The organism is Brachyspira pulli (assembly GCF_036997785.1).
Lineage (GTDB): Bacteria > Spirochaetota > Brachyspiria > Brachyspirales > Brachyspiraceae > Brachyspira > Brachyspira pulli.
In genome coordinates this window covers 1-57,671 of record NZ_JAWLQI010000010.1, presented here as the reverse complement: position 1 = coordinate 57,671, position 57,671 = coordinate 1, and the positions used below count along the sequence as shown (strand labels likewise).

53 protein-coding genes, 1 tRNA gene and 2 rRNA genes (1 of these 56 running past the window's edge) are annotated in these 57,671 nt (G+C 28.4%); 29 read left to right on the top strand and 27 right to left on the bottom strand.

The window, feature by feature from the left end; genetic code table 11:
* From R4K56_RS03970 to R4K56_RS03890, 17 genes are all read right to left on the bottom strand, one after another.
* A protein-coding gene (locus R4K56_RS03970; protein WP_297296884.1) for an NlpC/P60 family protein crosses the window boundary here: on the bottom strand, positions 1-524 show its 5' portion. It extends 157 nt beyond the left edge of the window; only the first 524 of its 681 coding nucleotides appear in the window; the start codon lies at positions 522-524; its stop codon lies beyond the left edge, outside the window.
* 108 nt (positions 525-632) lie between these two features.
* Positions 633-1,232 carry an NlpC/P60 family protein gene (locus R4K56_RS03965; RefSeq protein WP_335771916.1) on the bottom strand — a complete coding sequence of 200 codons (600 nt, stop codon included), beginning with the start codon at positions 1,230-1,232 and terminating at the stop codon, positions 633-635.
* Positions 1,233-1,287: 55 nt separating this feature from the next.
* Positions 1,288-1,860 (bottom strand): DUF4390 domain-containing protein, encoded by a 573-nt coding sequence (locus tag R4K56_RS03960; RefSeq protein ID WP_335760328.1) that lies wholly within the window; start codon positions 1,858-1,860, stop codon positions 1,288-1,290.
* Between the two features lie 58 nt (positions 1,861-1,918).
* Positions 1,919-2,920 (bottom strand): hypothetical protein, encoded by a 1,002-nt coding sequence (locus R4K56_RS03955; protein ID WP_335771915.1) that lies wholly within the window; start codon positions 2,918-2,920, stop codon positions 1,919-1,921.
* Between the two features lie 122 nt (positions 2,921-3,042).
* On the bottom strand, positions 3,043-4,059 hold the full coding sequence (locus R4K56_RS03950) for a hypothetical protein (protein WP_335771914.1): 1,017 nt from the start codon (positions 4,057-4,059) through the stop codon (positions 3,043-3,045).
* Positions 4,060-4,213: 154 nt separating this feature from the next.
* Complete coding sequence (locus tag R4K56_RS03945; RefSeq protein ID WP_335760325.1) at positions 4,214-4,762, bottom strand: class IV adenylate cyclase; 549 nt, start codon at positions 4,760-4,762, stop codon at positions 4,214-4,216.
* Positions 4,763-4,767: 5 nt separating this feature from the next.
* A complete protein-coding gene (mreD, locus tag R4K56_RS03940) occupies positions 4,768-5,307 on the bottom strand; it encodes a rod shape-determining protein MreD (protein ID WP_335760324.1) in 540 nt (179 codons plus the stop codon).
* A 6-nt stretch (positions 5,308-5,313) separates the two neighbouring features.
* Positions 5,314-6,183, bottom strand: a complete 870-nt coding sequence (mreC, locus tag R4K56_RS03935; protein WP_335771919.1) for a rod shape-determining protein MreC — start codon at positions 6,181-6,183, stop codon at positions 5,314-5,316.
* Positions 6,184-6,242: 59 nt separating this feature from the next.
* Entirely contained in the window at positions 6,243-7,268 is a 1,026-nt protein-coding gene (locus R4K56_RS03930; RefSeq protein ID WP_013113588.1) for a rod shape-determining protein, read from the bottom strand.
* A 3-nt stretch (positions 7,269-7,271) separates the two neighbouring features.
* On the bottom strand, positions 7,272-8,213 hold the full coding sequence (locus R4K56_RS03925) for a tetratricopeptide repeat protein (protein WP_335771913.1): 942 nt from the start codon (positions 8,211-8,213) through the stop codon (positions 7,272-7,274).
* A gap of 10 nt (positions 8,214-8,223) precedes the next feature.
* Positions 8,224-8,637, bottom strand: coding sequence for a bactofilin family protein (locus R4K56_RS03920; protein WP_335760322.1), 414 nt, complete (start codon positions 8,635-8,637; stop codon positions 8,224-8,226).
* Between the two features lie 11 nt (positions 8,638-8,648).
* Positions 8,649-9,464 carry a CheR family methyltransferase gene (locus tag R4K56_RS03915; protein ID WP_335760321.1) on the bottom strand — a complete coding sequence of 272 codons (816 nt, stop codon included), beginning with the start codon at positions 9,462-9,464 and terminating at the stop codon, positions 8,649-8,651.
* A 33-nt stretch (positions 9,465-9,497) separates the two neighbouring features.
* A complete protein-coding gene (locus tag R4K56_RS03910) occupies positions 9,498-9,920 on the bottom strand; it encodes a response regulator (protein WP_335758156.1) in 423 nt (140 codons plus the stop codon).
* 6 nt (positions 9,921-9,926) lie between these two features.
* Positions 9,927-10,394 (bottom strand): chemotaxis protein CheX, encoded by a 468-nt coding sequence (locus tag R4K56_RS03905; RefSeq protein WP_335760320.1) that lies wholly within the window; start codon positions 10,392-10,394, stop codon positions 9,927-9,929.
* Between the two features lie 1,088 nt (positions 10,395-11,482).
* Positions 11,483-11,809 (bottom strand): hypothetical protein, encoded by a 327-nt coding sequence (locus R4K56_RS03900; RefSeq protein ID WP_335771918.1) that lies wholly within the window; start codon positions 11,807-11,809, stop codon positions 11,483-11,485.
* Positions 11,810-11,825: 16 nt separating this feature from the next.
* Positions 11,826-11,978: a hypothetical protein gene (locus R4K56_RS03895; RefSeq protein ID WP_335771912.1), complete on the bottom strand. Its 153-nt coding sequence runs from the start codon at positions 11,976-11,978 to the stop codon at positions 11,826-11,828.
* 1,157 nt (positions 11,979-13,135) lie between these two features.
* Positions 13,136-15,631 carry a Crp/Fnr family transcriptional regulator gene (locus R4K56_RS03890; RefSeq protein WP_335771911.1) on the bottom strand — a complete coding sequence of 832 codons (2,496 nt, stop codon included), beginning with the start codon at positions 15,629-15,631 and terminating at the stop codon, positions 13,136-13,138.
* A gap of 652 nt (positions 15,632-16,283) precedes the next feature.
* On the opposite strand from R4K56_RS03890, the gene R4K56_RS03885 reads away from it, so the two are divergent.
* From R4K56_RS03885 to R4K56_RS03860, 6 genes are all read left to right on the top strand, one after another.
* A 23S ribosomal RNA gene (locus R4K56_RS03885) occupies positions 16,284-19,275 on the top strand.
* A gap of 109 nt (positions 19,276-19,384) precedes the next feature.
* A 5S ribosomal RNA gene (gene rrf / locus R4K56_RS03880) occupies positions 19,385-19,501 on the top strand.
* 181 nt (positions 19,502-19,682) lie between these two features.
* Positions 19,683-19,913, top strand: a complete 231-nt coding sequence (locus tag R4K56_RS03875; protein ID WP_335771910.1) for a hypothetical protein — start codon at positions 19,683-19,685, stop codon at positions 19,911-19,913.
* Between the two features lie 33 nt (positions 19,914-19,946).
* Complete coding sequence (locus R4K56_RS03870) at positions 19,947-20,201, top strand: cytoplasmic protein (RefSeq protein WP_335771909.1); 255 nt, start codon at positions 19,947-19,949, stop codon at positions 20,199-20,201.
* 190 nt (positions 20,202-20,391) lie between these two features.
* The gene (locus R4K56_RS03865) at positions 20,392-20,691 is read left to right on the top strand and encodes a hypothetical protein (protein WP_335756911.1); all 300 of its coding nucleotides are present in this window, start codon (positions 20,392-20,394) and stop codon (positions 20,689-20,691) included.
* 166 nt (positions 20,692-20,857) lie between these two features.
* On the top strand, positions 20,858-21,592 hold the full coding sequence (locus tag R4K56_RS03860; RefSeq protein WP_335760315.1) for a Bax inhibitor-1/YccA family protein: 735 nt from the start codon (positions 20,858-20,860) through the stop codon (positions 21,590-21,592).
* Between the two features lie 148 nt (positions 21,593-21,740).
* On the opposite strand, the gene R4K56_RS03855 is transcribed toward R4K56_RS03860, so the two are convergent.
* Positions 21,741-24,077 carry a BspA family leucine-rich repeat surface protein gene (locus tag R4K56_RS03855; protein WP_335771908.1) on the bottom strand — a complete coding sequence of 779 codons (2,337 nt, stop codon included), beginning with the start codon at positions 24,075-24,077 and terminating at the stop codon, positions 21,741-21,743.
* Between the two features lie 1,068 nt (positions 24,078-25,145).
* Complete coding sequence (locus R4K56_RS03850) at positions 25,146-26,141, bottom strand: LacI family DNA-binding transcriptional regulator (RefSeq protein WP_335756908.1); 996 nt, start codon at positions 26,139-26,141, stop codon at positions 25,146-25,148.
* A 182-nt stretch (positions 26,142-26,323) separates the two neighbouring features.
* Here R4K56_RS03850 and R4K56_RS03845 point away from each other — a divergent pair, with 182 nt between their 5' ends.
* The 10 genes from R4K56_RS03845 to R4K56_RS03800 all read left to right on the top strand — a co-directional run bounded on the left by R4K56_RS03845 (position 26,324) and on the right by R4K56_RS03800 (position 35,813).
* On the top strand, positions 26,324-27,391 hold the full coding sequence (locus R4K56_RS03845) for a BMP family lipoprotein (RefSeq protein WP_335759540.1): 1,068 nt from the start codon (positions 26,324-26,326) through the stop codon (positions 27,389-27,391).
* A gap of 115 nt (positions 27,392-27,506) precedes the next feature.
* The gene (locus tag R4K56_RS03840; RefSeq protein ID WP_335759539.1) at positions 27,507-29,024 is read left to right on the top strand and encodes an ABC transporter ATP-binding protein; all 1,518 of its coding nucleotides are present in this window, start codon (positions 27,507-27,509) and stop codon (positions 29,022-29,024) included.
* Positions 29,025-29,054: 30 nt separating this feature from the next.
* Positions 29,055-30,116, top strand: a complete 1,062-nt coding sequence (locus tag R4K56_RS03835) for an ABC transporter permease (protein ID WP_335756905.1) — start codon at positions 29,055-29,057, stop codon at positions 30,114-30,116.
* A 21-nt stretch (positions 30,117-30,137) separates the two neighbouring features.
* Positions 30,138-31,076, top strand: coding sequence for an ABC transporter permease (locus R4K56_RS03830; protein WP_335756904.1), 939 nt, complete (start codon positions 30,138-30,140; stop codon positions 31,074-31,076).
* Positions 31,077-31,109: 33 nt separating this feature from the next.
* Positions 31,110-32,042, top strand: coding sequence for a nucleoside hydrolase (locus R4K56_RS03825; protein WP_335756903.1), 933 nt, complete (start codon positions 31,110-31,112; stop codon positions 32,040-32,042).
* Positions 32,043-32,057: 15 nt separating this feature from the next.
* Positions 32,058-33,329, top strand: a complete 1,272-nt coding sequence (locus tag R4K56_RS03820; protein WP_335771907.1) for a M20 family metallopeptidase — start codon at positions 32,058-32,060, stop codon at positions 33,327-33,329.
* Positions 33,330-33,353: 24 nt separating this feature from the next.
* Positions 33,354-34,106: a glutamine amidotransferase gene (locus R4K56_RS03815; RefSeq protein WP_335756901.1), complete on the top strand. Its 753-nt coding sequence runs from the start codon at positions 33,354-33,356 to the stop codon at positions 34,104-34,106.
* A 13-nt stretch (positions 34,107-34,119) separates the two neighbouring features.
* Positions 34,120-34,992, top strand: a complete 873-nt coding sequence (rbsK, locus tag R4K56_RS03810; RefSeq protein WP_335771906.1) for a ribokinase — start codon at positions 34,120-34,122, stop codon at positions 34,990-34,992.
* 155 nt (positions 34,993-35,147) lie between these two features.
* Positions 35,148-35,375, top strand: a complete 228-nt coding sequence (locus R4K56_RS03805) for a hypothetical protein (RefSeq protein ID WP_335771905.1) — start codon at positions 35,148-35,150, stop codon at positions 35,373-35,375.
* Positions 35,376-35,399: 24 nt separating this feature from the next.
* The gene (locus tag R4K56_RS03800) at positions 35,400-35,813 is read left to right on the top strand and encodes a hypothetical protein (RefSeq protein ID WP_335756898.1); all 414 of its coding nucleotides are present in this window, start codon (positions 35,400-35,402) and stop codon (positions 35,811-35,813) included.
* On the opposite strand, the gene R4K56_RS03795 is transcribed toward R4K56_RS03800, so the two are convergent.
* Together R4K56_RS03795 and R4K56_RS03790 are read right to left on the bottom strand one after the other, a co-directional pair.
* Complete coding sequence (locus R4K56_RS03795; RefSeq protein ID WP_335771904.1) at positions 35,814-36,524, bottom strand: LrgB family protein; 711 nt, start codon at positions 36,522-36,524, stop codon at positions 35,814-35,816.
* Positions 36,525-36,730: 206 nt separating this feature from the next.
* Positions 36,731-37,090: a CidA/LrgA family protein gene (locus tag R4K56_RS03790; protein ID WP_335769050.1), complete on the bottom strand. Its 360-nt coding sequence runs from the start codon at positions 37,088-37,090 to the stop codon at positions 36,731-36,733.
* Positions 37,091-37,318: 228 nt separating this feature from the next.
* Between R4K56_RS03790 and rpmG the strand changes: the two genes are divergently transcribed.
* The 11 genes from rpmG to R4K56_RS03735 all read left to right on the top strand — a co-directional run bounded on the left by rpmG (position 37,319) and on the right by R4K56_RS03735 (position 49,846).
* On the top strand, positions 37,319-37,495 hold the full coding sequence (rpmG, locus tag R4K56_RS03785) for a 50S ribosomal protein L33 (protein ID WP_008723772.1): 177 nt from the start codon (positions 37,319-37,321) through the stop codon (positions 37,493-37,495).
* 33 nt (positions 37,496-37,528) lie between these two features.
* A tRNA-Trp gene (locus R4K56_RS03780) sits at positions 37,529-37,601 on the top strand.
* A 46-nt stretch (positions 37,602-37,647) separates the two neighbouring features.
* Complete coding sequence (gene secE / locus R4K56_RS03775) at positions 37,648-37,968, top strand: preprotein translocase subunit SecE (protein ID WP_335756895.1); 321 nt, start codon at positions 37,648-37,650, stop codon at positions 37,966-37,968.
* A 7-nt stretch (positions 37,969-37,975) separates the two neighbouring features.
* Entirely contained in the window at positions 37,976-38,563 is a 588-nt protein-coding gene (nusG, locus tag R4K56_RS03770) for a transcription termination/antitermination protein NusG (RefSeq protein ID WP_297296947.1), read from the top strand.
* 47 nt (positions 38,564-38,610) lie between these two features.
* Positions 38,611-39,033, top strand: coding sequence for a 50S ribosomal protein L11 (rplK, locus tag R4K56_RS03765; protein ID WP_020004949.1), 423 nt, complete (start codon positions 38,611-38,613; stop codon positions 39,031-39,033).
* A 76-nt stretch (positions 39,034-39,109) separates the two neighbouring features.
* Positions 39,110-39,811: a 50S ribosomal protein L1 gene (gene rplA / locus R4K56_RS03760; RefSeq protein WP_335771903.1), complete on the top strand. Its 702-nt coding sequence runs from the start codon at positions 39,110-39,112 to the stop codon at positions 39,809-39,811.
* Between the two features lie 102 nt (positions 39,812-39,913).
* The gene (gene rplJ, locus R4K56_RS03755; protein ID WP_297296954.1) at positions 39,914-40,438 is read left to right on the top strand and encodes a 50S ribosomal protein L10; all 525 of its coding nucleotides are present in this window, start codon (positions 39,914-39,916) and stop codon (positions 40,436-40,438) included.
* 65 nt (positions 40,439-40,503) lie between these two features.
* Entirely contained in the window at positions 40,504-40,890 is a 387-nt protein-coding gene (rplL, locus tag R4K56_RS03750; RefSeq protein ID WP_297296956.1) for a 50S ribosomal protein L7/L12, read from the top strand.
* A 136-nt stretch (positions 40,891-41,026) separates the two neighbouring features.
* Entirely contained in the window at positions 41,027-44,548 is a 3,522-nt protein-coding gene (rpoB, locus tag R4K56_RS03745; RefSeq protein WP_335756893.1) for a DNA-directed RNA polymerase subunit beta, read from the top strand.
* Positions 44,549-44,567: 19 nt separating this feature from the next.
* Positions 44,568-48,770 carry a DNA-directed RNA polymerase subunit beta' gene (gene rpoC, locus R4K56_RS03740; protein WP_335759534.1) on the top strand — a complete coding sequence of 1,401 codons (4,203 nt, stop codon included), beginning with the start codon at positions 44,568-44,570 and terminating at the stop codon, positions 48,768-48,770.
* A 134-nt stretch (positions 48,771-48,904) separates the two neighbouring features.
* Positions 48,905-49,846, top strand: a complete 942-nt coding sequence (locus tag R4K56_RS03735) for a TDT family transporter (RefSeq protein ID WP_335771902.1) — start codon at positions 48,905-48,907, stop codon at positions 49,844-49,846.
* A 235-nt stretch (positions 49,847-50,081) separates the two neighbouring features.
* Here the strand turns inward: R4K56_RS03735 and R4K56_RS03730 are convergent, their stop codons facing one another.
* Together R4K56_RS03730 and R4K56_RS03725 are read right to left on the bottom strand one after the other, a co-directional pair.
* Positions 50,082-50,456 carry a hypothetical protein gene (locus tag R4K56_RS03730; protein WP_335771901.1) on the bottom strand — a complete coding sequence of 125 codons (375 nt, stop codon included), beginning with the start codon at positions 50,454-50,456 and terminating at the stop codon, positions 50,082-50,084.
* Complete coding sequence (locus tag R4K56_RS03725) at positions 50,437-50,928, bottom strand: hypothetical protein (protein ID WP_335771900.1); 492 nt, start codon at positions 50,926-50,928, stop codon at positions 50,437-50,439. The genes R4K56_RS03730 and R4K56_RS03725 overlap by 20 nt, the downstream gene beginning before the upstream one ends.
* 266 nt (positions 50,929-51,194) lie before the next feature.
* On the opposite strand from R4K56_RS03725, the gene hisG reads away from it, so the two are divergent.
* Together hisG and hisD are read left to right on the top strand one after the other, a co-directional pair.
* The gene (gene hisG / locus R4K56_RS03720; protein ID WP_297297876.1) at positions 51,195-51,815 is read left to right on the top strand and encodes an ATP phosphoribosyltransferase; all 621 of its coding nucleotides are present in this window, start codon (positions 51,195-51,197) and stop codon (positions 51,813-51,815) included.
* Positions 51,812-53,086: a histidinol dehydrogenase gene (gene hisD, locus R4K56_RS03715; protein WP_335769055.1), complete on the top strand. Its 1,275-nt coding sequence runs from the start codon at positions 51,812-51,814 to the stop codon at positions 53,084-53,086. The genes hisG and hisD overlap by 4 nt, the downstream gene beginning before the upstream one ends.
* A gap of 159 nt (positions 53,087-53,245) precedes the next feature.
* Here the strand turns inward: hisD and R4K56_RS03710 are convergent, their stop codons facing one another.
* The 4 genes from R4K56_RS03710 to R4K56_RS03695 form a co-directional block, all read right to left on the bottom strand.
* On the bottom strand, positions 53,246-54,019 hold the full coding sequence (locus tag R4K56_RS03710; protein WP_335771899.1) for a DUF2262 domain-containing protein: 774 nt from the start codon (positions 54,017-54,019) through the stop codon (positions 53,246-53,248).
* Positions 54,020-54,302: 283 nt separating this feature from the next.
* A complete protein-coding gene (locus R4K56_RS03705) occupies positions 54,303-55,106 on the bottom strand; it encodes a DUF2262 domain-containing protein (protein WP_335771898.1) in 804 nt (267 codons plus the stop codon).
* A gap of 26 nt (positions 55,107-55,132) precedes the next feature.
* Positions 55,133-55,534: a hypothetical protein gene (locus R4K56_RS03700; RefSeq protein ID WP_335771897.1), complete on the bottom strand. Its 402-nt coding sequence runs from the start codon at positions 55,532-55,534 to the stop codon at positions 55,133-55,135.
* A gap of 401 nt (positions 55,535-55,935) precedes the next feature.
* Positions 55,936-57,513 carry a hypothetical protein gene (locus tag R4K56_RS03695; protein ID WP_335771896.1) on the bottom strand — a complete coding sequence of 526 codons (1,578 nt, stop codon included), beginning with the start codon at positions 57,511-57,513 and terminating at the stop codon, positions 55,936-55,938.
* Positions 57,514-57,671 lie beyond the last annotated feature (158 nt).

Below are 57,671 nucleotides of genomic sequence, written 5' to 3'. Positions count from 1 at the left end.
CCCTTACTTGTTGAAGCATGAATATAAGTTACAGTTTCATCTTTTTCATCAACATCTATTACTATACCAGCATGTGTAAGCTTTTTTGTATCTGATGTAGTTTTGTCAAACATAATAATATCGCCTACATTAGGCAATACATTTTTATATATCTTTTTGTATTTTGACAAAGTTGCATAAATAGTTTTTACTCCGCCAGAATCCAAAATAGCCTGCTTTTCAAATACTGCTATATTAGATGCCCAATAAACAGCTGCTACATAACCAGAACAATCAAAACGAAATGTTTTCTTTTCTTTTGAAGCTGGGTGAGTCAATAGGGCTTTTTCATTATACTGATAATGTTTGTCCAAATAAAAGTTAGCCCATTTTTTTATATCTGATCTAACTTTTTCCTTCTGTTTATCCGTTATTTCTACACCGCTTTTTTCTAATTGTTTTTGATATTCCTTATCATAACCATAAGTTTGACTAAACAGTATAGATGATAACAACATTAATAATATAGTAGTATAAAAACGCATAACACACTCTTATAATAGAAAAATATTTTATAAAATATTAGCAAAAAGTCAAGGCAATTTACAATATTCTTATTTTTAATGATATATAAATATTTATTTTATTAATTATTAATTTGGTTTTTCAAAAATAGTGCCATAACTATTAAAACAATATGAAGCATAAGCCTCAGGAGCACTTCCGCCTCTAAGATAACTATTTAATACTTTTCCATCTTTTCTAGCTAAATCAGGATATTTTAAATTCATATATCCTAAAACAAGTCCTTTACTTGTTGATGCATGTATATATGTAATAGTTTCATCTTCATCAACTTTAATTACTATACCGGAATGTGTAAGTTTTTTGTTTGGAGATGTAGTTCCGTCAAAAAATATTATATCGCCTACATTAGGCAAAGATTTTTTATATGTTTTATTTGCTTTGGATAATATATAAAATATATTTTCAGTTGAACCAGAAAATTTAATACTAGGGTTTTTTACAGCTGTCCAATATACGGCATTGACAAAACCGGAACAATCAAAATTTACTTTCTTCTTTTCTTTTGTATAAGGATTGGTTATAGTATCAGATTGATTATATTTATATTTTTTATTTAAATAAAAATTAGCCCATTTTACTATTTCTTCTCTTGTATTATTTTGACTAAATGCATTTGAAAATAATGATAATATTATAAATAAAACTGCAGCATAATAACGTATCATAATTCCTCCAACTTTCTTGTTAAATATAAATCGGATTTTTCATTATAAATAATAGTTACATGTTATTATAATATAATTCTTTAATACTAAACTCCTTAGATTTTAACCACTTTATTCTATATTGCAGAGGTGTTATTATATTAAAAAATACAGACAAATATGGATAAGCATTTTGAAATTGCATTGATAATCTAGTTTTAAAGAAGAATGTATTTTTTTGATTTAATTTATTTACATTTATTATTTCTATTCTATTTATAGATGATACATTTTTCATCAAAGTTAGAAGATTTGTATTTCTGGTTTCTCTCATAGTTTCAGAACTTAATACAACATATTCTTTAGTAAAAAAATCATAATATATTTTTCTGTATAAATATATTTCTCTTATATTATCATCTATAAATATATTTTTTTTAGCTAAATCTATTCTAAAATTAATAAATACTATAATACCATTATCTATATACCTTTTTATATTATTGTAAATTGGCTCACTATAAGTAGTATTTACGTCAGCATATAGTATATTATCATATATATAACTTCTAACAAAATGAAGCCTTAATTCATAAGCATATAATGATGAAGCTGATATTATAAAAAATAAAATTAATATACGTTTCATAATTTTGTTTTATATTATTTTTGCAATAGTATATATTGCAGTAATAATAAGTCAATAACTATAGATACAAACTTATATCCAATCCTATTTTACTTTCCATAGTTTTATGAGCATATAATTGTTTTGAACGTGCATAATCATATTTTAATCCAATTATAACTCTATAAATTTCAAAGCCAACACCTACTGATATAGAAGGAAGCCATTGTTTATAACTGCTGTTTATAAAATACCTTTGACCATTTATATTTCTAGTAATATCATTTATTAAATCATAATTAGCTGCTATATAAATACCTGATATAAAACTTATTTCTCCCCATATAGGTATTCTTAAATCACTTCCTATAAAAGCACTAAAAAGATTAACTATATTTGACTTATTAAAGCCTGTAATAGCAAAGTCCATTCCTCCATAAAATGTGAGCCAGCCGTATTTATAATATGCTGATACTTGCATTTGTTCAAAACCGCAGTCCATAAATTTTTCTTTTTCTCTGTCATATAAAGAAGGATCTCCCAATATATCTCCGCTTATATGGGCACATATATGTTTTAACGGTGTTACTCTTAACTTAAAAGTATTATTGTATATATAATCAAAAAATACTTCTACTTGCATGTAAGTACCATACATTAAACTTTGTCCGTAATATTGATCATATCCTTTTTTGTAGCTTGATAGAAAAAAGTGTGTTAAATATCCTACACCTATTTTAAATCTATGTATATCATTATATCTAAATGCTATAGGTGTTACTTCAGTTGCTAATGTAGGCTGATAATAAAAATTCATTTTATCAAAATTGAAATTTTTATTATTATACATTTCTTTAATATTAAAAATTTCTCCGATCCAGAATTTACTGTTATAGGCATTGGGATCAGTCCAGCCTGAAAAATATCTGTCTGTTTCATAGTTTTTTAAAGGATTAAATTCCCATTTCATTTTTTGGGTATAATTATCCATTTTTACATTTAAAGAATTAGTTTCTTCAGCATGTATAATAGTTGTGAATGATATAAGTATTATTGTGATTGTTAAAATTGTTTTTATCATAGTCTCTCTTTTGTCATAAAAATGTAAAAAATAATTGAGATATGAATTATAAATTTATTTCTTTATATAGCAATAATACTTTATCATAAAAAACGATATTTTTATATGTAGTTATGCTTTTTTTAGAAAAATAGGCTGGCATCTAGTCCTATTCTGCTTTCCATTTTTTTATAAGCATATAATTGTTTTGAACGTGCATATTCGTATTTTACTCCGATTACAAACCTATATACTTCAAAACCTATGCCTGTAGCTATAGAAGGAGTCCATTCATCATACCTATGAGTAACTGGATATCCTTGTCCATGTCCTTGAGTTCTATTTACGATGTTTATTCTGTCTAAATATGCTCCTACATGAATACCTGTTATTAAACTTATTTCTCCCCATATAGGTATTCTTACATCAGCTCCAGCATAAATATTAAATAGATTTGCTAAATTTGAAATATTAAATCCAGATATTGTAAAAGAAGTTCCTCCATAAAATGAGAACCAGCCCCATCTGTAATTTGCTGATAAATGCATTTGTTCAAAACCAACATCTCTGAATTCTTCTTTTTTCTTATCATATAATGTTTCATCTCCAAGTATATCACCGCTCATATGAATACATATATGTCTTAAAGGTGCAAATCTTATTTTTAATTTATTATTAAATATATATTCAAAATATGCTTCTACTTGCATATAGTTTCCGTATAAAAAAGTAGAACCGTATAATTGATCTTCTCCTTTTTTATAACTGCTGAAAAATAATTTTAAAGAATATCCTACACCTATTCTAAATCTATGTTTATCTCCATTTATATTAAATGCAATTGGTGCTAAATCTACAGCTAATTTTGGGCTGAAATACATTACAACATTATCTAAATTAAAATTCTTATTAGGATATAATGTTTTAGCATTTAAAACATCACCAAACCAAAAACTTGTATTATAGTTATCTGGATCAAGCCAAGGCGAAAAATATTTATCCGTTTCATATATTCTAAGAGGATTATATTTCCACTGTACACTTATTTTATCTTTGTAATTATTCATTTTATTTTCTAATGAATTATCATTGCTGTTTTGACTATACAATAAACTTGATAATAAAATAATAAAAAGTATACTATAGTAGGTTTTAATCATTTTTTATCCTAATGTTTTCTTTAATTTTTGAGAAGTTTTTATTTATTAGGATCATTATATGTGAAACAATGATATTTTCAATATTTTCTATGTAAATATGGTGTAAATAGAATGTAAATAATGAAAAAATATTATTATGTTTTGTTGATATGTTTTATTGTGAAAGTAAAACTATATATGGTTTAGTTTCTATATCTTTTTCTTCTATGCCAATTTCTTTTAATATTGATTTTAATTTTATTATTTGTTCTTCTACTGTATCTTTTGAATTTAAAAATTCTATTTCTATAAAGTCGCCTAAATTTTTTATTTTTGATACCTCAACTAAAGCATCTTTATATATGAAGGCAGAACCTTTTTTTTCTTTGCGTACATATTCTTTGTATTTTTGTAATGATGATAGAAAATTGATTATAAATCTTGCTCTTTTTTTTGTTACTTTGATTTCTCTCTCTTCATTAACTTCTACGCCGTCTACTAATTCTCTTTCTTTTGAGCAAAATGTATATCCGCCATGTTCTATTCTTAATCTTATGCAGTCGCTTGTTTTTATATTTCCTTCTTTGATGCTTTTTTCTTTAGCATAATAAATATCTTTTTTAAAATACTTTTTTTTGAATTTAGCATTTTGATATAAAAAGTTTATAACAGATTCAAAATCTCTAACATAAGCTTTAATTTCAATTTCAGAATTTAACGGCATATTTATTACTCTGTGTATTCTTTTGTACTATCATCAACATGTATTTTATTTTTATCATAAATAAGAGGAGCAACTTTTTCAAATAATATGAATAAAGGAGATGATAATATTACAGTAAGAGGAAGTCCTACTAAAAGTTCTGCTCTTATTAATACAGCTACATTTGAAAGATCAGAATATATAGAAGTTACTAAGAATAAAGCTATAACTTTTATTAAATATCCTACTAAAGTTACAAATATTCCAGCAGCAATTTGTTTTATGAATATTCTTGTATTGAAGAATCCAACAAAGAAACCAATATTTAAAAATATCATAGCATAAGAACCGAAAGTACCGCTTGAAACTATATCTTGTAAAAGTCCTATAATAAAACCATATATTATACCGTCAAATGAACCATATCTAAATGCTATGAAAACTAAGAAAATTAGTAATAAATCCGGTTTAGCTCCAAGTGCTACTCTTATCAAATCATAAGCAGGAGATGATTGTATTAAAAGCAAAATAAGAGTTGTAATGATAACAGTTATTATTCTTTTCATCTTGTATTAATCTCCATTTGCTTCTGTATCTTCTTCATTAGCAAGCATAATGATTTCCTGATCCGGTATCTTTTTTATTACATAAACATTCTCTAAAGTAGAGAAATTTACAGCAGGTTCTACATATAAATCGTGGAAAAGACCATAATTTTTCTTTTCAACTTTGAATATAGTACCTACCAATATACCTTTAGGGAATACTCCTCCCATACCGCTTGTAACAACTCTTTCACCTTCTTCAACGTCCATTTGTAAATCTATATATTGTAAATGTGTTTGTGTAGATTTAGGACTTTGACCAACCATTATACCAGTTGTTCTGGAGCTTTCCAACATAACAGAAATTTGCGATCTTTGGTCAACTAAAGATAATATTCTACTGTTATATCTTCTTACCTCAACAACTTTTCCAACCAAACCTTTATATCCATTTTGATAAGATATAACAGGCATTCCTACAACTATACCATTAGCACTTCCTTTATTTATAACTATTGTAGTATAGAAGTTTTGAGGGTCTTTTGATACTATTTCAGCATATTCTAAAGGGTATTCATCTGTAGGAGCTTCATTTAATAATGCTCTTAATCTTTCATTTTCAGCACTTAATTGTTCATATTCTAATGCTGCACCGCTTAATTCTGCTATTCTGTCTTTTAATAATTGTACCTGACTTTGAAGTGTAAATATATCAGTAATGCTTGTATATATGTATACAAATGCCCTTGAAATACTTTTTGTGGCACTTTGTATAGGATACACACCTAAAGCATAAATAGATTGTAAATTGAATACAAAATTACTTCTATTTAATACCATAAGCATACCTGCTATAAGGTTTAGCAGAATATATAAAGTAAGAAGTTTATGTTTTATAAAAAGTTTCACGTCTATGAATATCGGCTATATTAATAAAATTTTTATTATTTTTCCGATTAAGAATATCTTCTGTAATTTTTCAAATTTTTAGTTTCCTCTATGAACTTTCCGCAGCCTATAGCAACACAAGTAAGAGGGCTTTCAGCAAGAATTACAGGTACACCAGTTTCCATAGATATTAAATCTGTAAAACCAGGGAGTAGGGAAGTACCGCCGCTCATAACTATACCTCTTTCTACTATATCAGCAGAAATTTCCGGAGGTGTCTGATTAAGTACAGATTTAACAGCTTCTAATATTTCTATTAATATATCAGCTATAGCATCTTTTATTTCAGCACTGTTAATAGTTAAAGTTTTTGGAAGTCCTGATACAGAGTCTCTTCCTCTTATATCCATAGTTTTAGATATATCACCTTTATAAGCATGACCTATATTGATCTTTATTTCTTCAGCAGTTTTTTCACCGATATATAAGTTGTGAGTTCTTTGCATATATTTGATAATAGCATCATCAAGTTCATCTCCGCCTACACGTATAGAAGCACTTCTTACCATACTTCCTAATGAAAGTACAGCTACCTCTGTAGTACCTCCTCCTATTTCTATAATCATATTTCCATGAGGTTCATTTATAGGCATATCGGCACCTATTGCAGCAGCTCTTGCCTGTTCTATTAAGAATATTGTTCTAGCTCCTGCCTGTTCGCAGCTTTCTCTTACTGCTCTTCTTTCTACCTCTGTAATACCTGTAGGAATACCTATAGCTATTCTAGGCTTTACTAAAGTTCTTTTATTATGCACTTTATTAATAAAGTATCTTATCATCTTTTCAACAGTTTCAAAGTCAGCGATAACACCATCTCTCATTGGTCTTATAGCTGCTATAGAATTAGGAACTTTACCTAACATTCTTTTTGCTTCATTACCAACTGCAATAACGTTTCCTGTGCTTTTTTCTATAGCTACTACTGATGGTTCAGCTAAAACAATTCCTTCTCCTTTTACATATACCAAAGTGTTAGCAGTTCCTAAATCAATTCCCATATCACTTGAGAACATATTGTATAACCAGTTAAACATTTATTATAATCTCCTTAATATATCCCTAGCGGGCTTATACGAATTATCTATTTTTAGAGCTTCTCTAAACATTTTTATAGCTTCATTTCTTCTTTTGTTTTCTAAATATAATGTTCCTATACTATAATATAAATCCGGATTTTTGTCATCTATCTCTAATGTCTTTTTGTAAAAAAATTCGCTTTCCTTATATAATCCTTGTCTATAATATAAATCGCCTAATTTGAAGTACGTTTTTGCCTCTAATATAGAATTGCCTTTAAATTTTCCATCCATTGATGATAATATCTGTATTGCTTTAGTATAATCCTTGTCTCCCTCATAGGCATTGGCAAGTTCATAATATAATTCCATATTTATAAATTCTTCGCTGTTTTCTCTTATTTCTCTGTCAATTGCACTTTCTAAATATTTTATAGCATCTTTGTATAAACCAATTTCATAACATACTTTTGATAATTCTATAGTTGTAGATATCCTATTATCTCCATCATTAATGGCATTTATATACGAGTTATATGAATCGATATAATAAGCTTTTCCAAGTCTTTGATAGCTGTATCCTAATCTTTGATATATAACACGTTTATTTTTTACAAATTTTCCTGTTAATAATAATTGCTTGGCATAACGTATTATATTTTCACTTGCAAGCCTTATAATATCATTTTTATCAGATCTTATAAGTATATCATAATATAAATCTATTCCTGTAACCAATATATTTTTATTTAAAGGTCTTTTAGCATAAAGATCACTGAATATAAAAGAGGCATTGTCATAATCTTCTAATGCCATATAATCATATATAGACTTTAATCTTTTTTTTTCTATATAGTTAGAAGTGAATAAATATGCTACTGCAATAATGCTAAGGACAGCAATAAGAGTTATAATAATGATATGTATACTAATTCTTTTTTCAACATTATATAGATATGGCATAATCTATTAATTATTTATTTCCGTTATTATCCGTATTGTTATTATATAAAGATAGTATGGTTTCTCTTGGATTAGTAAGAGGGTCTGGAGCCACTATACATAAACCTTCAAGTATAACACCATTTTGTATAATTAATTCAGGTGTTCTAATTTCTCCAAGCACTCTGCTTGTAGGCATAAGCATAACTCTATTTTTAGCCTCTATATTACCTATAATTATTCCCTCTATAACGGCTGATACAGTTTTTATATTTGATTTTACTTTTCCTGTCTGACCAACAAAAACATTATCAACTTCTAATATCTCACCTTCATAACAACCATCTACTCTTAAAGTACCGTTTAATGTAAATTCACCTTTAAAATATGAGCCTTCACCTATAATGGAATTAGATTCTGTACTCTCATTTCTTTTCATAAACATCGAAAAAACTCCTAATTTTTAGTGTATACTATGGAATTATCTATATTATTGAATTTGAATTTTGTATCAAGTCCAAATAAAGATTCACTATGTCCTATAAATAGATATCCATGTTCATTTAATATATCATAAAATCTATTAACAGTAAGTTTTACAGATTCGTTATCAAAGTAAATAAGTACATTCCTGCAAAAAATTACATCCATGTTAGTTTGGCTTCCTCTATGTCTTAGATTATGATAGTCGAATGTGATTAATTTTTTTATATCATTTTTTATAGAGTATTCACCTGATGATAATTTATCAAAATATTTTTTTAAATATTGTTCTGGAACATTTTCTACCTTGTGAGCTTCATATCTTCCTTCTTTAGCAGCCACCAAAGAATTAAGGGATAAATCACTTGCAAATATTTTTATATCTTGTGCTTTTATCCCGGGTGTTTCTAAACAAGTTATAGCTATAGAGTAGGGTTCCTCACCTGTAGAACAGCCGGCACTCCAAATTCTTATCTGTTCGCCAACTTTTTTAGTTTTCATTATTCTTGGCAAAACATAATTTCTAAGTAATTTGAAGTTAGGTTCATTTCTAAAAAATTTTGTAAGGTTTGTAGTAATGTTATCTAAAAATGCTTTTAATTCCTCTTTATTTGTAGAAACGAGTTTATAATAATCTTCTACTTTATCAAGTTTTTTCTCTTTCATAGAAGATGCAATTCGAGATTCTAAAATAATTTTATTGATAACATTAAAACAAATTCCGCTTTCTCTATATACAAAATCTTTAAACAGATCAAATTGTTTGTCAGTTAATTTTAGCTCATTCAAAATTAATTATTCCAGAATTAATAAAAAATAAACTTATTGTTTATTTTTTGCAAGAACCATCTTAATACGTTCAAGAACTTTTTTTCTATCTAAAGGTTTAGTGATATAGTTTTTTGCACCAGCTAATAAAGCTTTTTTAACCATATCTTCTTTACCTAAAGCACTAACCATAACTACTTTTGCATTTTTATCATATTCTATTATTTTAGTTAAGGCTGTAATACCATCCATTTTTGGCATTGTAATATCCATAGTTACTAAGTCTGGCTTGTATTCTTTATACATAAGTACACCTTCCTCACCATTTTCTGCTGTACCAACTACATTATATTGTTCTGATACAAAAATTTGTTGCAATTGTTTAACAACAAAAGCAGAGTCATCTACAATTAGAACTTTGTATGGTTTTCCAAATTCGTTTATACCATCAGCTTCTTTTGTATTAATGTCAGACATATTTATTTACTCCTTTTCTGATTCTACGGCAACTAATATATTAAAATCGCCAATAGAGGTATCTAATTTTATATGAAGAAATTCCGAATCGCTTATCGAAACCTCTAAATTTTTGCTTTTCATTATAACAGGCGGAGATATATCAACGTCATATCCGTCTGCTTCTAATTTTGTAACAGCTAATCCAGCTATTAAATTTATCAATTCCTGTAATGTGGATAATGATAATTTATTAATATCTCTTACTTCACTATCATTCATTATAGAAACTATTTTTTTAGCAGTTTCTACGTCCATATCTATTATGAAATGTCCAACTATATCTTCTGATAAAGCTACTATTGCTATAATACCAGAAGCATTTACAAAATCACCTTTTAGTGTAATATCACTAGTTTTGATATTGTTACCCAAATAATTTTGCAATATCTCATTGGAAGCATCAGTAAATGGTCTTATATAGTCAAGTCTCATTTTAAATACTCTTTATTATGCTAGTTACTTACATTTTAACAATTTATGACATTTTTTGCAAGTATAGTTATAAAATAAGTATTTATGATTATCTTAAATATCGAAAAAAAAATAATTTGCTTGAAAACAATATTTTTATTATTGTAAAATTATTTGATTTTATTGTAAATGGAGATGAATATGTAATTTTATTATAAAAAAACAATGTATTATTTTAACTATATTTTTATTTATGAAATTATGAATTACGATAAAATAAATTTTATTGTTTGTTCTATAATAAAAGTAATATAAAATATTTTTGAGTATTATGAATATCTTGTTCTATATTACTTTATAAAAAATCATTAATGTTTTTTAATATATTTAAAAAAATGTAAAAATATGCTTTTTTATATATATGTTAAAGTTATTTTAGTTTTCAAAATAAATTTAAAATATTTTCTTAATATTTCTGTAATTATGTATCTATCACAATTAATTTTATCCAATTTTGTATTTTTTTCTTATTGGTTATTTAAGCCAGGTTTTAGCAACATTCCTTAGCAATTTATACTAAAATTTTATATTATTCTACATTTAATACTTATTTTAACAATATGAAGTTATAAAGCCTTTTTCTTTATGATTGATTAAGTCTGGCTTAGCAAAATAATAATAAAAATTTTTAAGTTTGGCACATATACTTTATATATGTTATCTACTTTTTTGTAGCGGCTTCCCAAAGTATCAAAAAATGCAATTATTAGAACTTTATATTTAAAAAATACTTATTAAATTAAGATTATACATAAATTTATACTAAAAATGAGTCTTTGGCGAAGCGTATCCGAGTTTATCGAGGATATGTTCTTTTATACCAATACTTACACTACTTACTTCGGTTGTAAAATAACTTGGGTGCTGCAGCGTACTGTGCCAATCCCCCGGATATAAAAATAAAAATTAAGTATTATGTGGCAAGGTTATAAAAAATTGTACTGCTATTAGTTCTTATTAAAATACATTTTACAAATTATAATTAAATCTTTTATAAAAAAATAGAAATTTTAAGTTGAAATTACTCTTTATTTTATAAATAAATTATATTAAAAAGACTTTTTATTTCTTATCATTTCTTCTATTTCAACAGGTGTGTAAATAATCCATTCTTTGTATTTATTTGTATCATAATTATTTATTGTTTTTATTTTTCCTCCAATCCATAATTTTGGATCATATTCATCTCCCAATAAAAAAGATATTGATGAATAATTAGAATCTTTTTCTTTATCATAATTTAATCCTTCAAAAATGAATCTCCATCTTTTTTTGCTAAATCCTATTGCAGTATGTAATGCTTCAAACATAAGTCCGGATTTTATTATATCATTTTGATCATCAGGAATATTTCCTGTATAATTAAATATTTCTATTAAATCTCCTCCAGATTTATTTATTTATTTCAATTAATCTTCCAAAGCCGTAATTTTGTGTAGGAAGAAAATTGGTTTTTGAATAACTTTTAATATTATTTTTTATATCATTTGGTAAAAATAGAGGAATAAAAAATATATTGCCTTCTTTTTCTGTAAAGTAATTCATAATTATTTTCCTAATTGTTATATTTTTAGTATTTAAATATTTTTTAATTACACACCGCACGCAGAATAATATTATAAATATATATTAATTAATTATCAAAATTATAATAATAAAAAATAATGCATTAACCGTGCGTTAAAGAATTTTTTTAATTTATAAAAAACTAGGGCGGGTGTTATATTTAGAAAATAAATTGAAAAGAATAATAATATTTAAATTGAAAAATTAGATATAAAATTTATAGGGTGGGGTATGTTAATAAAGTGCTATTTTTATATTTTTTATTTATAAAAAGTTTTGAAATATTTTTTATTGTTTTAGGAAGAATTATTTTTTATATAATAAACTTTTAAAGAATTGTGATTTATAAATAAAAAAATATGAACTCATTTATAATTTTACTGCATACAAAAATCGATATTGTTAATATTTAATTAATAAAAAAATAGTTTAAATATAATTTTTTATAATTTGTTTAACATTTTTCTAATAAAGTTTTTATAAAATATAATCATAACCTTATTAAAAAAATAATTTAAATAAAGCTGCTTTTTAATTAAATGATAAATAGAGTTTGTTAATTTCTTTTTTAATTTACATCATTAGAATATAATTTGTAAATTAGAAATAGTCTTGAATCATACTAATTTTATATGTTTTATACTATACTGAAATATTATTGTTTTTATACAAAATGTTTTTTGATATATAAAAAAATCAGATATTAATACATTATAAAAAATAAAATATAAATTTATTTTGATGAGTAAAAATTATGTATCAATTTTTAATTATGCATTAGAAGTTAATTAATTTAATTATTAAAAGTATAAGTTCAAATTTATATACAATTAGTTTTTAATTATTAGTATTAAATCTTAATGAAAGATTAAAAAATATTATTTGTTTATAAAAATTATACAGATTTGAAATTAAACATTGTTTTTTATTTATTTTTTTGATTAGATTTTGGTATTATTATAATACTTCAATAATTGTATTTTTTAATTAAAAATACAGCTTTTATACTACATATAATACTAAATTGGTACAAAGAAGTACTAATCTATTGTTTTTTATATAAAAAAAGAGCCTTGAAGATTATTTATTCAAAGCTCTTTTTTATTTATTAGTACTGTTTCGTACAGTCTGTTATTTTACATATCTTTATAGAACTCTATATGATGCTGTAATTCAGGAGGTAATGGATTTCCTGTTTTTGTGAATTTGAAATATCTGTTTTCCAATTCAGTAGCTTTTTTGCTTCTTATGTTTTTGAATCTGTTAGCTATTTCTGAGAACATAGGCTGTTTAGAAAGTTCTTCTCTTATGTTTTTAGCAAAAGGTACTTGTCTGTATAATATTCCTCTAGCAACTCTATTAAGTCTCATAATACCTTTACTTTCATATCTGATCCATAAGTTGTAATCTGAAACAAATACTTCTCTCAAATTGTTTCTGCACTTTTTGATTTGTATTTTTAATTTTTCTTTAGATTCATCTGATAGATTTCTATTTTTCTTGTAGAATTGAACATAATCACTATATTCAGAAGTTATAGACATTTGAGTAATATCGTTCCAAGCAGGTCCAAGCATAGTTTTACATAATTCCCATCTGAAAGCACCGATAGTAGGAAGTAATAGAGATTCTATTTCTTCAGAAGTGAATATAGGGAATAAGAATCTTCCAGTACTATTTTTTTGTCTGCTTGAAAGCTCTTCCCACATTATAGCTCTTGAACCGAATGTAGGCATAAGTATTATATTTGGAAGTACTTCCTGCATAACAAGTTCTTTTTCTATATTCAACTCTTTATTTTTATACAATACCTCCCTATAGAATGCTGAGAAATCTATATCAGTTATTTCTTTGATAGATTTTTCCATCACATCTCTTCTAATCAAAGCTCTTTCAAAATCTTTAGTAATCATATCTTTGTGCAAGATAGGGAAGTATACACTAACCTGACCATAACATAATCTGTGTGTAGTTTCGATCATGTTATCAACTTCGTATTCAAGTCTTTTTGATGAACTTTCCCAATGTTCTTCCAACTCTTTATCGCTTATAGTACCGCGTTTTTTTAATTCTCTCAAAGCTTCTCTGTAATCCTGTCCGAAACCGTTAACAGAAGGAGGCTCATCTTTATCGTATATTTTTTGAAGCCACTCATCTATGTAATAAACATTGACTCTCTTAGTTTTGCTTTTATCTTTTATCTCATAAAGATCCATTATTTGATTTGGAGTAAGCAATTCATCGTCCATATATCCGAAGTTTAGGAACATTTCGACTAACTTACTTCTATTGCCGTTTATTATAGTTCTTTTAGCAACTTCTCTGTATATTTCAAAGAATACGCTAGTAACACCGCGTCTGATTTTTCTAACATCATCTTCTGTGCTGAATTTATCTCTTAATTTTTTGAATGCCTGTAATGATTTCATGAAGTTTTTAGCTTTACCTTCTTCAATTCCAGACATGTCTATTAATCTTTTAGTAGGATTTTTTACTTCAGCAGGTAATTCTTCAAAACCTATAGTAACTCTTATCTCATCGCTTTCTAAAGCAGCTTCTTCAGAAGAAATATTAGTGCTTCTTGATACTCTTTTTACAGCAGATTCCATTTCTTCCAAGTCTATATTCAAGTCATAATCATATTCAGTTTTGATTTTGTTATAAATATCTTTTATGACACTGGACATAAAGCCAATATATTTAACCCATACTTCATTGTCTTTATCTTGTTTATCTAAATCAATAGCGATTTTTAAATATTCTCCAAATAAAGACTCATTTTCATTTGATGATAAGAATAATATATTTTCTATAGCCTCAACAATCTCAGTTTTTAGCATAGAAGATATAGTTTTAAGGTTTTCATACAACATATGTGAAGCATCTAAACTCATATTTATGTCATAAGTGAAAAATTGAGTTTTAATATTCTTAGGCATTGTTAAGAATCTTCTCACATAATCTATTTCAAATTCCAATTTTTCGTTATTTTCTATGAACTGATTTTTGTTATGCATATAAATTTCAGAGTGATCAGCCCTTATAAAGTCAACGTCAAACGAAGTAGGGAAGTTAAATCCTGAGTTTATAGAGTCTTCGTAAGTATCTTTATAGTTTTTGAACATCTCAGATTTTATATTTTTTGACTTATTTTGCTGCAAATTGAAATACATAACAGCAAGATTTGAAGAAATAATCTTAATATCATCATTGATTTTTTTGATTTTCACGTATTCTTCGTAAGATTTTAGTATCATATAGGCAATTGAATGATACATATTTGTGATATAAGCTTTATTAACTTTGAAAAAGTTCTTAACATACTCTTGTGTAGGGGTTTTTACAGCGTATATTTCAGTATCATTTTTAGCCTTAAAAGAAAACATATATTTTGAATTGGATTTGTAACTTCCTATGCCAAGCATAATGTTTCTAGGTATTGAAAATAATCTGCAGCTATATCTCATTATCTCATTTTCATCTTCGATTCCTAAAATTTCTTTAGAAGATATATAGACATCTATTTCACCATTGGTAACAATAGATATATTTTCTATATTTTCGCCTTCGTAAAAAATAATAGTGTTAGGTTTTAGTTTTAAATTGCCATTTTCCTCAATATTTACACTCATAATTCATAACTCTCTATGTTTTTTTATTAATAATTATCGCTGAATTATATATTATTTTTTGAAAATATGCTAGTTTTTTGGATTTTTTTGAATTTTTTAGGATTTTTAATAAAAAAATTCCCAATTTTCTTCCCAAATTTGCCCAAATTTTGGTGATTTTGGAGGGAAATTCGGGTCCGAAAAGGCAATTTTTGGGAATTTTGGAATTTTCTTGCAGACGATTTGTATAAAATGTAGCACAAAAGCGAAAAATAGCCAAAATAATGCGAATTTTTTAAAAAATCGCATCTAAAACCTATTGTGTTTTTTCGACCCTATGCTATAATAATAAAACAGTTGATGAGAAAAAAAACAAAACGAAACAAACACCAACTGAAAAAAACGAAAAACTTAAGATCTTTGACAGATATATGAGAGCGTAGATTTTTAGAAAGTTTTTTCCAACATTAAAAACGGAAATCAGCGATTATAAAAATCTTCACTAGATAAAGAAAACACAATTAGATTGTGTGTCTTAGAGTAGAAACAATTAAGCGGAGCGTTACTAAAGAATTAGATAAGAAACAGCTTTAATTAGCTAAAAGTCTCATTCAATTTGATGTATTAAACTTAGCTTTGATATTAGAAATAATAAAGAAGAAAAGGATAATATGGTCAAGTAAGTAAGGGCTTAAGGTGGATGCCTAGGCACTGGAAGGCGATGAAGGTCGTGACAAGCTGCGATAAGCTACGAGGAGAAGCAAATATTCTTTATTACTCGTAGATCACCGAATGGGAAAACCCATAGAAGTAAACCTTCTATATCATACACTGAATTCATAGGTTTATGAGGCGACACCCAGGGAACTGAAACATCTAAGTACCTGGAGGAAAAGTAATCAAAATTGAGATTCCCTAAGTAGTGGCGAGCGAAAGGGGAAGAGCCTAAACCATAATAATGTCAAGTTGTAAGACGTTGTTATTATGGTGTTGTAGGGCGGTAAGTGATGTACTTACATGCATCGACTTTGCTTTATATGATAGTAGAACTGTTTTGGAAAAGCAGACCATAGTGGGTGATAGTCCCGTACACGAAATCATATAGACAAGGTTTTATCGTTCCTGATTAGGGCGGGGCACGTGAAACCCTGTTTGAATCTGGGTAGACCACTATCCAAGGCAAAATACTAACCAGTGACCAATAGTGTAGAGTACCGTGAGGGAAAGGTGAAAAGTCTCCCGTTGAGGGTTATTAAATAGAACCTGAAACCTTAAGCTTACAAGTAGTCAGAGGGTACCCTGCTAGCAATAGTAGACGGCCTGATGGCGTGCCTTTTGTAGAATGAGCCTGCGACTTATAGTACGTAGCAAGATTAAGAGGTAATAGCCTTGTAGTCGTAGTGAAAGCGAGCCTTAATAGGGCGATATTAGTTGCGTGCTATACGACCCGAAGCCAAGTGATCTACCTATGAGCAGTGCGAAACTCGAGTAACATCGAATGGAGGTGCGAACCAGTGGCCGTAAAAAGGCTTTGGATGACTTGTGGGTAGGAGTGAAAGGCTAATCAAACTTGGAGATAGCTGGTTCTCTCCGAAATGTCTTTAGGGGCAGCGTCATGTGTTTACTTGCGGGGGTAGAGCACTAAATGGACTAGGGCTCCTAACCGAGTACCAAACCCAACTAAACTCCGAATACCGTAAGTTCAGAACATGGCAGTTAGACAGCGGCGGATAAGCGTCATTGTCAAAAGGGAAACAGCCCAGATCCTCAGCTAAGGTCCCAAAATCTATGTTAAGTGGGAAAGGATGTGAGAATACTTAAACAGCCAGGAGGTTGGCTTAGAAGCAGCCATTCCTTTAAAGAGTGCGTAACAGCTCACTGGTCGAGTGTTCTTGCGCCGAAAATGTAACGGGGCTCAAACATAGTACCGAAGCTAGGGAATTACATCGTTAAGGTGTGATTGGTAGGAGAGCGTTCTTTAAGCCGTTGAAGGTTCATCGTAAGGTGGGCTGGAGGTATAAGAAGTGAGGATGCAGGCATGAGTAACGAGAAAACGGGTGAGAAACCCGTTCGCCGCAAACCCAAGGTTTCCTAGGTAAAGCTAATCTGCCTAGGGTTAGTCGACCCCTAAGATGAGGCTGAAAAGCGTAGTCGATGGGAAACAGGTAAATATTCCTGTACTATGATATGTTTCGATGGAATGACACAGATTGTTTGCGTACGCGTTAGATTGGTAGATAACGTCAAACAGTTTAGACTTGTGATGAGTTAAATGCTTGTTGCTTTAAGGTTGAGGCTGGATAGTGACTGGGCTTTCGGGTTCAGGAAGTTGCGTGAGCTAGGCTGTCGAGAAATAATTTCTAAGGTTAGGCATGTCATAATCGTACCGCAAACCGACACAGGTGGGTGAGATGAGTATTCTAAGGCGCTCGAGATAATCTTCCCTAAGGAACTCTGCAAATTAGTCTTGTAACTTCGGAAAAAGAGACGCTTGAATCTTGGTAGCAATATTGAGAGGAGAGTCGCAGTGAAAAGGCCTGGCCGACTGTTTAACAAAAACACAGATCTCTGCAAACATGTAAATGGATGTATAGGGATTGACACCTGCCCAGTGCTGGAAGGTTAAAAGGAGAGGTCAGCGTAAGCGAAGCTTCGAATTGAAGCCCCAGTAAACGGCGGCCGTAACTATGACGGTCCTAAGGTAGCGAAATTCCTTGTCGGGTAAGTTCCGACCTGCACGAATGGTGTAACGATCCGGGCACTGTCTCGGGGAAGAACTCGGTGAAATTGAATTATCAGTGAAGATGCTGATTACCCGCAACAGGACGGAAAGACCCCGTGAACCTTTACTATAACTTGACATTGAGTTTTGTTTTGTGATGTGTAGAATAGATGGGAGGCTTTGAAGTGGGAGCGCCAGTTTTCATGGAGCCATCTTTGAAATACCATCCTTCGCAAAATGGGATTCTAACGATTAGCCGTTATCCGGCAGTCGGACATTGTCAGGCGGGTAGTTTGACTGGGGCGGTCGCCTCCTAAAGAGTAACGGAGGCGTGCAAAGGTCACCTCAAACCGAATAGAAATCGGTAGTAGAGTATAAAGGCATAAGGTGGCTTGACTGCGAGAGAGACATCTCGAGCAGGTACGAAAGTAGGTCTTAGTGATCCGGTGGTCCCGAGTGGAAGGGCCATCGCTAAACGGACAAAAGGTACTCCGGGGATAACAGGCTTATCTCCCCCAAGAGTTCATATCGACGGGGAGGTTTGGCACCTCGATGTCGGCTCATCGCATCCTGGGGCTGGAGCAGGTCCCAAGGGTTTGGCTGTTCGCCAATTAAAGCGGTACGCGAGCTGGGTTCAGAACGTCGTGAGACAGTTTGGTCCCTATCCGTTGTGGGCGTTGGAAAGTTGAGAAGAGTCATTCTTAGTACGAGAGGACCGGAATGAACGCACCGCTGGTGTATCTGTTGTTCTGCCAAGAGCATCGCAGAGTAGCTATGTGCGGACGGGATAACCGCTGAAAGCATCTAAGTGGGAAGCCTCCTTCAAGATTAACTTTCCCTATGAGTTTCGTTGGAGACTACGACGTTGATAGACTGCAAGTGTAAGCAGGGAAGAAATACCTGTTCAGCTGAGCAGCACTAATCAGACCAATGACTTGACCATATTATCGTTTTCTTCTTGAAAATAATAATAGAAAGTAGAATGAGACATCTACGCTCTTATATATCTGGCAAAGAGATTAAAAATTGTTCTTTTAATTTGCTAATATTATTTCGGTGACCATAGAGAAAGTGATACACCCGTTCCCATTCCGAACACGGCAGTTAAGCCTTTCATCGTCGATGGTACTGTAAGGGTAGCTTTACGGGAGAGTAGAACGTTGCCGGGTATATATTATATATTTTATCCCTATAGAGTTTTCTATAGGGATTTTTTTATGTTATTCTTTTTATTCTTTAAATTTTCTTTTTATATCAATTTCCAATTATTTAACTATTATTAATTTATTTGAAATTTTAGGAATTTTATTTTATAGTATTTATTGAATTAATAAAAATTAGAGTAGATTTATGAACAATAAAGAAAGAATTATAAAAACTATTAAAATTATAGCCTATTTATTTTCTTATATGATGGTTACTGTAGTTGCTTTCAATTATGGTTATATGTTTTATGCTGTTAAATTTGTTGGGGCTTCTGCTCCTCCTAGTATTTCTTTTATTTTTGCAGTTCCTTTTATTATTGCTATATTAGTATGTATTCTTTTAATAAAAATTATCAAAAAAAGAATGAAAGAGTAATAATTATATTTTATTAGAGTTTTATAGTAAAAAATGACAGTTGAAGAACTATTTAAAATACATAAATTATCTTCTAATCATAAAAAATTATTAATGAAAGAAGACATTTGCGGTTGTTTTTATTGTGTAAGTATTTTTAATCCAAAACTTATAACTGATTGGATAGAAGATGAAAACGATTTAACAGCTATTTGTCCTTATTGCGGCATTGATTCTGTTATACCAAAGCATTTTGATTATGAATTAAATAAAGAATTATTAAAAGAAATGAGAGGATATTTTTTCTAAAAATAAATATTTTAATAAAATATGCTTTTAAAAAGATTTTATATTTTTTAATTTATCAATAATTTATTCACATTATATTAAATATTACTTTATATAGAATAATTAGTTATATATACTTTATATAGGTATTATATTTAAATTATTATAATATAAATAACTAAATAAAAACAATTTTTGGGGTTTTTGAAAAATGGAAAAAGAAAATAAAAAAGTAAATAGAAAAATTATATCGGCTTCTATAATATCAGTTTCTATATTTACTATTATAATTGCTGTACCTCTAACTTTTATTATTTATAATTTTAAATTAGAAAATGCTTCTTTTCTTCCTAATACTTTTTCTAAATATGCAGTATCTTTTTTAATAGCATTTATAGTTAGCCAGTTAATAACAGCAATCTTTCATAAGCTTATATTACTTGTTTTAACTTTAATTGGGGTACTTCTTGTCAAAAAAATAGCAGAAGATGAAGAAAATAAACGAATATAATATTTAGTTTTATTATTTTTATTATTATGTAATTGTAATATAAATAATAAAAAAATATTACTTTATTTAAAATAGTAAGTTATATATCTATACTTTATAATGGTATTTTATTTAAATTGTTATATAATAAATAACTAAATAAAAACAATTTAGGAGGTTTTTAATAATGGCAAATCCAGTTTTATCAGATAAGGCATTTAATTATGCATCAAGTTATGAAAATGAAAACACAATGACTGTTAATGGAGCAATTAACAAATCAATAATACTTACATTGGTGTTAATGCTTTCAGCTATGGTAAGTGTATTTTTTGTTTTAGCTTCTAATCCAGGACTTCTTTATCCTGCTGCTTTAGGAGCATCTATAGCTTCTTTTGTTTTAGCTTTGATAATGACTTTCAAAAAAGAATTGGCTAAAGTTTTTTCTATACTTTATGCTATACTTGAAGGTGTTGCTATAGGTGCTGTTTCTTATGTTTTTAATGCTGCTTATGACGGCATAGTTGTGCAGGCTGTATTTCTTACATTTTTAGATTTATTTATAATGTTGGTATTATATAGATTTAGAATAATAAGAGTAACTGAAAAATTTAGAAGTGTAATAACTGTATCTACATTGTGTATAGGTCTTGTATATTTAGTTAATTTTATAATGTCATTCTTTGGTGCTAGAATTCCTTTCTTATATGGTTCAAGTCCTTTAAGCATCGGAATAAGTGTTGTAGTTGTTCTTGTTGCTTCATTTAATTTACTTTTGGATTTTGACTTTATGGAAAAGGGCGAGCAGTATAATATGCCTAAATACTTTGAATGGTATGCTGCTTTTGGGCTTCTTGTTACTTTAGTATGGCTTTATTTAGAGATATTAAAACTTTTATCTAAAATAAGAAGCAGAGATTAAGAATTATATAATTAAATAAATTAAAGGCATGCATATTAATTATGTATGCCTTTTTATTTGCATCATATTTGTAATTTAGGGGCGGGTGGGGGGTGAATAAACTAATAAGAAAATTAAATACTTTTTATAAAGTAACTCAATATTTCTATTAGTTAAACATATCTGTAAGTCTAAAATCCCATACCATAAATATTAATAAAGTATATATAAATCTTTTTGAAACTTCTTTGTTTTCATTATTTTTAAATTCTATATTTATTTTAATTTTATCCTTATAATCAGCATAATCAGTTTCACCGTTAATTTTTGCTTTTATTATAAAAGTATCTCCATCATCAAGAGTTAAACTATATTCTTTAATTGTTCTATATTCTGTATATAGAGGAAACATTCCATATCTTGTTCCAAATGCTTTAAAAGTACCATAAGCAATTTCTATATCTTGAAGTTTATCTATTTCATTTTTCAAATTATTTTTATCAATATTTATTATGCTTAATTGATTTATAGGCTGTGATAATTCATAATCCTGTAATTGTTGTCTCCATTTTGTAATTGTTTCTTCTTCCATTTCAATAGGGCTTGCTAAACTAATAAAACTACTATTATCAATTTTTACTTCTTCGTCATTACTATTTGTATAGCTTCCATCGCCTGAATATCTGAATGTAGTTATAAAATTGTTATTCTTGTCATACAAATTCCATATAAGAGACAAGTCAAATTTATTCATTATTGGGTTATCAATAAATACCTCTTTGAAAAAATTATAATCGTATTTATCTCCTGCAATGAGTAATTTATTTAATATATACGAGAATTTTTTTATCATATTGGAAACTTGTTCTCTTATATTTTTTATATTTTGTTTTTTATTTTCATCTAAATTTCTTGGAATAGATTTTAATATTTTATTTTCTTTTATATCGAATATACTTATAGAATAATCATTGTTTAGTATTAATTTATAATTTTCATCAATAATTTTGTCGATGTTTTTGTCAAAACCAATATTGGAATTATATTTCAATTCTAAATTGTAAAAAGGAATTTTTTTATCTTTAGCAATTTCTATTAATATGTCTAAAGCATTATTTTTTGATGCCATTTTTTTTGCATTATTATATATATTAAATAGTATTTTTATAGTATATTCATTTTCTTTATTTAAAGATAGTATATTAAAAAATAATTTTGATTCGCCGTCTTTTTTGTATATTTCTTCTAATGCTTCATAGCCTCCATATAATCCGTAAATTAATTGTGCTGTTTCTTTATTAGTTTCTTTATAAATATTATAAGCAAAGCTTAAAAAACTTTCTTTATCAAGCAAATCTATAATAGAATCAATTTCAATAATGCGATAAACATACTTTTTTAATTCTAAATATTTTAAATATATGTATTTTATTACTTCTATATTAACTTCTCTTGATTTATCTTTTATTAAGATTCTAGCTTCTTTTATAAAATTAACTTTCTTTTCATCTTTTTTATTTAAATTATTTTCAACATAATTTTCTGCTTCTTCTATACTTTTAAAAATTTTTAAATCTGATAAATCTTTTAATTCATAATAATAAATATTTTCTAATCTTCTTTTGAAGGCTATTATTTTTTTATTTTTACTTTCGGAAGCTATTTTATGAGCTTCTTTCAAATTGTCTTTTATAATATCATTGCCGTAATAATAATCATCTAATACATGTAAATATAAAGTCAATTTTAAATTTTTAAAATTATTAAAGTTATTACAGAATTGAAAAATATTTTCCATTGAATTAACTTGACTTATATCCCAATTTTCTAAAGAACTGTACTGATTAAAATTATAAGTGCCTCCAAACATATAACTCATGTTTTTTACTTTTGAAGTTTTCCATTTATCAAGAGGCTGATTAAACTTTGAAGCAAGATAAAACATATATGATGTATCTTTTACATTTGATATATCCCAATCATTTAAAGGCTGATTGAACTCAAAAGACTGAGCAAACATACAATACATATTTTCCACATTAGATACATTCCAACTATTAAGCGGCTGATTAAATTTACTGCATCCCTCAAACATACAAGTCATATCTTTAACATTCTCAACATTCCAAAATGAAATATCCTGATTAAATTCCATAGCATCATTAAACATATAATTCATAATTTTTACTTTATGAACATTCCAATTATTAAGAGGCTGATTGAATTTAATTGCATACCTAAACATATACCCCATATCTTCTACATTAGATACATTCCAGTTATTTATATTATGATTAAATTTACGGGCAAAAGAAAACATTGAGTTCATACTTACAACATTTGAAGTATCCCAAGTTTCTATACCTGAAAAATCTTCTCTTTCGCTTCCTGAAAATAATCCGCTCATATCTTTAATAAGACTTGTATCTATATCTCCTAAATAAATACTTTCATCTTGTACTATTTCGTATAATTCTTTTAAAATTTCTGGTTTGTATTTATGCATATATTTATCCGTAATTTTTATTTTAATAGTATAATATATTTACTTAAGAATTTCTATTAACTGAATATATACCTAAACAACTATATTTTGTCAATTTTTATTTTTTTGAAATGTAATTTTTGTTTATTAATAGTATAAAATATTATTAAGTTTTGTTTGAAATGTGAAGTCAAACCAAGATTTGTGTCAAAAATGCAGTCTTCGCGAAGTGTATCTGAGCCTGTCGATGATATAGCTTCTTTGGGTTACCACCGAGTAGGTGCCTTGCCTACGGCACGCAGAGTGTTGGCAAAAGAAGCAGGGGTTCGGGGATTAGTCCCCTAAAATAATAACAATATAAAAACTAATTTTGACAAACTCTAAAATTTTTAGTATATATTTGCTATTCAAATAAATTAATGATGAATTATATATTTTTATTATATGATTTTATAAATGCTTCAAAACCTTATTTTTTATAACAAAATATATAATACAAAAAGAACTAAAAATATTTTTATTTAATATTTGATCAACTTTTAATTTTGTATATTAAATAATTTTTTATATTTAAGTTTAAAAATTTATTTTAAATCCCGCCCTTTATCTTTATGAATATATTTTGAGTTTAAAGTATTTTATTTCTTAAAAAAGTTATTAAGAAATATAAACACCCACCCAAGATTTTTTAAATTTGTAGTATATACCTAAACAACTATATTTTGTCAAAAATAAAATTATAGTTTCTTTTTTATATCTGGGGGCTTTGCCCCATACCACACTTCTTTTGCGACTGAAAGGAGTGCCTTTGGCGTGCCACAAAGAAGCAAAAGGGCTATATTTTAGCTTAAATTGATAATTTATATTACATGTAAAACAATTTTAGTATGATTTAGTACTAATTTTATCCTTGCACTTTTTGGTTCTTTTTGCGGCGGGAAAAAGAACAACAAAAAAATTGACAAACTCTAAAATTTTTAGTATACTCACCGCACGCAGAATAAAATTATATTATTAAGCTAATTTATAATTATAATTTTTATTATTGAAAAGAAATTATTAACCGTGCGTTAAAAAGATTGCAGGGTTTTATATTTTTTTACAAGAGTTTCTAATTACTATATTAGGCTGAAGTATTATATTAACATTATCAGTTATTCTTTCGTTTGTAATATTAAGTATTGAAAGTACAGCATTTTTTCCCATTTCATAAGCCTGAGAAGATACAGTAGTTAATCCTATAATTGATGAAAAAGGTATGTTGTCATATCCTATTAATGATATATCATTAGGTATTGATATTCCAAATTCTTCAGTAGCCTTTTTTATACCAAAACACATTACATCACATGCAGAAAATATAGCAGTATAATCAAGTTTCGATTTTATTATATCCTTCATTTGCTCATAACTTTCATCAAAATTGAAATTAGCTATTTTATAATATTGATTGTAATCAAAATCCATATTATTATCATGCAAAGCCTTCATAAATCCGTTAAATCTTTCTGTTTCAGTACTAATGTCTTTTGGACCAGCCATATATAAAATATTTTTATGACCTAAATCTATCAAATATTTTGTAGCATTATAAGCACCTATTTCATTATCTGATCCTACATAATTTATATTTTCAATATTTACTTTTCTATCTAAAAATACTATTGGGGCATTTGCCCTTTTTAAAATATCATTAAAATATTCAGAATTTCCTATAGATGGAATTATAATATAACCGGATACTCCTATATTTCTTATATCTTTAAAATATTTATTTAATATATCTTTATTTTCTTTAAACTGAGATAATATTATATGATATCCGTAAAGATTAGCAGTATTTTCTATTCCTTCGATTATATTTGCAAAGAAAGGATTAGTAATATCAGGTATTATAACTGATATAATCTGTTTTATCTTAACAGTTTTTTTTACATTGTATCCATCTGAGTTAATAATTTTTTTTACTCTGCTTTGTATTTTTTCATCTACACTGCTATTTCCATTAAGTACTCTTGATACAGTTGCAACAGAAACATTTGCTTTTTTTGCTATGTAATTTAATGTAATTTTTTTGTCATTCATAATAATTCATAATCTTTAATTCTATAATTTAAATATAATCTATGAAATATTATTTGTCAACATTTTTATAAATAAATTTTTTCAGAAATTTTTCAGAAAATTTTCTGAAAAAAATTTGACAATAGGGTAATTATTTCTATACTAGACTATATCAAACATATTTATTTCATAGGAGCTATAAAATGCTAAAAAAATTAAATGTATTGTTTCTTATTTCAATAATGACATTATTATCATGTTCTAATTCTCAAAGCGGCGATAAATCTGCTTCTGGAGACGGTAAAAAAATAAGAGTTGCTTTAGTGTTAGCTGGCTTTTTAGGTGATAAATCATTTAATGATTCTTCATACATAGGAGCACAACAAGCACAAAAAGATTTTGGTGTAGAAGTAAAAGTAATGGAATCAAAAGTTCCAGCAGAATGGGAATCAAATTTGTTGGCAATGGCTTCAGACAATTATGATTTAGTATTAGGTGTTTCTACACAGTTACAAGACATAATAAACAAACATGCTTCATCTTTCCCTAATGTTAAATTTGCTTTAATAGACGGAGTTGCTGATGAAGGTCTTACAAATGTTATATCTTCAATATTTGCTCAAAATGAAGGTTCATTTTTAGCTGGAGCAGTAGCTGCTATGTTCACTACTAATACAACTGTACCAAATGTTAATGCTGACAAAATAGTTGGTTGGGTAGGCGGAATGGATATACCAGTATTAGCAGATTTCTATACTGGATTTAAACAAGGTGTTGAATATATAGACCCACAAACTAAAATATTACAATCTTTTGCTGGTACATTTAATGACCCTCTTAAAGGAAAAGAATTAACTATAGCTCAGTACAGTCAAGGTGCTGACGTAGTAATGAACGTTGCTTCTGGTACTGGTAACGGAGTATTAGAGGCTTCTAAAGAACAAAATAGATATGCTATAGGTGTAGATTTGGATCAAGATTCAACATATCCTGGACATATAGTTACTTCTATGTTAAAAAGAGTTGACAGAGCTACATATTTAGCTATAGAATCAGTTGTTAACAATACTTTCAATGGCGGAGAAGTTATATATCTCGATATTTCTAATGGCGGTGTTGGATTAACTGACATGAGCGTATTAAAAGGTTCTTTAGGTGATAAATTCCCAGCATATATATTAGACGAAGTTAAAAAATTAGAAGAAAAAGTAAAAAACGGCGAAATAGTTGTTAATTACTATCAAGGTTTTGGTAATCCAAAAAATAAATAAAATCTATTAGTATTAAGGGGCGTAACCTTAAAACTATTTTCCATATTTTTAAGGTTATGCTCCATATCCATTTATACAAATAATTATTAATTCAACTCAATAATGGAGGTAAAATATGTCCAATGGTTATTGTTTGGAAATGAGCAATATTAAAAAAAGCTTTGGAAATATTAAAGCCATTCAAAATGGTAATTTTAATCTAAGAAAAGGAGAAATACATTCTCTTATAGGTGAAAATGGTGCTGGTAAATCAACAATGATGAAAATAGCCTATGGACTATATGCTCCAGATGAAGGTGATATTTTTATAAGAAATGAAAAATATGAATCATTAAATCCTAAGAAAGCTATTGATATAGGTATTGGAATGGTGCATCAGGAATTCATGTTGGTAAAAGAGCTTACAGTTCTTGAGAATATTATATTAGGATTTGAAAAAAGAAAAGGTGTTGCTATAGATTTTGAAGCTTCAAAAAAAGAAATTAACAGATATATTGATACTTATAAAATGGACATTCAAATAAATAAAAGAATTGAACAAATATCTGTAGGAGAAGCACAAAGAGTAGAAATAATAAAAACTTTATATAGAGGTGCAGAAATATTGATATTTGATGAACCTACAGCAGTACTTACACCTCAAGAAACAAAGGAATTTTTTAAGATTTTAAATATTTTGAAAGAAAGCGGTGAATCTATAGTATTTATATCTCATAAACTTAATGAGGTTATGGAAATATCAGATCGAATCAGTATAATGAGACAAGGTCAATATATAGATACAGTTAATAAAACTGAAACAAATGTAAAAGAATTAGCCAAAATGATGGTTGGTAGAGATGTATTTTTGAATGTTGAGAAGAAGAAATCAAAAGTTTCTGATGTAGTTTTAAAAGTTGATAATTTATGGACAAGCGGAGAAAAAGAGCTTTCAAAAATAAGAGGAATAAGTTTTGATGTTAAAGCTGGAGAAATAGTAGGAATTGCTGGAATAGACGGTAATGGTCAAAGTGAACTTATTGAAGCTATATGTGGTCTTAGAAAAGTAGAAAAAGGTGATGTTTATTTAGATAATGTTAATATCACAAATAAAACTCCATTAAAAATAAGAAAAGCAGGATTATCACATATACCGGAAGATAGAAATTTAAGAGGACTTAATAGAAGTTTGAATATAGCAGAAAATATTATAGCATTAAAGTTTAATCAAAAACCTTATGCTAATAATATGATTATGAATGATAAAGAAATCATAGATACTACAAATAAGTTAATAGAAAAATTTGATATAAGACCTGCACAAGCTTTAGTAGCTACTACACATTTATCAGGCGGTAATGCTCAAAAAGTTGTAGTTGCTAGAGAAGTAGATGCTAATGGTAAATTATTGATAGCTTCACAGCCTTCAAGAGGTGTCGATATAGGAGCTATAGAGTCTATAAGAAAAATCTTAAATGAAGAGAAAGAGAAGGGAAAAGCTATATTATTAGTTTCTGCCGATTTAGAGGAGATATTATCTTTATCTGACAGAATAATAGTAATGTATGAAGGAACAATCACTGGAATGTTAACACCAGAAGAAGCTAATGATGAGAATTTATCTCTTCTTATGGTTGGTGAAAATCCTCAATAAAGTTTTATTAAATTATTGGAGTGTTTAAATATGAATAATAAATATATCAAGTTGCTATCTAATAAATATATAAATGTTTTATTTACTATAATAATATCTATGTTTATAGGTGCTATTATAATATTAATGATGGGACATAATCCAATAGAAGCTTATATACAGCTTTTTAGAGCTTCATTTATTGGTAAGTTGAATTTAGGTACTACTTTGGAAAAATTTGTACCTTTATTTTTGACTGCTTTAGCTTTTGCTGTATCTTCTAAAGTAGGTATATTCAATGTAGGAGTTGAGGGCGAGCTTTATTTAGGTGCTATTACAACAGCTTGGGCTGGAGTATATTTTTCTTTTTTACCTTTCCCTTTACATTTTTTAGTATGCGTTATATTGGCAGTTATAGTTGGAAGTGCTTGGGCTTCTATACCAGCAATATTAAAAGCATATTGGAAAGTCAATGAAATATGTGTTACTATTTTAATGAACTATGTTGCTATATATATAACTTCATATTTAGTTAATGGCCCACTTAGTGCTAAAACAGGTGTTGCTAGAACACTTGATGTTGCTAAAGATATAACATTAGCACAATTTATGAAACCTAGCCGTGCTAATTTAGGTATAATAATAGCAATTTTAATAGCAATATTAATATTCTTTATACTTAATAAAACTACATTAGGATACAGAATTAAAACGGTAGGTTTGAATGATATGCATGCAGATTATGTAGGTATAGATTCTAAGAAAACTATAGTATTCACTATGATGTTCAGCGGTGCTATAGGAGGTATTGCCGGACTTATAGAGGTATTAGGCGTATATGGATATTTTTTAGATAATTTTTCTGCTAGTTTGGCATTTGACGGTATGTTAGCTGCTCTTATAGTAAAGAATGATTTTAAGATGCTTCCATTTATATCTTTATTCCTTGCTGCTTTGAAATCAGGAGCTTTGGGAATGGAAAGATATACAGGAATACCTAAATCATTAGTAGATACAATAATAGCCATATTTATAATATTTGCTACTATGGAAATACTTATATCATTCGTTGATAAATTAAAAAATAAAAAAGCTAAGAAATTAGAAGCTTAAAATAAGAGAGGTAATGATATTATGGATTTAATGAATATTTTTGATTATACACTTGTTCATGCTACTATAAGAGCTACTACACCTATACTTTTTGCTGCTCTTGCTGCTGTAATTACTCAGCAGGCTGATATCATAAACATTGGTACAGAAGGTATAATGTTAATGGGAGCATTTGTGGCAGTTTGCGTAAGTTTTTTCACTGGAAGTTGGCTTATTGCTATATTCGCTGCTATGGTTGCTGGGGTTATATTTTCATTAATAATGGCAGTTGCACATATAAAATATAATGCTGATATTTGTGCTATTGGTACCGCTATTAATTTGTTGGCTGTGGCATTAACTAGATTTTTATTGAAACAATTTTTAGGTGCTTCAGGTACTTTCCATGACCCTAAAATTGTAGGAATACCTAAAATTCATTTTGATTTTTTAACTTCAAACAAATATTTAAATAGTTTATTTAATGATTATTCTATATTAGAAATATTTGGAATAATAGCTGTTATAATATTTGCCTTCTTACTTTACAGAACAGTATGGGGACTTAGATTAAGAGCTACAGGTAAATTCTCTTTGGCTACAGAAACTGCTGGTATTAATATAGTTGCTATGAAATATCAAGTTATGATAATATCCGGAGTTTTGGGAGGACTTGCAGGTGCACACTTATCTATAGGTTATTCTCAGCTTTTCACAGAAAATATGACTAATGGTAGAGGCTTTATGGGAGTTGCTGCTATGTTCTTTGGAAATGCAAATCCTATATTTTCTTGGATAGGCTGCACTTTATTCGGACTTATAGATTCTATAGGAGCAAGACTTCAATCTTATGGTTGGCCTTCTCAGTTTGTACTTATGCTTCCTTATGTTATAACAATATTAGTATTAACTATATCTATGATTCATAAGAAAAGAAGAGAAATAAAAATGAAAAGTTCTTTAAATAGAACTAAAGAATAATTATAAAAAATAAATTTTTAAGGAGAATATAAAATGGAAAAAATAATACTTGACTGCGATCCTGGACATGATGATGCTGTTGCTATTTTAATGGCTGGTATACACCCTAGCATAGAATTGCTTGGTATAACAACTGTTGCCGGAAATCAAACTTTAAATAAAACTACAATAAATGCTCTTAATGTATGTCAGTATTTAAATATAGATGTTCCTGTATGTTCTGGTATGGCTTTACCTATGGTAAGAAAAGTACAAACTATAGCTGATGATATTCATGGTGAAAGCGGTTTAGACGGCCCAGTTTTTGATAAACTTACAAAAGAAGTAGATAAAAGACATGCTGTAAATTTTATAATAGAAACTTTAAAAAACAGCAGTGAAAAAATTACACTTGTTGTTACAGGTCCTATGACAAATGTTGCTATGGCATTTAGAATGGATCCTAGTATAGTTGAAAAAGTAAAAAGAATAATATTTATGGGAGGAAGTTATCAGCTTGGAAATGTAACTCCTGCTGCAGAATTTAATATATTTGCTGATGCTGAAGCTGCTTATGTAGTATTCAATTCTGGTGTTCCTCTTGTAATGATGGGACTTGATCTTACTAGACAAGCATTATGTTATCCTAGCATTGTAGAAAGAATGGGAAAAGTTGGCGGAAATGCTTCAAAACTTTTTGTTGATCTTATGGGATTTTTCTGCAAAACTCAAAAACAAGTATTCGGCTGGGAAGGCGGCCCTTTACATGACCCTACTTGTATAGCTTATATTATCGATGAGAGCTGTATAGAAACTAAAGATATGTATAGCGAAGTTGAAATAAGAAGCGAAAAATGTTACGGAAGAACTTTATGTGACTATTTTGGAGTTACTAAAAATAAACCTAATTCTAAAGTTTCAATTAAATTAGATATTGATAAGTTTTGGAATATAGTTGAGGATTGTATAAAACTATACAATAAATAATAGGAATAAATAATTATGTTAGAAACATTAAGAAATACTTTAAATAAAAATAAAGATATCTATATAAAAAAATTAACAGATTTTGTTAAAATAGATACGCATGTATTAGGTCATGGAATAGACGGCGGCCTTGAAGATGCAGGTCAAAAATATTTAATAGATTTATTTAAAGAGATGAATGCTGATAATGTAGAAACAGAAGATATGCAGGAAAGTATAATAGAAAAATCTATTAAAGAACATAATGAAGGAAATCCTAATCATAATTATGATAAGAGATATAATGTATATGCATCTTTTAAGGGTAAATCAAATAAATCTATAATGTTTAATGGTCATGTTGATACAATGCCTTCCGGAGATGTTTCTTTATGGGAGAGTGATCCTCATAGTGCTGATATTAGAGATGGAAAAATATATGGATTAGGTGCCTGCGATATGAAAGGCGGATTAATGGCTGGTATTATGGCTGTTAAATTATTGAAAGATTCCAATATTGAACTTCCTATAGATGTTGTAATTACTGCTGTGGCAGATGAAGAGGGCGGCGGAAATGGTTCTATAATAGCTGCTATGGGAGGCAAAAAGGCTGATGCTGTAATAGTTTGCGAACCTAGCGATAGAGAAATAATAGCAGCTCATATGGGATTTATATTTTTTAGAGTTGAAGTTAAAGGAGTTTCTGTTCATTCCGGTTCTAAATGGAATGGTGTAAGTGCTATAGATAAAACTATAAAAATTATAAATGCTATTAATGAATTGGAACATAATTGGCTTATGAGATATAAACATCCTTTGCTTCCTTCTCCAAATTTGAATGTGGGTGTTATAAGCGGAGGTAAAGCAGGTTCTACAGTTCCAGATTATTGTAAATTTGAAACTTGTGTGCATTATTTGCCTAATATAATGACTTATGAGCAAGTTGTAAAAGAGTTTACAGAAACAGTAAATATGTGTGCTATGGGTGATTCTTGGCTTAGAGATAATATGCCTAAAATAAGTATATATCAGTCTGGCGGCGGATTTGAAATGGATTTAAATGATCCTTTTGTAGATGTATTTAAAAAGTCTTATGAAGATATTTACAATAAAGGAGCTAAAATAGTAGGCTCTCCTGCAGGCTGTGATGCTAGAACTTGGCGTAATATAGCTAAATGTCCTACATTGCAATATGGCCCTGGTTCTATTAAACAATGCCATACTGTCAATGAATATTTGGATATTGAAGAATATTTAGAGTCAATACTTTTATACGCTAATATAATATTAAATTTTGCAAAACAATAATAATAAAAATATAAGGAGTAGAAAATGTCTAAAGATAAAATATTATTTATAGGAGAATCTTGGGTTATATACATGACACATCAAAAGGGATTTGATATGTTTACAAATTCTGTTTATGAAGAAGGTGCTGATATACTTTTAGATGTATTAAGAAAGAATTTCGATGTTGATTACATAACAGGACATGAAGTTCCTACAAAAGCTCCAAATACAATGGAAAAATTAAATGAATATAAAGCAATTATTATTAGTGATATAGGAGCTAACAGTTTTTATTTACATCCTGATACTTTTGCTAAAGGATTAAGAACTCCAAATCGTATTAAACTTATGGAAGAATATGTTAAAAATGGCGGCGGTTTATGTATGGTTGGCGGTTATTTAACTTTCCAAGGTATAGATGGCAAAGGTCATTGGAAAAATACTGCAGTAGAAAAAGCATTGCCTATAGATTTTGAAATTTTTGATGATAGAGAAGAATGTCCTGAAGGAGTTAATCCTGTTGCAGTAGATGCTAATCACCCAATATTAAAAGGAATAGATACTGACTTCCCATATTTCTTAGGATATAACAGAAGTACATTGAAAAATGGTGCAAGTTTAGTAGCAAAAATTAATGATCATCCTTTTATAGCTGCTTGGGATTATCATAAAGGAAGATCTGCTATATTTGCTTCTGATTGTGCTCCTCACTGGGGTTCTCATGAATTTATGCAATGGAAGCATTATGAGACTCTTTGGACTAACATTATAAAATGGATAAGTAAAAATATATAATCAGGGGTAAGATGTGAGTAAAAGTATTTTGGTAATAGGGAGTATAAATAAAGATTTGGTTGTTAATACACCACGTTTCCCTAAAGAAGGAGAAACTATACTTGGAAATAGTTTTACTACAAGCAATGGAGGAAAAGGTGCCAATCAAGCATGTGCTATAGGAAAATTAGGCGGAAAAGTTAGTATGCTTGGGGCTGTTGGAGATGATAGTTTTGGTAAAGATTTATTAAATGCATTATCTTCAAATAATGTTAATACAGATAATGTAATAGTAAAAAATAATTCTTCTACAGGCATAGCATTAATAACAGTAACTGAAACTGGTTCAAATCATATTGTAGTAGCACAAGGGGCTAATGCTTTAATTACTAAAGATGATATTAAAGAAGAATTGATATCTTCATTTGATATAATAGTTATGCAGCTTGAGATACCATTAGAAATAGCAAAGTATGCAGCTAGTATTGGTAAAAAATTAGGTAAGATTGTGGTATTAAATCCATCTCCGGCAATTCAACTTGATAAGGAGTTTTTAAATTGTATTGATATTTTAATACCAAATGAAACAGAAATAGATATTATAGGCGGTATAGATTATATTTTTGAATGCGGAGTAAAAAATATAATATTAACTTTAGGTGATGATGGATGCGATTTGATAACCAATGATAGCAGAAAACATTTTAATGCTTATGACGTTAATGTTGTTGATACTACTGCGGCAGGTGATAGTTTCTTAGGAGGTGTTGTTAGAACTATTGCTGATGGAAAAAGTATAGAAGAAGCTATTGAGTTCGCTACCAAAGTTGCTAATATAACAGTTACTAGAAAAGGTGCTATAGATTCAATACCTACTTACGATGAAGTCATTAGTAGAAAGTGGTAATTTAATAATATTCTCTGTAAACAATTATAAAATCAGGCTATTTTTTAGCCTGATTTTTTTTATAAATAATAATTTTTTGATTCAAATGTCATTATCTGTTGACTTATTAAATTTTTTTAATATACTAAAATTTTATATATAATAAAGAGATTATTATGAAGAAATGTTTATTTATATTATCATTTATGCTTTTTGTGATGTTTTCTGAGAAAGAATGTAAAGGTCCTGATGGAGACAGTAAGCCTACACCTTTTAGAAAAGGAAATGCAATAGTTGAATATAAAGTTTTAAACAATGCAGAAAATATTCTTTATAGTGTTATATTGTTTTCTAGTATAACAATACCATCATTATATTTTATAAATAAAAAGTTTAATAAATAGAGTATTAAATTGTGGGGGAGTATTATGATTAATATAGAAGATTTAGTTGATGTTGCTGATGCGAATATAAGTGAAGATGATTGGGAATTATATAAAGTATTCAAACCTATGAAAGTTTTTGGAAAAGAATTAGAAACATTATTTGATATAGGTATTCATAAGTCTTGGAAACTGGAAGATATTATCAATAATTTAAAAGAACATGTGAAAGTATTGTCAGATTCAAGAGAAACATTAAAGAATGCTTATGGTGATTTCATGTTTATAGATGTAGATGATGAATGGTATAATAATATTGATATATATAAAATACTAATAAAAATAAATGAAGACGGCAGTATAGAATCCAAGGTAGATTGCGGAGATGATGAAAATACATTCAGTGTGTATTTTAAAGATAATGATATCATAAATATAATGGAATCAAATATAAGATAATTAACTCCATATCATTAAAAGCAATTTATACAATATTGGAAGAAGTACAACAGTTAAAGCACCTGCAACACCTATAGCAAGACCAGACATAGCCCCTTCAGTTTCTCCCATTTCTATTGCTTTGCTTGTACCAACGGCATGTGAAGAAGTACCTATAGCAAGACCAATTGCAAGAGGAGATTTTATTCTAAATAATTTGCATACAAAAGGGGCTACTATTGCACCTACAACTCCGGATATTATAACGGATAAAACAGTTATAGATTTCATTCCTTCCATATTGGCAGTAATATCAACGGCGATTGCAGTAGTAACAGATTTAGTCAATAGGGAAGGGAATAATGCTTCAGATATTCCAAATAGTTTTGCAGATATAAATATTCCAGTTATTCCTATTGTACTTCCAATAGCTATACTTATCAATATAACTGCAAGATTAGCTTTAAGTATAGGAAGGTTTCTATATATAGGCAAAGCCAAAACAACAGTTGCAGGCCCTACCATAGCATTGATAAATTTTCCGCCGCTTTCATTATAAACACTGTAAGGTACTTGCATAAAATATAAAGAAAAACCAACCAATATAACGCTTGTTACCAATGGAGTTAATACGGGTAATTTAGTTTTTATATATATTGTATATGCTATTATATAAGCTATTAAAGTTATTACTATTGGTATTATAGGGTTTTGTATAAATAATTCTTTCATATTAAGTCCTTATTATTGTTATGCTCGACAAAGCCAAATAGTTCAAAGTAATTTCATTGCTTGCCGTCTTTACTTATTTATTGCTATTTATTTTTTCTATATGCAATTGTATTACTTAATACTTCAAAGCAATTTAATTACTTGTAGTTTGATTGATTATTTTTATCATTATGTTTTTTATTGTTTATAAACTTTCTTAAAATTAATTATTTTCTTAATTTAGAAAATAATTTTTCAAAAAGCTGTGCAGATAATCCTGTTGATGCCATAATTACTATTACCATAAAGACGCATATTATAACAAAAGGTATAATTTCATCTTTAACATATTTGTATTCGTCCATTATAGCTAATGTTCCCGGTATAAATAATAATGACATATTAGCTATTAATATATCACTAGCTTCATTTATATGACTTTCTTTTATTATTCCTAATAACAGAAGTATGAATAATAATATCATACCTATTACATTTCCAGGTATTGGAAGTTTTAATGACTTACTTAATATATCTGCCACAGAGTATACAGCGAATATGATTGTGAATTGTTTTATGAGTTTCATTTTTCATTCCATTAATTGTATATAGTCAATTATTTTTTATAAAATTTTTTGGTATAAATTATATATATTTAAACATTATTTTCAATAGTAAAGTACTGTAAAAAATAATGTTTAAATATAAAAATATTATATTTCTTGTTGACATAAAATTTTTTTCGTAGTATAATAGAATACCTTGTAAATTATAGGTCATCTAAATTTGTTTAACTTAAATTTAAGGAGCAAAAAATGGCAGGTGCTAAAGTAAAAACTGAGCAAATACATCTTCAATGTACAGAATGTAAAAGAAAAAATTATATAACAACTAAAAATAAACAAAATGTTCCAGAAAAATTAGAATTAAAAAAATATTGTCCTCATGATAAAAAGCACACAATTCATAAGGAATTAAAAGTATCAAGATAAATACTTATTTTTTAATAAGATGTTTATAAATTTGGGTCAGTAGTTCAATTGGCAGAGCATCGGTCTCCAAAACCGAGTGTTGCAGGTTCGACTCCTGTCTGACCTGATTATTTTTCTTATAAGATTAAGATAATACAGTTTAAGGTAGCTTTATGGCAGATAAAAAGAAAAACAGTTTTTTTACTTCTTTACAAGAGATAAAAAAAGAGCTTTTTGAAAGAAGTGTATGGCCTACAAGACAAGATGTTATGAATCAAACAGTTGTCGTTATAATTTTGCTCATATTAGCTTCGGCTTTTTTAGGTGCGGCAGATTATATTGTAACATTCGTTGTAAGGGCTTTATTAGATGGTTCTATTTTGGGTAGCTTAATATCTTCTAAAATTACATTAGTTTTAGTATTGGCTGTAGTTGTTTTATTTGTTGTGTATTTTGCTATTCGTTATATGAGAAAAAATAGATATAATAGGTGATTAAAATATGTCTGAAGAAATGGCTGATATAAAAGATTATAGATGGTATATAGTTCATACTCAGCATGGTTATGAAAATAAAGTTCGTGAGCGTATAGAGAAAAGAGCTAAAGAAAATGGAATGACTGATTTAATAGTCGATATATATATACCTTCAGAAACAGTTACTTCTACAAAAAATGGTAAAAAAGTATCTAAGGAAGAATTCTTTTATCCTGGATATGTTTTAGTAAAAATGATTATGACAGATGCTACTCAGGCTATGGTTAGAAGAACACCTGGGGTGGCTGGTTTTATTGGTAGTCATGCTACAACAAAAGAAGAAGGTAATATAGTTCCTACTCCTTTAAGTGAAAGTGATGTTGCTCGTATATTTGAAAATAGAGATGAAAAATCTAAGACTGAGATAAATGAAATTATAGGAATGGAATTTGATATCGGTGAGAAGGTTCAAGTAATAGACGGACCTTTCAACGGTTTAAATGGTGTTATAGAAAATATTAATTCTGATAAAGGTAAAGTAACTGTAAAAATAGAAATATTTGGAAGAAGTACTCCTACAGAATTAGAGTTTAACAAAGTAAAGAAACTATAAGATAAAGATTATAAATTTATAAAATAAATAATTAAGAGGTAGTAAAAATGGCTAAAAGAGTAGTTGGTATTGTAAAGGTTCGCATACCAGGCGGAGAGGCAACACCTGCTCCACCATTAGGACCAGCATTAGGACAGAAGCAGATACAAATAGCAGCTTTCGTTAAAGATTTTAATGCTAAAACTTCTAAAATGAAAGGGCAAATATTAAATACTTATATAACAGTGTATGAAGATAAAACTTATACATTCGTTACAAAAGGTACATCTACTTCTACATTAATCAAGAAAAAATTAGGTATTGAGAAAGGTTCTGGAGAGCCTAACAAAACTAAAGTTGCTACAATTAATCAAAAGCAATTAGAAGAAATAGCTCAAGAGAAAATGGCTTATATGTCAGCTAATGATATAGAGGCAGCAAAGAAAATAGTTGCGGGTACTGCTCGTGCTATGGGTATTAAAGTAGAATAATATATATTTTTTAAGAAGCATACCATTTATTAGTAAGTAAATGGAAGTAAACGTTTGAAAAAAGGAAGAAAATAACATGGCTACAAAAGAAAAAAAAATAGGTGGCAAACGTTACGACGCTATACGTAAACAAGTAGAGAAATTAAAACTCTATTCAGTAGAAGAAGCTATTGAATTAGCTAAGAAAAACGCTACCTGTAAATTCGATGAAACTATTGAGGTTACAATTAACCTTAATATATTACCAAAACACTCAATAAGAGATACTTTATCTTTCCCAAATGCTTTTGGTAAAGAAAAAAGAGTTGTAGTATTTGCACAAGGTGAAAAAGCTGATGAAGCTAAAGCAGCTGGTGCTATGGAAGTTGGTTTTGAAGACTTAATTGATAAAGTTAAAGGCGGATATACAGACTTTGATGTTGCTATTTCTACTCCTGATTTGATGAAAGAAGTAGGTAAATTAGGACAAATTCTTGGTAGAAAAGGTCTTATGCCTAACCCAAAAACTGGAACAGTTACTCTTGATATAGCTCAAGCAGTAAAAAGTTTCAAAGCTGGAAGAATGGAATACAGAGCTGACAAAAACGGTATAGTTAGAATGGGTGTAGGTAAGGCTTCTATGACTTTAGAGCAATTAAATGAAAACTTTAAAGCATTCTATGATGAAATTTTAAGAAAAAAACCTACAGATTTAAAAGGTGAATATATTAAAGCAGTAGGCGTTACATCTACAATGGGTGTAGGTATAAAAATAGATCATAAAAAAATCAAAATGTAATTAGTTTAGTGATAAACCTATTTTATTTAGCGAAGTCGTATTTTGTGATCCCATTATATGAATAGTAATAATAAGATGGTTTAATATAATAGAGGTGGTAGTATGCCTAATAAGAAAAACATTGAAACAGTATCATTTCTTAAAGAAAATATTGGAGGATGTGCTGGCTTAGTATTCTTTGATTACAGAGGAGTATCGGTAGCACAACTTACAGATTTAAGACGTGAATTAGCTAAGACTTCTTCTTCAATGAAAATATGTAAAAACTCTTTAGTTGATATTGCTTTAAAAGAGTTAGGCAGAGAAGTAAAAGATGAAATGTTCGTTAATCCTACAGCAGTAGTATTTGCTAAGGAAGACGTTCCAGGTGCTGCTAAAGTAATAAGCGAAGCATCTAAGAAAAATGATAAGATAAAAATCAAAGGTGGTTACATGGGTGAAGATTTACTTGACCCAGCACAAGTACAAGTAGTTGCTAATATTCCACCAAAAGAAGTTTTACTATCTCATCTTGTTACAGCACTCGAAGCTCCTATATCTGGTTTCGCAAACAGCTTGCAAAGCGTTATATCAGAGCTTGCTTATGTGCTTGACAGTGTTGAAGAAGAAAAGAAAAAATCAGCATAATTTGTTGATATTTATTAATTAATAAAAATAAAGAAAATTATTAAACAATTTTAAGGAGATAAACCATGGCTTTAACAAAAGAAGAAATATTACAAGCAATAAAAGAAATGAAAGTTATTGAACTTCATGAATTAGTAGAAGCTATCAAAGAAGAATTTAACGTAACAGCAGCTATGCCAGTTGCAGCAGTAGCAGCAGCTCCAGCAGCAGGCGGTGCAGCTCCAGCTGAAGAAGAAAAAACTGAATTCGATATCATTCTTACAGGTTTTGAAGCTGACAAGAAAATTGCTCTTATTAAAGAAGTTAGAGCTGTTAGCGGTTTAGGTTTGAAAGAAGCTAAAGATGCTGTAGAAAAAGGCGGAGAAACAATTAAATCAGGCGTTTCTAAAGACGAAGCAGCTGCAATCAAAAAACAATTAGAAGCTGCTGGTGGTAAAGTTGAAGTTAAATAATTATTTTTGTAAATATATCATTAACATTTAATGATTCATATAGTAAGAAGGGTATAACGCTTTTGTACCCTTCTTATTAGTGTATTAAGTCAAATCAATATAATCAAAAAGCGTTTTAATTTGGAGATCTTTTAATATGGCCAATAATATTCAGATAGATAATAAAGTATATCCAGAACGAGGGGTGGAGTTCGCAAAAAAATATAGGATAGAAAATGGACGTGTAAACTTTTCACGTTCTGCTTCAGTAATAGAACCTCCTGATCTCCTTGCTATACAGAAAGAGTCTTATGAAAGTTTCCTTCAAAAGGATGTACCTGAACATAAAAGAAAAAATGAAGGATTGCAAGAAGTATTGACTTCAATATTCCCTATAGTAGCATCAAATGAAAAAATGCAAATAGAGTTTATTTCTTATTCTATAGGCGACCCTAAAATATCGGAAAAAGAAGCTAGAAGAAGAGATAAAACTTATGCTTATCCTTTTAAAATAAAAGTACAATTAACAGTAAGAGATCCAGAAAGAATAATAGAACAAGAAATTTTTGTTGGTGATATACCTGCTATGACAGATAGAGGCACATTTATTATCAATGGTGCTGAACGTGTTGTAGTTTCTCAGATTCATAGATCCCCAGGTGTTGTTTTTAATAGAAGTGATAGAGATGCCATGTTTGTGGCTAAAATTATTCCAGACAGAGGTACTTGGTTGGAATTTGAGCTTGATACCAAAAAAGATATAATGTATGTTAGAATTGACAGAAAGAAAAAACTTCCTGTTACAGTATTTTTAAGAGCTATTGGTATCACAACTAATGAAGAAATTTTAAAATTATTTTATGAAATAGATAATATATCATTAGAAAAACTTTCAGATGAAGAGAAAAAAGAAGCTTTAATAGGCAGACGTTCTTATTCAACAGTATTTGATACAGAAAACCCAGACGAAATCATATTAAACCCAGGTGAACTTATCAATACAAACCTTGCTGAAAGACTTTTAATGAGCGGAATTAAAGAGATATCAGTATTAAATATGGATGCGATAAAAGACAATGTTACCATAATTAATACTTTAGATAAAGATACTACAAAGAACCAAGAAGAAGCATGTACAAAAATTTATAATGTTATAAGACCAGGAGAACCTGCTTTAATAGAAAACGTTGTAAAAACTTGTAATGATTTAGTATTCGATCCTAAATTATATGCTTTAGGTGATGTAGGCCGTTATAAAATCAATAAAAGATTAAATTTTCCAGAAAGCGAACAAGACAAAGTCTTAAGACATAAAGATATAGTAGAAACAATTCGTTTCTTAATCAAAGTATTTATTAACGAAGAACAATTAGACGATATTGACCACTTAGGTAACAGACGTATAAGAAGCGTTGGTGAATTATTAGCTATACAAATAAAAGCTGGTTTCACTAGAATGGAACGTATAGCTAAAGAAAGAATGCAAATGCAGGATATGGAGGCAGTAACTCCTCAATCACTTGTAAGCATTAAACTTATACAAGCAGTAATAAAAGAATTCTATGGTACAAGCCAATTATCTCAGTTCATGGATCAGAACAATCCATTATCTGAAATTACACATAAAAGAAGATTAAACGCTTTAGGTCCTGGAGGTCTTACAAGAGATAGAGCAGGATTTGAAGTAAGAGACGTACACCATACTCACTATGGTAAAATATGTCCTATTGAAACTCCTGAAGGTCCAAACATCGGACTTATAGTTTCATTAGCTACTTATGCTAAAATTAATAAACATGGTTTCTTAGAAACTCCTTATAGAAAAGTTATTGACGGCAGAGTAACAGATGAAATAGAATATTTGACAGCACATGATGAGGAAAGATACCACATTGCTGATGCTAACGCTCCTATAAATGATGACGGTACATTTAAGGAAAACTTAATATCAACAAGATATAGAAGTGAATTCCCATATTCTTCACCAGATCAGGTTCAGTATATGGACGTTTCACCTCAGCAGATCGTTTCACTTTCAAGCTCATTAATTCCATTCTTGGAGCATGACGACGCTAACAGAGCATTGATGGGTTCAAACATGCAACGTCAAAGTGTACCTTTATTGTATCCAGAAGCTCCTATAGTAGGAACAGGTGTAGAGGCAAAAATTTGTCAGCCTGGAACTGGTATAGCAGTACATGCAAAAAGAGCTGGTAAAGTTATTAAAGTTGTTCATGATGAAATAAGAGTAAAACCTACAAAACCAAACAGCGATGATGATGTAGATGTTTATGAATTAGTAAAATATCAAAGAACTAACCAAGATACAAACTACCATCAAAGACCAGTTGTTAATGTAGGCGATGTAGTTAAAGTTGGCGGACTTTTAGCTGACGGACCTGCTACAGATCATGGTGAATTAGCATTAGGAAGAAACGTACTCGCAGCATTCATGATTTTTGAAGGTTATAACTTCGAGGACGCTATTCTTTTAAGCAGAAGATTAGTTCAGGAAGATGTATTTACTTCCATACACATAGAAGAGTTTTCAACAGAAGCTCGCGAAACAAAATTAGACAGAGAAAATATTACTAGAGATATACCTAACGTTTCAGAGGCAGCTTTCAAAAACTTAGATGAAAGAGGTATTGTAAGAATAGGTGCTAAAGTAAAAGCTGGTGATATATTAGTTGGTAAAGTAACTCCAAAAGGAGAAACAGAAATAACACCAGAATACAGACTTCTTCACTCAATATTCGGTGAGAAGGCAAGAGATGTAAAAGATACTTCTTTAAGAGTACCACATGGTAAAGACGGTACAGTTATAGATGTAAGAGTTTACAGCAGGGAAAATGGAGATGAATTAAAGCCTGGAGTAGAGGAAGTAGTAAAAGTATTCCTTGCTAAAAAACGTATAATACAGGAAGGCGACAAAATGGCTGGTCGTCACGGTAACAAAGGGGTTGTTGCTAGAATAATGCCTATAGAGGATATGCCATTCTTAGAAGATGGTACTCCAGTAGATATATGTCTTAACCCATTAGGTGTACCTTCACGTATGAACATTGGTCAGGTAATTGAGATGTTACTCGGTTGGTCTGGTCATAAAATGGGATTAAAATATGCTTGTCCAGTATTTGAGGGCCCTAAAGAAGAAGCTTTGAGAGAAGCATTTGAATTTAGCGGTATGAATACTAATGGTAAAGTTAGACTTTATGATGGAAGAACAGGTGAACCATTTAAGAATGATGTTGCTGTTGGATACATGTATATGCTTAAACTTAATCACTTGGTTGAAGACAAAGTACATGCTAGAAGTACAGGACCTTACTCACTTGTTACTCAGCAGCCTTTGGGAGGTAAATCTCAATTCGGAGGTCAGCGTTTAGGAGAGATGGAAGTTTGGGCATTAGAGGCTTATGGAGCTGCTAATATGCTTCAAGAGTTCTTAACTGTTAAATCAGATGATATGACAGGACGTGCTAGAATATATGAATCTATAGTTAAAGGTGATGTTATATCTTCTCCAGGTATACCAGAAAGCTTTAACGTATTAGTTCAAGAGCTTAGAGGTTTGGGTCTTAATATTACTATTCATGATGAAGAAGGCAATCAGCTTCCTTCTACTGAAAAAGAACTTAGACAAAAAACTAAAAAGAAAACACAGATTTTTAAATAATTAGGAGAAGTTTAAGTATATGCAATTTTCAAACTTTGACCAAATAAAAATTAGTATAGCAAGCCCACAGGTTATGAGAGATTGGAGTTATGGTGAGGTTAAAAAACCTGAAACTATTAACTACAGAACTTTAAGACCTGAAAGAGATGGACTATTTTGTGAAAAGATATTCGGAACTACTAAAGAATATGAATGTTACTGCGGTAAGTTTAAAAGCATTCGTTATAAAGGTGTAGTTTGTGATAAATGCGGTGTTGAAGTTACTCATTTTAAGGTAAGACGTGAGAGAATGGGACATATAGAATTAGCTGCTCCTGTTGCTCATATTTGGTATTATAGAAATACTCCTTCAAGAATAGGACTTCTTCTTAATATGAATATCGCTCATTTGAGAAGCGTACTTTATTTTGAAAGATATGTTGTTATAGATCCAGGCGATAGTGCTTATTCTAAAGGCGATCTATTGACTGAAGATGAATATAATGAAGCTTTAGATAGATACGGTGATAATATCAGAATCGGTATAGGTGCTGAAGGTATACGTGATATGCTTAAAGACCTAGATATGGACGAGGAAATCAAAAAGCTTAGAGAAGAAATGATTAAAAAAGGTGAAAAGAGTGACAGACGTTTAAGAAAGCGTCTTGAAATCTTTGAAGACTTTAAAGCAAGCGGAAATGATCCTACTTGGATGATACTTGATGTTGTTCCAGTAATACCGCCAGATTTAAGACCTATGGTTCAGCTTGACGGCGGACGTTTCGCTACTTCAGATTTGAATGACCTTTACAGGAGAGTTATAAACAGAAATATACGTTTAAGAAGATTATTAGTTTTAAGAGCTCCTGATATTATCATTAGAAACGAAAAAAGAATGCTGCAGGAAGCAGTTGATGCTTTATTTGATAATAGCAGACGTAAGAAAGTAGTTAAAGGTCCAGGTAACAGACCATTAAAATCTCTTTCTGATATGCTTAAAGGTAAGCAAGGACGTTTCCGTCAAAACCTTTTAGGTAAACGTGTTGACTATTCAGGCCGTTCAGTTATTGTTGCTGGCCCTAGACTTAAAATGCATCAATGCGGACTTCCTAAGAAAATGGCTGTTGAATTATTCAAACCATTTATTATGAAAAAATTAGTTGAAAATAATTCAGCTCATAATATAAAAACTGCCAAGAAGTATGTAGAGGAGGGCAGAGATGAAGTTTGGGAGGTTTTAGAAGAAATAGCTAAAGAACACCCAGTTCTATTAAACAGAGCCCCTACACTTCACAGATTAGGTATACAGGCATTTGAACCAGTACTTGTTGAAGGAAAAGCTATTCAGCTTCACCCATTAGTATGTCACGCTTATAACGCTGACTTCGACGGTGACCAGATGGCAGTACATACTCCGCTTTCAGCAGAGGCACAAATTGAGGCTTGGACTTTGATGTTGGCTCCTCATAATATATTGAACCCTGCTAACGGAGAACCTATTGTTAACCCTACTCAGGATATAGTACTTGGTATTAACTATTTGACTAAATTAAGAACAGGCAGCAAAGGTGAAGGAAAAATGTTTGCTTCTCCTAAAGATGCTATGCTTGCTTATGATAATGATTTAATTGAACTTGAAGCTAGAATTAAAGTTTTGATGAAAGATAAAGATGGAGAGGAAAAATTCCTTGAAACTTCTGTTGGAAGATTAAAATTCAATGAAGTTATTCCAGAAGATTTCAGATATCAGAATAGAGATTTTAACAGTAAAGATTTAGCTAAATTTATTCATGAAGTATATTTAAAACATGGTACAGCTGTAACTGTTAATATGCTAGATGATATTAAAGAACTTGGTTATCAAAGTGCTACAATATTCTCATCTACTATTTCTATTGCGGATATACTTATCCCTCCAATGAAAAAGCATGAGATAGAAGAAGCTACAAAACAAGTAGAGTTCATTGAAAACCAATACCAAAACGGTGTTATCACTACAGATGAGAAAAAGCAGAAAGTTATCGACCTTTGGACTACAGTTGAAGGTAAAATAACTGAAGCTATGATGGATAATTTAAGACAAGACCAAGACGGATTTAACCCAGTATACATAATGGCTGATTCTGGTGCGAGAGGTTCTAAACAGCAGATAAGACAGCTTGCTAGTATGAGAGGTTTGATGGCTAAGCCTTCAGGAGAGATTATCGAACTTCCTATTATATCAAACTTTAAAGAAGGTCTTACTGTACAAGAGTACTTTATTTCTACTCACGGTGCTAGAAAAGGTCTTGCCGATACTGCGTTAAAAACTTCTAATGCCGGATATTTGACTAGAAGATTAGTTGACGTTGCAATAGGAGTTGTTGTTTCAGAGCATGACTGCGGTACTGTTAAAGGTATTGAAATTGAGGCTATAAAATCAGGGGACGAAATTATTGACCCACTTAAAAACCGTATTGTTGGTTTCTTTAGTAATGAATATATTTATCACCCTGTTACAAAAGAACTTATTTGTTCTGCTAACACTGAAATTACAGAAGAAATTGCTGATGTTATAGAAAAAGCAGGAATAGAAAAAATAAAAATAAGACACCCACTTACTTGTGAAAGTAGAATGGGAGTTTGTCAAAAATGTTATGGTAGAAGCTTATCTACTAATAACCTTGCTTCTATTGGTGAGGCTGTTGGTGTTGTTGCTGCTCAAAGTATTGGTCAGCCTGGTACACAGCTTACAATGAGAACTTTCCACATCGGTGGTGTTGCTACTCAGATGGTTGAGGAAAATGAAGTAAAAGTAAATTATCCTATATACATAGAGAAATTCTCTAACTATGTTGTACAGCCTAATGGTGTTAAAATCACTGCTAGAAAAGGTGATTTAGTAATTAGACGTGTATTAGAGAAATTTGAGAAAGCATCTTTCAAAGAAGTATTATTTGAAAATTATGCTAAGATACTTATAGGTGATGTTATAGGTTATGATAAAGACGGTGCAGAAATAAAAGCTACACATAATGGTACTTTCATTATTACTGATGATGATAAATATGTTATGGTTACAGGTGTTGATCACAGCATTTCTATTAAAGTTGGTAGTGAATATAAAGTTGAAGAACATGTATTCATAGAACCTAATACTGTAATAGCTAGCTTCGACACTTATAACGAACCTATCATTTCTGAAAAATCTGGTATTGTTAGATGGCAGGATATCATACCTGGAAGAACATTGGTTGAATCTATAGACGATCAAACAGGTAATAAAACTAATATAATTCAAGAGTTTAAAGATGCTAGTATGCAGCCTAAGATTTTGATTGTTGGTGATAATGATACTTTTGAAACTGACATACCTAATGGTGCTCAGCTTATGGTTGATAATAACCAAAGAGTTGAGGTTGGTGAAATCATCGCTAAAACAACTCGTATACAGCAAAAGAGTAGGGATATTACAGGAGGTCTTCCAAGAGTACAAGAATTGCTTGAAGCTCAGAAGCCTAAAGATACTGCTATTATTGCTGGTATTGATGGTGTGGTTGAAATCGGAGGTTCTCATAAGGGTAAGAAAGTAGTTAAAATTAGAAACGAATTTGATGAAACTAAACATTTAGTTCCTCATGGTAAAATGCTTCTAGTAAGAAATGGCGACTATGTAGAAACTGGTGCTCAATTATGTGCTGGTAAAATAAACCCTCATGATATATTAGAAACTCAAGGTGATTTAGCATTACAAACTTACTTGCTTGAAGAAATTCAGGGAGTATATAAACAGCAAGGTGTAGGTATTAATGATAAGCACTTCGCTATTATCATTAGACAGATGTTAAGAAGACTTGAAATAACAGATCCAGGCGATACTAAATATATTGTTGGACAGTATGTTGATAAATACGAATTTGAAGAAGAAAACAGACGTTATGAAGAAGCCGGCGGTTCTCCTGCAAGCGGTAAGCCAGTGCTTTTAGGTTTGACTAAGGCTGCTCTTAATACAGAAAGCTTTATATCTTCTGCTAGCTTCCAAGAAACTACTAAAGTTTTAACTAATGCTGCTATTAAGGGTAAGGTTGATAAGTTGCTTGGATTAAAAGAAAATGTTATTATAGGACACTTAATACCTGCTGGTACTGGTGTTAAAATGTATAACAAACTCCATGTTTATAACAAACAAAGCGGAGATTTAGATAAGAGAGAAAATGTAGATAATTCTGCTAAAGAAGAAGAAATACCACAAATTACTGTGTGATTTGATTCTATTAAATTAAGAGGTTTTCATAAGTATTTATGGAAACCTCTTTAATTATATTGATTATCAATTTCCTTTTTTAAAGTCTTAATAATGAATAATTCAAAAATCTAAATAATAAAGTGTAATAAAAAATGATAAGAAAAATTAATAAAATGCCTTTGGCTTTAACTGGTTTAGCACTTGGCGTTGGTGGAATATTTAATGCTTGGACTATATTTACTGGTATTAAATATTTTGCTTATGTAGGTGCTTTAATTTCATCTATTTTAATTTTAACTATTATAACAAAAATATTTTCATCATTTGGAGATTTTCTTAATGATTTAGAACACCCAGTTGCTGGAAGTACAATTCCTACTCTTGATATGGCGGTTATGGTAATATCATCTTCAGTAGTGCAATTTGTAAAACCCCTTGGGGTTGCTATGTGGTTTACAGCAATTGCAGTTCATGTAATATTTGCATTCACATTTTTAGCTCATAGAATTAATTTAAAAGATTTGCATCATATACTTCCTAGCTGGTTTGTTCCTCCTGTTGGTATAGTGGTTGCTGCTGTTACTGGATCTAATATGGGATTCCCTCAAGTATCTCAAGTAATAGTTTATATAGGTACTGTTCTTTATATTATATTATTCCCTTTTATATTTTATAGAATAATATTTCATGATCCTTTAGCTGATGACAGATTTCCTGCATTTGCTGTAATGGGAGCTCCTGCCAATCTTTGTCTTTGCGGTTATTTAACAGCATTTACTGATTATAATACTGCTTTGCTTAATTTCCTATTAGCATTGGGATTATTTACTACATTCAAAGTATGTTTATCTCTTATAAGAGCTTTTCAAATAAAATTTATACCTTTATTTGCGGCTTATACTTTTCCTTTGGCTGTAGGTGCTCAAGCATTATTAAAATATGCTAATTATTCTAAAAGTGTTAATGGACAGTATTTTTATATATGGAATATCATTTCTATATTTGAACTTATAGTTGCAAGTATGATGATTATTTATGTATTTTTAAATATGATGTTCTTTGTTCATAACAATGTTATAAAGGATAATAAGTAATATTATTTTTTATATTAAAATATTGTATTTATCTAAATGCATTTGTTTATTAATAAAAATAAGTAATATTCTATACTTTAATAGTTAAACTTTTTATATATTACTATTTGAAAAAATATTTTATTTTTAGTTATGTATAAAAAATTATAGTTATATTGTTAGTATAATATTTAGTAATGAGACTGAACTAAATGTAAATCTATGCAGATGAAAATTGTTGGTAAAAATGAATATTTTATAAAAAGACTATTTGAACATTTTCTGATAGTTTTTTAGCTTTAGATTGAGATATTTCAATTCGATTTTCAGAATCATGTATTTCAGCATGATATTCATTATTCAAACTTGGTTTATAAATAGGATATAATTCTAATTCTTTACAGATTCTAACAGAAATCTTTACTACAGATTTTACTTTATCCATTCCAAATCTATTAATAAATGAATTAATAACTTCATTTTCTTCTCTATCGCCTAATCTATCAACTGATAAACCTTTTTTATCTTTATATGCTGCCGAAGAAGGTCTGTTATGTTCATTATCCCAAAATATAGATGCTGGATGTATTTTCCTATATAAAATTTCTTCATTATTTTCTATTAAGTTCATAAAAATCCATAATTATAGAATTAATTTTATTTGTATTCATTGAATTAATTATATATGATTTTTCCTTAGAATCAGATAAAATTTCATAAACATTAATATAATCTTTAAAAACCTCAAATTCTAAATATTTATTTCTGTCATTTTTATCATAATATTCTAATTGTATGCTGTCATTAGCTGTTGGAAATATTTTTGGCTGTATTATAACTTCATATATAATATTTAAAACATTATCACAAATTGTTTTATCTATAGGTTCTGCTTCATTATCATTCCAATTATATTCAAGTTTTTTTATTTCTTCTATTTTTTTTATATTATTATTTAACATAGTTACAAAATCAACTATTTTATCATTAATTACATCATTATCAAACCTATAAAAATTGATTATTTTATTAAAATTACTAATTCTTTTTTCAATATTTTTATTTACTTTTATATTTCTTTTTCTAGTCTGTAATTTTAACATTATGAAATTAATTCCTTTAATGTGAAAATAATAATGTTTTATTAAATAATATAAATTAGACAATAATTTTGTTTAAATTGGCTAACTTATAATAGCGAATGCAAATACTGTAATAAAATAATAATTCAATATATAAAAAATTGCAATTGTTATATAAAATACATTATAGCTAAAACTTTTTATATATTACTATTTGAAAAAATGTTTCTCATATATTATAATATCTTTCAAATATTTTAATAAAAATTAAATAAAAAGATATAAATATGATTAATATAGCATTACCTAAAGGAAGATTAGTAAATAAAGTTTATAACCTTTTTGAGAAAATAGGTTATGAGAATAAAGAACTATTAGAAGATAATAGAAAATTAGTATTTGAAAATAAAGATAAAAATGTAAGGTATTTAATAGTAAAGCCTTCTGATGTTGGAATATATGTTGAGAAAGGTGTTGCTGACATTGGAATTGTAGGGAAAGATATACTTCTTGAAAATAATCATGATGTATACGAACTTCTTGATTTGAAATTCGGTAAATGCAGAGTTTGTATGGCTTCTGTGAATGGATATAAAGAGGATATTGAAAGAAGATTAAGAGTTGCTACAAAGTATGTTAATATATCAAAGAATTATTTTAATTCTATAAACAGAGATGTTGAAATAATAAAATTAAATGGTTCCATTGAGTTAGCTCCAATATTAAATCTTTCCGATGTTATTGTTGATATAGTAGAGACAGGAAGCACTTTAAGAGAAAATAATCTTACGGTTATAAAAGAAATCATTGATTATATTAGTGCTAGACTTATAGTGAATAAAGTAAGCTATAAATTTAAAAATGAATTAATTAAAACAATAGTTAAAAATATAGAGGAAGTATTATGATAAAGACTATTAATTATAAAGAATGCAAATCATTAGATGATATATTATTAAGAAGCCAATTCAGTCATGATGATATAAATGAAAAAGTAAAAGCTATATTAGAAGATGTAAAACAAAACGGAGATAATGCATTAAAAAAATACGCTAAAATGTTTGATAATGCAGAAATAGAGAATTTAGAAGTTACACAAGAAGAAATAGATGAAGCATATAAAAACATAGATGAAAGGTTTAAAGAAACATTAAAACTAGCTTATAACAATATAGAAAAGTTTCATAAAAAACAATTAAGAAATAGTTATATAACAAATGAAGAAGACGGAATAGTAATGGGACAGATTATAAATCCAATAGAAAAAGTTGGAGTTTATATTCCCGGAGGTACTGCAGTTTATCCTTCAAGTTTGCTTATGAATGTTGTACCTGCTAAAGTGGCTGGAGTAAATGAAATAGTATTAGTATCTCCTCCAAACAAAGAAGGAAAAATAAATAGTAATATATTAGCTGCAGCAAAAGTAGCCGGAGTAAACAGAGTATTCAAAACAGGCGGTGCTCAGGCAATAGCTGCTTTAAGTTACGGAACAGAATCTATTCCAAAAGTATACAAAATAGTAGGCCCAGGAAATATATATGTTGCTATGGCTAAAAGATTGGTTTTTGGTGAAGTATCTATTGATATGGTGGCTGGTCCTAGCGAAGTATTAATAATAGCTGATGAAACTGCAAATCCTATACATATAGCTGCTGATATGCTTGCACAGGCTGAACATGATAAATTAGCTTCAAGTATATTAATTACAACATCTAAAGAAATAGCAGAAAAAACAAAAGAAGAATTATACAAACAATTAGAAAAATTAAGCCGTAAAGATATAGCAATGGAATCTATAGAAAATAACGGCAGAATAATAATAACTGAAACTATAGATGAAGCAATATATATAAGCAATGAAATAGCTCCGGAGCATTTAGAGATAAGTATAAAAGATCCTTTCTCTGTATTAAGCAAAGTAAAAAATGCTGGTTCAATATTCTTGGGTGATTATACTCCAGAAGCATTGGGAGATTATTTATCAGGTGCAAATCATGTAATACCTACAAGCGGAACAGCTAAATTTGCTTCTCCATTATCGGTAGATGACTTTATAAAAAAATCTTATATTACATACTACACTAAAGATGCATTAGAGAAAGTAAAAGATAATGTAATTAATTTTGCAGAGCATGAAAGTTTGGAAGCACATGCCAATTCTGTAAGAATAAGATTTTAGTATAACTTATCTAGAAATTATAGCACACGCCCAAGTGTTGAGTAGATTTAGAATTTCTTTAACGCACGGTGAGTAAAATTTATATAATACAATAAAATTTGAATTATATATGAACTTATATTTTAAATTCGTTCTACATGCGGAAAGAAATATGCGAATTTAAAAAAACATTAGTTCAGTAATAGGTTTAAAATTAAAATCCCAATCACTATTTACTGGTATTGTATGTCCGTCAACATCATCAAAATAAAATGTTATGCAGTTTTTAGAATTTATGCTTATAGATGTTAAACTTATTGATTTTTTGAATTCTTCTTTGTCTATATGATGAGGCTTAAATATACTTTCTGCCGCACACTCTTTTAATTTACTGTCAATATCTTTTTTATTAGAGAATATTTTTTTGATTATATCAACGCTTTGTTTATTAAACTCTTCGTCAATATTATCAAAGAAAATTAAAATATTACTGTCAGTCCAAGTCATCTCTTTCTTAAAACTGTTTATATCCTTATTAAGCAAAAAATCGCCTAATTTTTCATCTTTATAATAAATAAGCTCTGAATATTTTTCTAATATGCTATTTAAATCATCATCTTTATAATTACTATCAACTATATCTTCAAGTAAAAAATTAATATAGAAATCGTCAGGATCTTTTTCTTTTCTCACCTTTAATTTTACTATGCTATCATCTTTAAGAATTTTTAAATATTCTTCAGGTTCTTTAACTTTTTTATTAATGATAATATGAGTGTTTTCTATAATGACATTAGCGGCAATATTTTTTAAAGCTATAGCTGAAACGAATAAAGTATAATATTTATCCCAAGGTATTTTATTATATTTACAGCATGATCTTTTAAGTACGAATGCCATGTCAAAAATTTCATCATCAAAATCTTTATTAAAATCTTTAATTTCTTTATCCATTTATATATCCTGTTAATATTGTAATATGCTAATATAAAATATCAATAATAAATTTTAAAACTTTTAATACCCCGCCCTTTATTCTTTATAACTAACTTTTAAATTTTAATATTCACTATCTTTATAACTTATTTAGAAATTATAGCACCCGCCCAAGTGTTAATTAAGTTTATAATTTATCTAACGCACGGTAAGTAAAATTTAATATATAATAAAATTTGAATTATATATAAATTTATATTTTAAGCTTTATTTAGCGTGCGGTAAGTAAATTAAAAATTAATTATCCTATTATATAAGGCTCTGCAAAATTAAAATCATAGTCGCTATCTACTGCTATTACATGTCCAGAGAAAATATCGCCGTCATCAAAATAAAATGTTATATTATCTTCGTATATAATATTTATAGATGTTAATGTTATTAATTTTATAAACTCTTCTTTGTTTATATTAGGTTTGTCATCATCATCGTTCCAGCTGTTGGCATCTTCAAGCATGTTTTCTGATATATAGTCTTTTAGTTTTTTGTCAATATCTTTTTTACTAGCAAATATTTTTTCGATTATATCAGCACTTTTTTTATTGACTTCTTCATCAATATTTTTAAATAGAACTGAAATATTATCATCATTCCACTCTATATTTTTACTAAACATGTCTATAGACTTATCAAGCTCAAAATTTCCTAATTCTTCATCTTTATAATAAACAGGCTTAGAATATTCTTCTAATATAATATTTAAATCATTATCTTTATAGTTGGTATCAATAATATCTTCAAGCAGGAATCTAATATATAAACCAGATGAATCTTTTTCTTTTCTTACTTTTAATCTTACTATTGTTTTGTTTCTGAATATTTGAAAATAATGTTTGGTATCTTCAATTTCTTTTACTATAAGTAAATTTTCATTTTCTATAATTTCATTGGTGATAATATTTTTATATGCAATTGCAGATACCAATAGAGTATAATATTTTCCTTTTGACTTACCAGCGGATAAATTTTGCTTTTTTAAAACGAATGCTATGTCAAAAATTTCTTCATCAAAATTTTTATTAAAATCTTCAATTTCTTTGTCCATTTTTATATCCTATTATTTAGTATTTATTATAGTATATCTAATACTTTGCCGGCCTTTTTTAATACATTTTTAGCGGCCTTTTTAACCTTATTATTTTTAACTTGTAAATATATTTTATTTATTAATGATAATGCAAAGCTGCTTCCATTCAAAGCCATAGCATATACTGCATAAGCTGCTAATTCTTCACTATCATTCATATCATTTGATGCCCAATCTTCAATTTGTGTTTTTAATTGTAAGAGTTTATCTTCAGTCAAATTATTATATTGAACAAATATATTTTTAATTTCTGTATTCGATTTATTTTTAATCCAATTAGAATATATATCATCAAGTGCATTTCTAAATGAATCAATATCAAAAAACTCTGCTATTTTATTGCAGTCTTTTAATATAGAAGGTTCTTTTAATGCAGCATATTCCATAAACACATACTTAACTATTTTTAATGGAGATGCAGTTTTCTTGTCTTTTAAAAGAATATTAGAAAGTATATTTTTGTCTATATCTTTTATTAAACTTTCATGTTCTTTATTATACTGTTTATTTACATATTCTTCTATTTCATCAATACTTTTGAATTTGAAATCAGCATCAATTTTTTGTAAGTCCCAATATTTAATTATTTCTTGATAAATTTTTTATCGATGATTTTTTTCCTTCAACTGCTAATTTTTCTACTTCACTTCTTATAGAAATTCCGTAATTCTTTATTATTAATATGCAGTGATTTTTTATGTTTTGATCTCTTGCTGTATCAATAACTTTGAAAATAAAATCAAATTTATTATCTATTAAACTCCTTAATTCATCACTGAAAATGGCATTAATGAATGATATAGTACATTTGGTATTTTCTGTTATAGAAATTATGAATGATTCTTCTTTTATAATATTTTTTGTTTCTTCTAAATTGTTTTTTTATAAGAGTTATAATATCATCTTCTGACTTTATAAATAAATATATATTTTTTAATTGTACCTCTTTTTCATTAACTAATTTTTCTTTAATTTCTAAAATATTTTTATTATAGAATATTTTCTGAATATAAATATAAATTTTGATGTATGTTACATAATATTTTAATAATATATCAGTAATTTTTAATGCTTCTTCATTTATTTCGTCAAATAACATTATAGCTGATAAATAATGACTATAACTGCCATTAGGCTTTTCTTTTATATATTTAATTCTTTTAGAAATGATGTCATCGAAACTTTTAATAGTTTCTCTTTTTGTTAATAACTCTACAGAGATTTCTTTTAACTTTGATAAAATAGAATTGGTATCTATATTATATTTGTTATCATTCACGGCAAGCATAATTGATGAAAGCACAACATAATCAAGATATAAACATTCTAATTTTGATTTTTCTATTATCTCATAAAGTTTATAAAATGTTGTTTTGTCTTCATCATATAGTTTTTTTAATTCTACTGTTAAAGATGAAGTACAATTGGTATTTCCTCCGCAATATATTTTGTTTAAGAAGATATATTCTTTAGGGAAAGAGCATATTTCTAAATATTCATCTGCAACTTCTCTTGCTTCAAAATAATGATATGATGGATCTTCTGAATATTTTTTAAAGAATCTTTTACATAATTCTATATTGCTTATCATTACAGAATCTAAATTTACAATAAAATATATTATATTATTATCTTTATTTAAAATATTCATTAATCTTTTATAAACTTCTTCATCTTTATCGACTATAGTAAAAAGTAATGATATAGTTTCTTCATCATTGATTTTTAGTAAGTCTATATAATTTAATAATTGTTTAATGAGTTTTTTATCGTCATATCTATTTATGATATATACCAAAATAGTTAATAATAAATGAGGCTCTTTTTCTAATAATACTTTACTATCATTTTTTACTTTTTCTAAATATTGATTAAACTCTTTACCTATATAATTTTCTAATTTTAAAAAATTATTAAAATTCTTATTTTGTATTTTTATGTATCCATATCCCTTATTATTTTTTAACTGAGATTTAGAATATTTTTTATCATGTATATCTCTTTCTTCAATATCAATATTATAACTTTCTATTAAAACTTTTTCTAAATCTTCCCCAGAACATAATCTTACAATCATATAAGTAGTAATTATTATATAATTAGGGTTAGGCTTACCTTTATATATATCTTTAATTATTACTTTGGCATACCTAAACAGTACTTCTTTATCTTCTTTTGAAGTGTTTTCATCAAAATAAAATTTGAAAATTTCTTCTGCATAATAAAGATAATTTTTACTTAAAGTAGGGCAGCTATTTGATCTTCCATAAAAATAATCAAGAAATGCCTCCTTATTATTTTCACGAGAAAACATTTCTTCAAATTTATTTCTTATTTTTTCTTCATTACCAATACTATTTTTCATAAAACCAACCTATTAACAATATTTTTTATGTAGTATAATTATTTTTTTTATTCTGTCAAATTTATTAGTAAATAATGAAGTTAAAGAAGAATTTTTTATAAAATGTAATATTTCAGCATATATATAAACAATTATATTTTATCAATTTTGTTTTTTAA

What these genes read in the sequence shown, in the direction of transcription:
- R4K56_RS03965 (WP_335771916.1), bottom strand. Translation starts at nt 1,232, where the DNA reads ATGATACGTTATTATGCTGCAGTTTTATTTATAATATTATCATTATTT.
- R4K56_RS03960 (WP_335760328.1), bottom strand. Translation starts at nt 1,860, where the DNA reads ATGAAACGTATATTAATTTTATTTTTTATAATATCAGCTTCATCATTA.
- R4K56_RS03955 (WP_335771915.1), bottom strand. Translation starts at nt 2,920, where the DNA reads ATGATAAAAACAATTTTAACAATCACAATAATACTTATATCATTCACA.
- R4K56_RS03950 (WP_335771914.1), bottom strand. Translation starts at nt 4,059, where the DNA reads ATGATTAAAACCTACTATAGTATACTTTTTATTATTTTATTATCAAGT.
- R4K56_RS03945 (WP_335760325.1), bottom strand. Translation starts at nt 4,762, where the DNA reads ATGCCGTTAAATTCTGAAATTGAAATTAAAGCTTATGTTAGAGATTTT.
- mreD (WP_335760324.1), bottom strand. Translation starts at nt 5,307, where the DNA reads ATGAAAAGAATAATAACTGTTATCATTACAACTCTTATTTTGCTTTTA.
- R4K56_RS03930 (WP_013113588.1), bottom strand. Translation starts at nt 7,268, where the DNA reads ATGTTTAACTGGTTATACAATATGTTCTCAAGTGATATGGGAATTGAT.
- R4K56_RS03925 (WP_335771913.1), bottom strand. Translation starts at nt 8,213, where the DNA reads ATGCCATATCTATATAATGTTGAAAAAAGAATTAGTATACATATCATT.
- R4K56_RS03920 (WP_335760322.1), bottom strand. Translation starts at nt 8,637, where the DNA reads ATGTTTATGAAAAGAAATGAGAGTACAGAATCTAATTCCATTATAGGT.
- R4K56_RS03910 (WP_335758156.1), bottom strand. Translation starts at nt 9,920, where the DNA reads ATGTCTGACATTAATACAAAAGAAGCTGATGGTATAAACGAATTTGGA.
- R4K56_RS03905 (WP_335760320.1), bottom strand. Translation starts at nt 10,394, where the DNA reads ATGAGACTTGACTATATAAGACCATTTACTGATGCTTCCAATGAGATA.
- R4K56_RS03895 (WP_335771912.1), bottom strand. Translation starts at nt 11,978, where the DNA reads ATGAATTACTTTACAGAAAAAGAAGGCAATATATTTTTTATTCCTCTA.
- R4K56_RS03890 (WP_335771911.1), bottom strand. Translation starts at nt 15,631, where the DNA reads ATGAGTGTAAATATTGAGGAAAATGGCAATTTAAAACTAAAACCTAAC.
- R4K56_RS03875 (WP_335771910.1), top strand. Translation starts at nt 19,683, where the DNA reads ATGAACAATAAAGAAAGAATTATAAAAACTATTAAAATTATAGCCTAT.
- R4K56_RS03870 (WP_335771909.1), top strand. Translation starts at nt 19,947, where the DNA reads ATGACAGTTGAAGAACTATTTAAAATACATAAATTATCTTCTAATCAT.
- R4K56_RS03865 (WP_335756911.1), top strand. Translation starts at nt 20,392, where the DNA reads ATGGAAAAAGAAAATAAAAAAGTAAATAGAAAAATTATATCGGCTTCT.
- R4K56_RS03860 (WP_335760315.1), top strand. Translation starts at nt 20,858, where the DNA reads ATGGCAAATCCAGTTTTATCAGATAAGGCATTTAATTATGCATCAAGT.
- R4K56_RS03855 (WP_335771908.1), bottom strand. Translation starts at nt 24,077, where the DNA reads ATGCATAAATACAAACCAGAAATTTTAAAAGAATTATACGAAATAGTA.
- R4K56_RS03850 (WP_335756908.1), bottom strand. Translation starts at nt 26,141, where the DNA reads ATGAATGACAAAAAAATTACATTAAATTACATAGCAAAAAAAGCAAAT.
- R4K56_RS03845 (WP_335759540.1), top strand. Translation starts at nt 26,324, where the DNA reads ATGCTAAAAAAATTAAATGTATTGTTTCTTATTTCAATAATGACATTA.
- R4K56_RS03840 (WP_335759539.1), top strand. Translation starts at nt 27,507, where the DNA reads ATGTCCAATGGTTATTGTTTGGAAATGAGCAATATTAAAAAAAGCTTT.
- R4K56_RS03835 (WP_335756905.1), top strand. Translation starts at nt 29,055, where the DNA reads ATGAATAATAAATATATCAAGTTGCTATCTAATAAATATATAAATGTT.
- R4K56_RS03830 (WP_335756904.1), top strand. Translation starts at nt 30,138, where the DNA reads ATGGATTTAATGAATATTTTTGATTATACACTTGTTCATGCTACTATA.
- R4K56_RS03825 (WP_335756903.1), top strand. Translation starts at nt 31,110, where the DNA reads ATGGAAAAAATAATACTTGACTGCGATCCTGGACATGATGATGCTGTT.
- R4K56_RS03820 (WP_335771907.1), top strand. Translation starts at nt 32,058, where the DNA reads ATGTTAGAAACATTAAGAAATACTTTAAATAAAAATAAAGATATCTAT.
- R4K56_RS03815 (WP_335756901.1), top strand. Translation starts at nt 33,354, where the DNA reads ATGTCTAAAGATAAAATATTATTTATAGGAGAATCTTGGGTTATATAC.
- R4K56_RS03805 (WP_335771905.1), top strand. Translation starts at nt 35,148, where the DNA reads ATGAAGAAATGTTTATTTATATTATCATTTATGCTTTTTGTGATGTTT.
- R4K56_RS03800 (WP_335756898.1), top strand. Translation starts at nt 35,400, where the DNA reads ATGATTAATATAGAAGATTTAGTTGATGTTGCTGATGCGAATATAAGT.
- R4K56_RS03795 (WP_335771904.1), bottom strand. Translation starts at nt 36,524, where the DNA reads ATGAAAGAATTATTTATACAAAACCCTATAATACCAATAGTAATAACT.
- R4K56_RS03790 (WP_335769050.1), bottom strand. Translation starts at nt 37,090, where the DNA reads ATGAAACTCATAAAACAATTCACAATCATATTCGCTGTATACTCTGTG.
- rpmG (WP_008723772.1), top strand. Translation starts at nt 37,319, where the DNA reads ATGGCAGGTGCTAAAGTAAAAACTGAGCAAATACATCTTCAATGTACA.
- secE (WP_335756895.1), top strand. Translation starts at nt 37,648, where the DNA reads ATGGCAGATAAAAAGAAAAACAGTTTTTTTACTTCTTTACAAGAGATA.
- nusG (WP_297296947.1), top strand. Translation starts at nt 37,976, where the DNA reads ATGTCTGAAGAAATGGCTGATATAAAAGATTATAGATGGTATATAGTT.
- rplK (WP_020004949.1), top strand. Translation starts at nt 38,611, where the DNA reads ATGGCTAAAAGAGTAGTTGGTATTGTAAAGGTTCGCATACCAGGCGGA.
- rplA (WP_335771903.1), top strand. Translation starts at nt 39,110, where the DNA reads ATGGCTACAAAAGAAAAAAAAATAGGTGGCAAACGTTACGACGCTATA.
- rplJ (WP_297296954.1), top strand. Translation starts at nt 39,914, where the DNA reads ATGCCTAATAAGAAAAACATTGAAACAGTATCATTTCTTAAAGAAAAT.
- rplL (WP_297296956.1), top strand. Translation starts at nt 40,504, where the DNA reads ATGGCTTTAACAAAAGAAGAAATATTACAAGCAATAAAAGAAATGAAA.
- rpoB (WP_335756893.1), top strand. Translation starts at nt 41,027, where the DNA reads ATGGCCAATAATATTCAGATAGATAATAAAGTATATCCAGAACGAGGG.
- rpoC (WP_335759534.1), top strand. Translation starts at nt 44,568, where the DNA reads ATGCAATTTTCAAACTTTGACCAAATAAAAATTAGTATAGCAAGCCCA.
- R4K56_RS03735 (WP_335771902.1), top strand. Translation starts at nt 48,905, where the DNA reads ATGATAAGAAAAATTAATAAAATGCCTTTGGCTTTAACTGGTTTAGCA.
- R4K56_RS03730 (WP_335771901.1), bottom strand. Translation starts at nt 50,456, where the DNA reads ATGAACTTAATAGAAAATAATGAAGAAATTTTATATAGGAAAATACAT.
- R4K56_RS03725 (WP_335771900.1), bottom strand. Translation starts at nt 50,928, where the DNA reads ATGTTAAAATTACAGACTAGAAAAAGAAATATAAAAGTAAATAAAAAT.
- hisG (WP_297297876.1), top strand. Translation starts at nt 51,195, where the DNA reads ATGATTAATATAGCATTACCTAAAGGAAGATTAGTAAATAAAGTTTAT.
- hisD (WP_335769055.1), top strand. Translation starts at nt 51,812, where the DNA reads ATGATAAAGACTATTAATTATAAAGAATGCAAATCATTAGATGATATA.
- R4K56_RS03710 (WP_335771899.1), bottom strand. Translation starts at nt 54,019, where the DNA reads ATGGATAAAGAAATTAAAGATTTTAATAAAGATTTTGATGATGAAATT.
- R4K56_RS03705 (WP_335771898.1), bottom strand. Translation starts at nt 55,106, where the DNA reads ATGGACAAAGAAATTGAAGATTTTAATAAAAATTTTGATGAAGAAATT.
- R4K56_RS03700 (WP_335771897.1), bottom strand. Translation starts at nt 55,534, where the DNA reads ATGGAATATGCTGCATTAAAAGAACCTTCTATATTAAAAGACTGCAAT.
- R4K56_RS03695 (WP_335771896.1), bottom strand. Translation starts at nt 57,513, where the DNA reads ATGAAAAATAGTATTGGTAATGAAGAAAAAATAAGAAATAAATTTGAA.